The 56,002-nt window shown below is 61.5% G+C and carries 54 protein-coding genes (2 of these 54 cut by a window edge); 28 read left to right on the top strand and 26 right to left on the bottom strand.

From position 1 onward, the window contains the following. On the top strand, window positions 1–41 hold the end of the coding sequence (gene tal / locus NAT49_RS06530) for a transaldolase (protein WP_251592349.1). Its footprint begins 910 nt before the window's first position; 41 of the gene's 951 nt are visible here — the last part of the coding sequence; its start codon lies off the left edge, out of view; the stop codon is at window positions 39–41. A gap of 69 nt (window positions 42–110) precedes the next feature. Here tal and NAT49_RS06525 read toward each other — a convergent pair whose 3' ends face one another. Continuing rightward, window positions 111–587, bottom strand: coding sequence for a Dps family protein (locus tag NAT49_RS06525; protein WP_251592347.1), 477 nt, complete (start codon window positions 585–587; stop codon window positions 111–113). Window positions 588–651: 64 nt separating this feature from the next. Beyond that, entirely contained in the window at window positions 652–1,809 is a 1,158-nt protein-coding gene (locus NAT49_RS06520) for a glycerate kinase (protein ID WP_251592345.1), read from the bottom strand. Between the two features lie 114 nt (window positions 1,810–1,923). Between NAT49_RS06520 and NAT49_RS06515 the strand changes: the two genes are divergently transcribed. Beyond that, window positions 1,924–2,472: a hypothetical protein gene (locus NAT49_RS06515; protein ID WP_251592343.1), complete on the top strand. Its 549-nt coding sequence runs from the start codon at window positions 1,924–1,926 to the stop codon at window positions 2,470–2,472. After that, window positions 2,469–2,852 (top strand): hypothetical protein, encoded by a 384-nt coding sequence (locus NAT49_RS06510; protein WP_251592341.1) that lies wholly within the window; start codon window positions 2,469–2,471, stop codon window positions 2,850–2,852. The genes NAT49_RS06515 and NAT49_RS06510 overlap by 4 nt, the downstream gene beginning before the upstream one ends. On the opposite strand, the gene NAT49_RS06505 is transcribed toward NAT49_RS06510, so the two are convergent. Then, complete coding sequence (locus tag NAT49_RS06505) at window positions 2,830–3,252, bottom strand: HIT family protein (protein ID WP_251592339.1); 423 nt, start codon at window positions 3,250–3,252, stop codon at window positions 2,830–2,832. The genes NAT49_RS06510 and NAT49_RS06505 overlap by 23 nt on opposite strands. Window positions 3,253–3,354: 102 nt before the next feature. Between NAT49_RS06505 and NAT49_RS06500 the strand changes: the two genes are divergently transcribed. The 3 genes from NAT49_RS06500 (at window position 3,355) to NAT49_RS06490 (ending at window position 6,749) form a co-directional block, all read left to right on the top strand. Next, on the top strand, window positions 3,355–3,486 hold the full coding sequence (locus NAT49_RS06500) for an entericidin A/B family lipoprotein (RefSeq protein WP_374708776.1): 132 nt from the start codon (window positions 3,355–3,357) through the stop codon (window positions 3,484–3,486). 290 nt (window positions 3,487–3,776) lie between these two features. Next, on the top strand, window positions 3,777–6,035 hold the full coding sequence (locus NAT49_RS06495) for a TonB-dependent siderophore receptor (RefSeq protein WP_251592338.1): 2,259 nt from the start codon (window positions 3,777–3,779) through the stop codon (window positions 6,033–6,035). A gap of 111 nt (window positions 6,036–6,146) precedes the next feature. Further along, a complete protein-coding gene (locus NAT49_RS06490; protein ID WP_251592336.1) occupies window positions 6,147–6,749 on the top strand; it encodes a YqaA family protein in 603 nt (200 codons plus the stop codon). A gap of 39 nt (window positions 6,750–6,788) precedes the next feature. Here the strand turns inward: NAT49_RS06490 and NAT49_RS06485 are convergent, their stop codons facing one another. The 6 genes from NAT49_RS06485 to NAT49_RS06465 are packed head-to-tail and all read right to left on the bottom strand — an operon-like array spanning window position 6,789 to window position 12,289. Continuing rightward, on the bottom strand, window positions 6,789–7,583 hold the full coding sequence (locus NAT49_RS06485; RefSeq protein WP_251592334.1) for a 2,3-dihydro-2,3-dihydroxybenzoate dehydrogenase: 795 nt from the start codon (window positions 7,581–7,583) through the stop codon (window positions 6,789–6,791). Beyond that, window positions 7,580–8,434 carry a siderophore-interacting protein gene (locus NAT49_RS06480; RefSeq protein WP_251592331.1) on the bottom strand — a complete coding sequence of 285 codons (855 nt, stop codon included), beginning with the start codon at window positions 8,432–8,434 and terminating at the stop codon, window positions 7,580–7,582. Before NAT49_RS06480 ends, NAT49_RS06485 begins: the two co-directional genes overlap by 4 nt. 18 nt (window positions 8,435–8,452) lie before the next feature. After that, window positions 8,453–8,677 (bottom strand): phosphopantetheine-binding protein, encoded by a 225-nt coding sequence (locus tag NAT49_RS15000; RefSeq protein WP_285836054.1) that lies wholly within the window; start codon window positions 8,675–8,677, stop codon window positions 8,453–8,455. Then, a complete protein-coding gene (locus NAT49_RS06475; protein ID WP_285836053.1) occupies window positions 8,674–9,336 on the bottom strand; it encodes an isochorismatase family protein in 663 nt (220 codons plus the stop codon). Before NAT49_RS06475 ends, NAT49_RS15000 begins: the two co-directional genes overlap by 4 nt. A 41-nt stretch (window positions 9,337–9,377) precedes the next feature. Next, the gene (locus NAT49_RS06470; protein ID WP_251592329.1) at window positions 9,378–11,054 is read right to left on the bottom strand and encodes a (2,3-dihydroxybenzoyl)adenylate synthase; all 1,677 of its coding nucleotides are present in this window, start codon (window positions 11,052–11,054) and stop codon (window positions 9,378–9,380) included. Continuing rightward, window positions 11,051–12,289, bottom strand: a complete 1,239-nt coding sequence (locus NAT49_RS06465) for an isochorismate synthase (RefSeq protein ID WP_251592327.1) — start codon at window positions 12,287–12,289, stop codon at window positions 11,051–11,053. Before NAT49_RS06465 ends, NAT49_RS06470 begins: the two co-directional genes overlap by 4 nt. A gap of 269 nt (window positions 12,290–12,558) precedes the next feature. Between NAT49_RS06465 and NAT49_RS06460 the strand changes: the two genes are divergently transcribed. The 6 genes from NAT49_RS06460 to NAT49_RS06435 all read left to right on the top strand — a co-directional run bounded on the left by NAT49_RS06460 (window position 12,559) and on the right by NAT49_RS06435 (window position 19,462). Further along, window positions 12,559–13,224 carry an HAD family hydrolase gene (locus NAT49_RS06460; protein WP_251592325.1) on the top strand — a complete coding sequence of 222 codons (666 nt, stop codon included), beginning with the start codon at window positions 12,559–12,561 and terminating at the stop codon, window positions 13,222–13,224. Between the two features lie 2 nt (window positions 13,225–13,226). Then, on the top strand, window positions 13,227–14,084 hold the full coding sequence (locus NAT49_RS06455; protein WP_251592323.1) for a LysR family transcriptional regulator: 858 nt from the start codon (window positions 13,227–13,229) through the stop codon (window positions 14,082–14,084). Window positions 14,085–14,264: 180 nt separating this feature from the next. Further along, window positions 14,265–15,023, top strand: a complete 759-nt coding sequence (locus tag NAT49_RS06450) for a formate dehydrogenase accessory sulfurtransferase FdhD (RefSeq protein ID WP_251592321.1) — start codon at window positions 14,265–14,267, stop codon at window positions 15,021–15,023. A 45-nt stretch (window positions 15,024–15,068) separates the two neighbouring features. Continuing rightward, on the top strand, window positions 15,069–17,351 hold the full coding sequence (locus NAT49_RS06445; RefSeq protein ID WP_251592319.1) for an FdhF/YdeP family oxidoreductase: 2,283 nt from the start codon (window positions 15,069–15,071) through the stop codon (window positions 17,349–17,351). Next, window positions 17,351–17,626 carry a hypothetical protein gene (locus tag NAT49_RS06440; RefSeq protein WP_251592310.1) on the top strand — a complete coding sequence of 92 codons (276 nt, stop codon included), beginning with the start codon at window positions 17,351–17,353 and terminating at the stop codon, window positions 17,624–17,626. Before NAT49_RS06445 ends, NAT49_RS06440 begins: the two co-directional genes overlap by 1 nt. A gap of 180 nt (window positions 17,627–17,806) precedes the next feature. After that, window positions 17,807–19,462, top strand: a complete 1,656-nt coding sequence (locus NAT49_RS06435) for an amidase (protein WP_251592308.1) — start codon at window positions 17,807–17,809, stop codon at window positions 19,460–19,462. On the opposite strand, the gene NAT49_RS06430 is transcribed toward NAT49_RS06435, so the two are convergent. After that, complete coding sequence (locus NAT49_RS06430; RefSeq protein WP_251592306.1) at window positions 19,449–20,345, bottom strand: LysR family transcriptional regulator; 897 nt, start codon at window positions 20,343–20,345, stop codon at window positions 19,449–19,451. The two genes, NAT49_RS06435 and NAT49_RS06430, sit on opposite strands and share 14 nt — an antisense overlap. A 192-nt stretch (window positions 20,346–20,537) precedes the next feature. Between NAT49_RS06430 and trpB the strand changes: the two genes are divergently transcribed. From trpB to NAT49_RS06415, 3 genes are read left to right on the top strand one after another with little or no spacing between them, the layout of a single operon-like run. Further along, window positions 20,538–21,740 (top strand): tryptophan synthase subunit beta, encoded by a 1,203-nt coding sequence (gene trpB / locus NAT49_RS06425; protein ID WP_251592305.1) that lies wholly within the window; start codon window positions 20,538–20,540, stop codon window positions 21,738–21,740. A gap of 11 nt (window positions 21,741–21,751) precedes the next feature. Then, complete coding sequence (gene trpA / locus NAT49_RS06420; RefSeq protein WP_251592303.1) at window positions 21,752–22,600, top strand: tryptophan synthase subunit alpha; 849 nt, start codon at window positions 21,752–21,754, stop codon at window positions 22,598–22,600. A 36-nt stretch (window positions 22,601–22,636) separates the two neighbouring features. Further along, a complete protein-coding gene (locus tag NAT49_RS06415; protein ID WP_251592294.1) occupies window positions 22,637–23,014 on the top strand; it encodes an I78 family peptidase inhibitor in 378 nt (125 codons plus the stop codon). A 112-nt stretch (window positions 23,015–23,126) separates the two neighbouring features. On the opposite strand, the gene NAT49_RS06410 is transcribed toward NAT49_RS06415, so the two are convergent. Further along, the gene (locus NAT49_RS06410; protein WP_251592291.1) at window positions 23,127–24,221 is read right to left on the bottom strand and encodes a ribonucleotide-diphosphate reductase subunit beta; all 1,095 of its coding nucleotides are present in this window, start codon (window positions 24,219–24,221) and stop codon (window positions 23,127–23,129) included. 84 nt (window positions 24,222–24,305) lie between these two features. Next, window positions 24,306–27,188 (bottom strand): ribonucleoside-diphosphate reductase subunit alpha, encoded by a 2,883-nt coding sequence (locus NAT49_RS06405; protein ID WP_251592289.1) that lies wholly within the window; start codon window positions 27,186–27,188, stop codon window positions 24,306–24,308. Between the two features lie 583 nt (window positions 27,189–27,771). Between NAT49_RS06405 and NAT49_RS06400 the strand changes: the two genes are divergently transcribed. Both NAT49_RS06400 and NAT49_RS06395 read left to right on the top strand, forming a co-directional pair. Beyond that, window positions 27,772–28,482, top strand: coding sequence for a winged helix-turn-helix domain-containing protein (locus NAT49_RS06400; RefSeq protein WP_251592288.1), 711 nt, complete (start codon window positions 27,772–27,774; stop codon window positions 28,480–28,482). Between the two features lie 3 nt (window positions 28,483–28,485). Then, window positions 28,486–30,132 carry an ATP-binding protein gene (locus tag NAT49_RS06395; protein ID WP_251592278.1) on the top strand — a complete coding sequence of 549 codons (1,647 nt, stop codon included), beginning with the start codon at window positions 28,486–28,488 and terminating at the stop codon, window positions 30,130–30,132. Here the strand turns inward: NAT49_RS06395 and NAT49_RS06390 are convergent. Together NAT49_RS06390 and NAT49_RS06385 are read right to left on the bottom strand one after the other, a co-directional pair. Continuing rightward, entirely contained in the window at window positions 30,129–31,046 is a 918-nt protein-coding gene (locus NAT49_RS06390) for a LysR family transcriptional regulator (protein WP_251593539.1), read from the bottom strand. The genes NAT49_RS06395 and NAT49_RS06390 overlap by 4 nt on opposite strands. 70 nt (window positions 31,047–31,116) lie before the next feature. Further along, window positions 31,117–32,151 (bottom strand): metal-dependent hydrolase, encoded by a 1,035-nt coding sequence (locus NAT49_RS06385; RefSeq protein WP_251592276.1) that lies wholly within the window; start codon window positions 32,149–32,151, stop codon window positions 31,117–31,119. Between the two features lie 97 nt (window positions 32,152–32,248). Between NAT49_RS06385 and NAT49_RS06380 the strand changes: the two genes are divergently transcribed. Beyond that, window positions 32,249–32,941 carry a uracil-DNA glycosylase family protein gene (locus NAT49_RS06380; RefSeq protein ID WP_251592273.1) on the top strand — a complete coding sequence of 231 codons (693 nt, stop codon included), beginning with the start codon at window positions 32,249–32,251 and terminating at the stop codon, window positions 32,939–32,941. A 99-nt stretch (window positions 32,942–33,040) separates the two neighbouring features. Here NAT49_RS06380 and NAT49_RS06375 read toward each other — a convergent pair whose 3' ends face one another. Continuing rightward, window positions 33,041–35,266 (bottom strand): TonB-dependent siderophore receptor, encoded by a 2,226-nt coding sequence (locus tag NAT49_RS06375; RefSeq protein WP_251592271.1) that lies wholly within the window; start codon window positions 35,264–35,266, stop codon window positions 33,041–33,043. A gap of 146 nt (window positions 35,267–35,412) precedes the next feature. Next, complete coding sequence (locus NAT49_RS06370; protein ID WP_251592269.1) at window positions 35,413–35,820, bottom strand: DoxX family protein; 408 nt, start codon at window positions 35,818–35,820, stop codon at window positions 35,413–35,415. A gap of 116 nt (window positions 35,821–35,936) precedes the next feature. Between NAT49_RS06370 and gloA the strand changes: the two genes are divergently transcribed. Then, a complete protein-coding gene (gene gloA / locus NAT49_RS06365; RefSeq protein WP_251592267.1) occupies window positions 35,937–36,380 on the top strand; it encodes a lactoylglutathione lyase in 444 nt (147 codons plus the stop codon). Between the two features lie 237 nt (window positions 36,381–36,617). Then, window positions 36,618–37,730: a GGDEF domain-containing protein gene (locus NAT49_RS06360; RefSeq protein ID WP_251592265.1), complete on the top strand. Its 1,113-nt coding sequence runs from the start codon at window positions 36,618–36,620 to the stop codon at window positions 37,728–37,730. Between the two features lie 20 nt (window positions 37,731–37,750). Here the strand turns inward: NAT49_RS06360 and NAT49_RS06355 are convergent, their stop codons facing one another. The 7 genes from NAT49_RS06355 to NAT49_RS06325 form a co-directional block, all read right to left on the bottom strand. Next, window positions 37,751–38,452 carry a phosphatase PAP2 family protein gene (locus NAT49_RS06355; RefSeq protein ID WP_251592263.1) on the bottom strand — a complete coding sequence of 234 codons (702 nt, stop codon included), beginning with the start codon at window positions 38,450–38,452 and terminating at the stop codon, window positions 37,751–37,753. Continuing rightward, on the bottom strand, window positions 38,449–39,162 hold the full coding sequence (locus NAT49_RS06350) for a phosphatase PAP2 family protein (RefSeq protein ID WP_251592254.1): 714 nt from the start codon (window positions 39,160–39,162) through the stop codon (window positions 38,449–38,451). Before NAT49_RS06350 ends, NAT49_RS06355 begins: the two co-directional genes overlap by 4 nt. Before the next feature lie 184 nt (window positions 39,163–39,346). Next, on the bottom strand, window positions 39,347–42,184 hold the full coding sequence (locus NAT49_RS06345; RefSeq protein ID WP_251592246.1) for a valine--tRNA ligase: 2,838 nt from the start codon (window positions 42,182–42,184) through the stop codon (window positions 39,347–39,349). A gap of 128 nt (window positions 42,185–42,312) precedes the next feature. Next, the gene (locus tag NAT49_RS06340; RefSeq protein ID WP_251592237.1) at window positions 42,313–42,744 is read right to left on the bottom strand and encodes a DNA polymerase III subunit chi; all 432 of its coding nucleotides are present in this window, start codon (window positions 42,742–42,744) and stop codon (window positions 42,313–42,315) included. 7 nt (window positions 42,745–42,751) lie between these two features. Continuing rightward, window positions 42,752–43,498, bottom strand: coding sequence for a glucose 1-dehydrogenase (locus tag NAT49_RS06335; RefSeq protein ID WP_251592234.1), 747 nt, complete (start codon window positions 43,496–43,498; stop codon window positions 42,752–42,754). Window positions 43,499–43,515: 17 nt separating this feature from the next. Next, on the bottom strand, window positions 43,516–44,634 hold the full coding sequence (locus NAT49_RS06330; protein WP_251592232.1) for a branched-chain amino acid aminotransferase: 1,119 nt from the start codon (window positions 44,632–44,634) through the stop codon (window positions 43,516–43,518). A gap of 106 nt (window positions 44,635–44,740) precedes the next feature. Then, the gene (locus NAT49_RS06325; RefSeq protein WP_251592230.1) at window positions 44,741–46,243 is read right to left on the bottom strand and encodes a leucyl aminopeptidase; all 1,503 of its coding nucleotides are present in this window, start codon (window positions 46,241–46,243) and stop codon (window positions 44,741–44,743) included. A 194-nt stretch (window positions 46,244–46,437) separates the two neighbouring features. Here NAT49_RS06325 and lptF point away from each other — a divergent pair, with 194 nt between their 5' ends. From lptF to bfr, 6 genes are all read left to right on the top strand, one after another. Beyond that, window positions 46,438–47,520: an LPS export ABC transporter permease LptF gene (gene lptF, locus NAT49_RS06320; RefSeq protein WP_251592228.1), complete on the top strand. Its 1,083-nt coding sequence runs from the start codon at window positions 46,438–46,440 to the stop codon at window positions 47,518–47,520. Next, complete coding sequence (gene lptG / locus NAT49_RS06315) at window positions 47,513–48,574, top strand: LPS export ABC transporter permease LptG (protein WP_251592226.1); 1,062 nt, start codon at window positions 47,513–47,515, stop codon at window positions 48,572–48,574. The genes lptF and lptG overlap by 8 nt, the downstream gene beginning before the upstream one ends. A gap of 201 nt (window positions 48,575–48,775) precedes the next feature. After that, entirely contained in the window at window positions 48,776–50,296 is a 1,521-nt protein-coding gene (gene exaC, locus NAT49_RS06310) for an acetaldehyde dehydrogenase ExaC (protein WP_251592224.1), read from the top strand. Window positions 50,297–50,438: 142 nt separating this feature from the next. Further along, window positions 50,439–51,464, top strand: a complete 1,026-nt coding sequence (gene adhP / locus NAT49_RS06305) for an alcohol dehydrogenase AdhP (protein ID WP_285836071.1) — start codon at window positions 50,439–50,441, stop codon at window positions 51,462–51,464. Between the two features lie 175 nt (window positions 51,465–51,639). After that, complete coding sequence (locus NAT49_RS06300) at window positions 51,640–51,840, top strand: (2Fe-2S)-binding protein (protein WP_251592222.1); 201 nt, start codon at window positions 51,640–51,642, stop codon at window positions 51,838–51,840. A 177-nt stretch (window positions 51,841–52,017) separates the two neighbouring features. Further along, the gene (gene bfr, locus NAT49_RS06295) at window positions 52,018–52,515 is read left to right on the top strand and encodes a bacterioferritin (RefSeq protein ID WP_251592215.1); all 498 of its coding nucleotides are present in this window, start codon (window positions 52,018–52,020) and stop codon (window positions 52,513–52,515) included. Between the two features lie 86 nt (window positions 52,516–52,601). On the opposite strand, the gene NAT49_RS06290 is transcribed toward bfr, so the two are convergent. The 3 genes from NAT49_RS06290 to NAT49_RS06280 are packed head-to-tail and all read right to left on the bottom strand — an operon-like array spanning window position 52,602 to window position 54,420. Further along, window positions 52,602–52,835 carry a DUF1653 domain-containing protein gene (locus tag NAT49_RS06290; RefSeq protein ID WP_251592213.1) on the bottom strand — a complete coding sequence of 78 codons (234 nt, stop codon included), beginning with the start codon at window positions 52,833–52,835 and terminating at the stop codon, window positions 52,602–52,604. Then, window positions 52,832–53,635, bottom strand: coding sequence for a tRNA cyclic N6-threonylcarbamoyladenosine(37) synthase TcdA (gene tcdA / locus NAT49_RS06285; RefSeq protein ID WP_251592211.1), 804 nt, complete (start codon window positions 53,633–53,635; stop codon window positions 52,832–52,834). The genes NAT49_RS06290 and tcdA overlap by 4 nt, the downstream gene beginning before the upstream one ends. Before the next feature lie 35 nt (window positions 53,636–53,670). Continuing rightward, complete coding sequence (locus NAT49_RS06280; RefSeq protein WP_251592209.1) at window positions 53,671–54,420, bottom strand: pseudouridine synthase; 750 nt, start codon at window positions 54,418–54,420, stop codon at window positions 53,671–53,673. A gap of 219 nt (window positions 54,421–54,639) precedes the next feature. Between NAT49_RS06280 and NAT49_RS06275 the strand changes: the two genes are divergently transcribed. Beyond that, window positions 54,640–55,362, top strand: coding sequence for a Sir2 family NAD-dependent protein deacetylase (locus NAT49_RS06275; RefSeq protein WP_251592204.1), 723 nt, complete (start codon window positions 54,640–54,642; stop codon window positions 55,360–55,362). A gap of 46 nt (window positions 55,363–55,408) precedes the next feature. Next, on the top strand, window positions 55,409–56,002 hold the 5' portion of the coding sequence (locus NAT49_RS06270) for a bile acid:sodium symporter family protein (RefSeq protein WP_251592202.1). Its footprint extends 354 nt past the window's final position; the window shows 594 of its 948 coding nt (coding positions 1–594); its start codon is at window positions 55,409–55,411; its stop codon lies beyond the right edge, outside the window.

The following is a 56,002-nucleotide window of genomic DNA, read 5'->3' as shown; positions in this document are numbered from 1 at the left end:
ATCAGGACACACTCGAGCAGCGCATCGCCGAAATGCTGTAAGGCCTTTGCCTTTGACACAAAAAACCCCGCGAATGCGGGGTTTTTTAGATCCAGTGAATGCTGGCCGGCTCACTTGCCGAGATAGGCCGACAGCATCCACACCGTCTTTTCCTGCTCGCGGATGTAGTCGCTCACCTGAGAGGCGGTGCCTTCGTCATCGGCGTCATTGGCCGCGCTCAGAACGCTTCGCTGTATCTCAAGCAGCGTGGAAAAGCCGCTCACCATTGTCTTCACACACGCATCGCCGTCGCTGACGTCGACCACTTCCTTGACGGTGCTGACCTTGGCGTAATCGCTGTAGGCATGCAGTGGCGTGTGACCAAGCGTCAAAATGCGCTCGGCAATCTCGTCGACCTTGGTAAGAAGGTCGGTGTAGATCACCTCGAACTGGTTGTGCAGCTCGAAAAACTGGGGGCCTTTTACGTTCCAGTGGCAGCCGCGCGCGTTCATGTAAAACATCTGATAGTTCGCCAGAAGCTCATTGAGCTTTTCGGCCAGCTGATTGGCGTTCGATGACTGTAAACCGATGGCGTTGGTGGACGTCATTGACCTCTCCTTGAGCGTTGAACACGTCTTACCTAGGCAAATGTGGTTGCCCGCTCTCGACATTTCAATCCTCGGTCGAGGATTCCGTGCCGCCAATGCCTGCGCGCCACAGCCGAAACACGGCTTCCGAGCGGTCGGCGAGCAGTTCACCGCAGCGCTCGAGCGCCTCCTCGAGCGTCATCGGACGGTCGGCGAGTGCAAACGCTGCGGTTACGCCTTCCTCGAGTGCGGACTCCCAGCCGGCGTCGAGGCAGCCGGCCAGTACGATCGTTGGAACCTGGTTCACTGCGGCACGCCGAGCGATACCGATCGGCGTCTTGCCGGCAAGACTTTGGCCGTCAAGGCGGCCCTCGCCGGTAATCACGAGCTCGGCGGTACTGAGCGCCTGATCGAATTTGACGTGCTTCATCACCAGGTCGATGCCGGGCGCAAGTTCTGCGTCAAAAAAGGAAAGCGCGGCAAAGCCCATGCCGCCGGCCGCTCCCGCCCCCTCGTGGGTTTGAGCGTCGGTGCCGGTGTGCTCGGCCACAACGCGGGCAAAGATGGCAAGCGCCTCATCGAGCTCGGCAATGTCTGCCTCATCGGCGCCTTTCTGCGGGCCAAACACGGCGCTTGCGCCACGTGGCCCGCACAGGGGGTTGGTCACATCCACGGCGGCTTCGAAGTGCACGCCGGCAAGACGGGAATCAAGACCCTGTGCATCAATGCGTGCAAGGTTTCTGAGCGCTGCACCGCCGGGTGGCAGTAGGTCACCGCGCTCATCGAGAAACGCCATGCCGAGTGCGTGCATCATGCCGCTGCCGGCGTCGTTGGTGGCGCTGCCGCCAAGCGTCAGCACGATGTGCTCTGCGCCGGCATCGAGTGCCTCAAGGATGAGCAGGCCAACACCTTCTGTAGTGGTGTGGCGCACATTGCGTTCTTCGCGCTTGAGGTGTTGAAGGCCGGCCGCTTCGGCCAGCTCGATGAACGCGGTCCGGGTGGCTGCGTCCCAGCCCCAGTCGGCGTCGATGGGGCGCCTCAAGGCATCGACCACGTGAGCCCGTCTTCGGGTCATGCCGGTTGCCTCGATCACGGCGTCGAGCGTGCCTTCGCCGCCATCGCCCATCGGACAGATCAGCACCTCGCAGTCGGGGTCGGCCCGTCGGATACCCTCGGCCATGGCGTTGGCTGCCGCTCTGGCGCCGAGGGCGTCCTTGAAACTGTCCGGTGCCAATATAATCATGACGCGCCTCTCCTTGAGTGTTGGCCTTTCCCACCTTTTAACTACCTTAGCACCGTGCGACCGGCTGACCAGCGACGTACACTGAGAACTCCACGCCTTGTCAGGAGAGTGCACATGAATGGTCGAATCCGCGGCATGATCGCTGGGGTCGGGGCCGCGCTTTTAAGTGGCTGTGCGCTTCAGGGCACTGACCCGCTTGCCAGTGGCCCTGCGCCGGAGCCCCAGGCGGGGTGCCGGCTGGCGCTCGAGCGCGCGGCCACCAACGTTGACTGGATGCGCGCAGCGTCAGAGGCGCTCAAGGCCCAGCACTATCACATTTCCGACAGTGACGCGGAACTTGGCGTGCTCAATGCCCGCCGGGTTCGATCATTGCCAGGGCTTGGGGCGACCGAACTCGTCTCCGGGCTCGATGGCTTTCCGGGCATGTACCACGCCGAGGGCCGACTCAGCGATCCGTGGCAGGTGTTTCGCGGTGATCCGCGGCGCATCGACCGGGTGACGCTCTTCAACGATGGCGGCGAGCTGCGGCTCACCCGGGGCACGACCGTGATGTCGGATCGAAATTTCCCGATCGACGCGCGCCCCACGGCGCAAAGCGGGTTCTGTGTCGCGTTATTGGATGCCGTTGCCAATCGGCTTGATTTCAAGGAGGGCGCGCGATGAACGTACGCTCATGGCCGTTTTGTGCGCTGTTGCTTTTATTGATGACCGGGTGTGCAGGCGTATCGTCCACGCCGCCAGCGCCGGTGGTTGTCGCCACCACTGCGTCGCCGCTTCAGACGCAAACGGCGTTGACCGGGGTGCTGGTCGAGCGCGGCTTTACCATCGATCATGCCGATCATGATCTATGCACCCTGAGTGCGCATTTTGCCGCGCGGCCGCCGTTTCATGTCGAGGGTGAGTGCCGGCCAGGGGCGCCCGGCACTCGACTTGAGCTTCGTGCACGCCGTGGTACGACCTGGCTTGCCGGTACGCGGCTAACGGGCCTGGTCGAGGCACTTGCTCAGAAACTCCCCGGGGCTAGGGCAGTAACAGCACCTTGAGCTCTTCCATGCGCCCGGCAAGCACCTCGGTCGTCATGGGTTCGGCCGGGGAGTGGCCCCATACGGGCCCTGGCCAGGCGGGGTCCTGCTTGAAGCGAAGCACCAGATGCACATGAAACTGGGGGACCAGGTTGCCCAGCGAGGCCACGTTGAGCTTATCGGCATTGAAGTGGCCCTTCAGGCATTGTCCCCATTCGGCCAGGATGCGCCAAAGGGCCTGCTGCGCGGTATCTGGAAGCTCGAAAAGTTCCACACATTCCGGATATTCCGGGATGAAGACCAGCCAGCAATAGCGCGTATCGTCGAACAATCGAACCTGACAGGACACGCGCTCGCTGAGCGCAAGCGTTGTCAGGTGATGAGTGTCGGCCCGAAGGCGTTCATCCAGCGTGAAGGTCATGTGTGACGCACCCCGGTTTTGAAGTAGGCGGTAAAGTGTGACAAAGCTGCTACGCTTTGAAATGCATGGACGCCATTCAATCAGAACGATACGGAGTACACCATGAAGAAACCGTTTTTGATGCTAGCAAGTGCCTTGATGGCCATGAGTATTCTGGCAGGGTGCAACACAATGCACGGTGCAGGACAGGACGTTGAGGAGGGTGGCGAAGCCATCCAGAACGCCGCCGACTAAGCCGCGTACATCGACGAAAAAGCCGCCGGGCTCCGCTCGGCGGCTTTTTTTATGTCTGTCGAAAGGTCACTCTGACGTCGCAGGAGCGGCCGGACAATTTTTTTTCGCGTTCGTTTCATATTTACGCTTGATAATGTTTATCATTCTTTTTATTTTGGCCCGACAACGATCACGCCGGACCTGACTCGGTGCGTTGACATCATATTCGCTGTTAGCTCGAAGCACACAATAAACCGTCTCGCCTTCGCCAGGGGGCCCGAGTCGGATCAGGGATTCAATCAGGATTACGCATGAACTCAACTTCTTCTCAGCGCTTCTCACGCACGCCGCTGGCGATTGCTGTCGGTCTGGCCGTGTCTGCGACCTCGTTCGCCGTCTATGCGGCTCCGGTCACCACGACGACCACATCAACAACGGCCACGGCCACAAGCGGCGATCGTGAAGACACCATCACGGTGCAGGGCAACCGGCTCTACGACATGGTGTCCACCGAACAAAACGGCGGCTACAGCGCGGATGCAGCCACGGTCGGTACCAAGACACCGGCCGCACTGCGCGATATTCCGCAGTCGGTGAGCGTGGTAACGCGCGAGGCGATGGATGATCAGAACTTCGACTCCCTCGATGGGCTTGCCAAGCGCACGCCGGGCATGCGCGTGCTCTCCAACGACGAAGGGCGCTCCTCGATCTATGCCCGCGGCTATGAGTACGACGAGTACAACATCGACGGTCTGCCGGCGCCGATGGCGAGCATCAACGGGACGGTGCCGAACCTGTCCGCGTTCGACCGGGTCGAGATCATGCGTGGCCCCTCGGGTCTTTTTAACAGCACAAGCGAGATGGGCGGCATCGTCAATCTGGTCAGAAAGCGCGGCACCGATACCTTTCAGGGCCACGTGACCGGCCGCTATGGCAGCTGGGACCAGCACTATGAAGAGGTCGATCTGTCCGGCCCGATCGACCAGGCCGGCCGTGTGCGCGGCCGCATGGTGGTCAGCAACACCGGCTCCGACGGCTTCGTTGACGAAAACGACAACAAGCGCCAGACGTTCTATGGGGCGCTTGATATCGACCTTGATGAGGCCACCACCCTGGGTCTTGCGTTCCTGCGTCAGCACAAGGACATGACGGTTCACAATGGTCTGCCGGTAAACCGGGATGGCAGCCTCGGTGATTACACCCGCTCCACCTTTTTCGGTGCCGACTGGAACAACTTCGAGATGCAGAGCAATGACTACATTGCCGAGCTGACGCACCGGTTTGACAACGGCGGCTACGGCCGCATCGCTGGGCGCTTCTCCACGCGAAATGCAGGCTACAACTACGCCTTTGGCGCGGGCGGGCCTGCCGCTGGCATCGATGAAAACGGCAACAGCCCCATGATGGGGCTTGGCGGCGACGTCGATCAGGAGTCAACCTCACTTGATGCGAGCTACAGCCAGCCGTTCGAAACCTTCGGCAACGTCAGTGAGTTCGTGGTCGGGACCGACTACAAGCGCTACGAAACCGAGACCGAGCAGGGGCGCTATTCCGTACTGCCCGATGGCAACGGGGGTTACTATACAAGCCTCAACGTGGGCAACGTCGATTCCGGCAGCATTGCCTACGTCGATGTGCTCGACGCGGCGCGGGCAGGCCAGCCTCGAACCAGCAACTACACCGACCAGCGCACGACGCTTGAAGAGTACGGCCTGTACTCCAAGCTGACCTTCCGCCCGTTCGAGCCTCTGGCATTGATCGCCGGCGGCCGGGTCAGTGCCTATGACGTGCGCGCGACCGACCGCGCCGGCGGCACTGTGGACAGCCGCTCCGACGACAGCAAGTTCACGCCCTACGCAGGGCTTGTCTTCGACGTCGACAGTCACCACTCGCTCTACGCCAGCTACTCGGAAGTCTTCAATCCGCAGACCAGCAACAATCAGCAGGGGCAGTTGCTCAAGCCGCGCGAAGGGACGCAGTACGAGGTCGGGGCCAAGGGCAGCTACTTCGACGGCGACCTGAACGCGCGCGTCAGTGCCTTCCGCATGTACGACGAAAACCGTGCGGCCACGCCGGCCAACGGAGACTCCGGGTATTCCGTGGCCGCCGGCAAAATCCGCGTACAGGGGGCCGAGTTCGAGGTCACCGGCTCACCGCTGCCCAACTGGGACATCATCGCCGGCTACACCTACATGGATACCGAGGTGCAGGAAGCGTCATCCACACGTGACGACGGTATTTTCCTGCTGATGCCGAAGAACATCGCCAATGTCTGGACGCAGTACGGCTTTGACGGTGGCGCCCTCGATGGCTTCCACATTGGCGCTGGCATCACGGCGCTGAGCGACTTCAACTCGACCTCGACGGCCAATACGCCAGCGGTCGAGGCACCGGGGTACGTCGTGGTCGATGCCATGGTCGGCTACGACTTCTCGCAGAACCTGAAGGGGCAGCTCAACTTCAACAACATTCTCGACAAGAAATACTACGAGCGTGTGGGCGGTCTTAATGCGTTCAACATGTACGGCGCGCCGTCGAACGTGATGGCCTCGCTTCGCTACGATTTCTGATCGAGCGTAGGCCTCGAGCCGGGCCGGCGCTTGTCTGGCTCTGGGCCCCGTGGTATCACGACAACCCCGATGCGTTCGCATCGGGGTTTTTTCATTGAAAGGAGTACGGCCTTGGCGTCGTCTCGGATTTATGCGTTGTTTCAGCGTCTTCAGGCCGCGTCACAAGCGAGGTGGGCCAATGCCGTGCTGTTTCTGGCGGCGCTGTGCGAAATTTTGATTCTGCCCCTGCCGATCGACGCACTTTTGGTGCCGTGGATGCTTGCCAACCCGCGCCGCGGCATGTGGCTTGCAACGATTGCGCTTGCGGGAAATCTGCTGGCGGCGCTGATCGGCTACGGGGTGGGGGCGCTCGCGATGGAGAGCATCGGGCATTCGCTTCTGAGCTGGACCGGCACGCTCGATCATTTCGAGGCCTTCGTTGCTACCATGCAGGCCCACGGCTTCTGGGCCATCGTCATGGTGGCGTTCACGCCGGTGCCGTTTCAGGTCGCGCTTCTAGGGGCTGGCGCGGCTCAGTACCCGCTGGCGCTGTTTCTACTGGCCTGCGCGCTGGGGCGAGGCGCGCGGTTCTACGGGCTGGCGCTTCTAGTGCGTGTGGGCGGTGAGCCGGCGCTCACTGCCGCGCGCCGGCACGGCCGGGCGGCGATGGGCCTCGGGGCGCTTGCCTGTCTAGTGGTGGGTGGCGTCTATCTGTTTGGGCGGGTGCATTCGTGATCGCCCGCCGATTGCGGGCGATCACGGGGCGATCAGTCGCTAGATCTGCCCGAGGGTCGCGCCGCCATCGAGACGCAGGTCATGCAGGGTGATGTGGCGCGCGCTGTCTGAGAGCAGATAAAGGATGCCCTCGCAGATGTCATCCGGGGCAGCAATGCGCTTGAGTGGAATGCCGGCCTTGTAGGTCTCGAGCGAGCCCTCGAGAGTGGTGTCGCGGTCGGCCGGCGACTGCCACATGCCATGCAGCATCTCCGTGTCGGTGGAGCCCGGTGAGACCACATTGCAGCGAATGCCGTACTCGGCAAGTTCCAGGCCCAGACAGCGCGTCATCTGCGTGGCTGCCGCTTTCGAGGCGCAGTACGCGCCCATCGACATTCGAGGTGTGGACGCCGCGTTGGAGCTGACTACCACCACCGAGCCTTCCCGGCGCGTCATCATGCGCTTGCCTACCGCGCGGGTTAGATAGAACACCCCGTCGGTATTGACGCGAAACGCGTTCTGCCACTGGGCGTCGCTCAATTCGAGCAGGCGTCCCATCTGAAGCGTACCGGCGACACAGGCCAGATGGTCGATCCGGCCGTGATGGGTCTCGGCGGCCGCGACCGCGTGTTCGACCGCCGCCGGGTCGCTGACATCGACGCCATGAACGCTCAGGCGATCCCCCGCATTGAGGGTGCCGGCCGCCAGAGCCAGCGCCTTGGCATCAATATCGAGCGCAGCCACATGCGCCCCCGCATGCAGCAGACGCTCCATCAGGGTTCGGCCGATGCCCTGGGCGGCGCCGCTGACGAGGACGACACGCCCGCTGAACTGTTGATCGAAAGCCTGGGTCATTCGTTTTCATCCATGATGCGATGGCGCTCCTGGTGGTAGCGCTCCTCGCTGAATTGATCCTTCCAGTACGGCACAGCGTAGAAGCGCCCCTTGGGCAGGGCGAGTGTGTTTCGAAAATGATCACGCAGGGCGAGGACGGCGCTGTTCTCGCCGCCGGCCCAGCCAAAGACCACAGCGTTTTCGTCAAACGACAGGGCGCGGGCGGCCTCGATCAGGCGCATCGACTCGCAAGCCGCCTGGGCGCCACGGTAGAGCCAGTGGATTTTAAGGCCGGGCGGATGCTCGAAGTCGATGTGATCACGCTCATCGATCGCCTCGATCAACACATGACCCGAAGCGTTACCTGGCAGCGCTTCACACAGCGCGATCATCGCGGGCAGGGCCGAGAGGTCGCCTGCCAGCAGGTAGTGATCGGCCGGCTTTAAAAGCGGCAGTGGGCCGCCGGGGCCGGAAATGCCAATGAGATCGCCCTGGGTGGCCCGGGCGGCCCAGCGCGACGCCGGGCCGTTATCGCCGTGCAGCACGAAATCGATGGCAAGCTCACCGCGCTCGGTGTCCATCTGTCGCACTGAATAGGTGCGGGTGATCGGCCGTTCCTCGGGCTCGGGCCAGATCGGGCCGTCGGCGGTCAGTTCCGGCAGACTGGGCGTGCTCTGGTGATCGCGGGGCAGAAAGACCTTCAAGTGGCCGCCCGGAGCGTTGTCGGGAAAGCCTGCCAGCGCCTCGCCCCCTAAAAAGATGCGCACCATGTGCTCGGAGAGCGGCTCGGTCCGCGTGACTTCCAGAAGCCGCGGTGGGCGCTTTTTCCGAGTGGGCGCCGGCGCCGCGGCGATGTGAGTTGACGTGGTCATGGCGGTCCTGCGTAGTTGTTAGGTGTTGTCGAGCAAGGCAACCCAATCATCGAGGGTCGGGTTTTCGGCCAGGTCCATGAAGGACACGCTGTAGCCATGACGACTCAAGCGCTCGGCAAGCGTCATCATGCGCATGGAATCAAGCCCCATGAACAACAGGTTGTCGCTGGGGGCGAGCGTTGAGACGTCGTGTTCGATCAAGGGGTCGAGCTCGGCCTTGAGCATTGAAAGCGTATCGGTCATGCCTCGGTCTCGCTGGTGGCGTGATGGGTCAGTGCGTTGGTAATGGTCGCGCGAGTCTGGGTCACGCCACAGCGCTTGGCAACGTAGCTTGTGGCCATCAGGTGCTCCTCGAGGGAGAAGTCCGCCAGGGCGTCGAGCACGAAAAACGGCTGGACGTCCTGCATGAAGGCCTCCAGCGCCGAGGCCAGGCAGCCGATGTGGGCGTAGACGCCGGTCACGATCAGTTGATCTCGGCCCTGCTCACGCATCATGTCGCGAAGCGGTGAGCGCTGAAAGGCGCTGTAGCGCCACTTGGTCAGCACCGTGTCCTTCGCACTCGGCGCGAGTCTATCGACGACGGGTGCCTGTTCGGGCGCAGCGGGCAGACCCGGGCCCCAGAAGTCGTTGAGCAGGGCGCGGTCGCCGTCCGGTTGATCGGTCGGCTGCGCGGTGTAGACCACCGGGATGCCGGCACGGTCGGCGATGGCGCGAAGGGCGGCGATGTTCTCGATCAGCGCCGGAATCGGGGCCTGACTGCGATCAAACTTGTTGAGAAAGTACTCCTGCATGTCGTGAATCAGAAGTACCGCCCGGTCTGGTTCGACCTGCCAGTCGACCCGGTTGTCGGGCTGGTCGGCCGCACTCGGCATGGGGTAGCTTGCAATTGCGGGGATGGTCATCGAAACACTCCTTGAGCATGTGGGTCGAATAAAGCGAGGGCTCAGGCCGAGAAATAGGTGTCCTTGAGGGCCTGGCGGAGCGCCTTCTTGCTGATCTTGCCCACCCCTGTGTGGGGGAAGGCGTCAATCGTGCGAACCTGATCCGGCAGTTTGAACGTGGCCAGGCCCCTTGTTTTCAGGAAGTCGACCAGCGTCGGCGTGTCGGGGGCAGTGGCGCCTTTCCTTGGAATCACGAAGGCGCAGGGGCGCTCACCGAGAAAGTCGTCCGGCATCGCCACCACCGCGGTATCGAAGACGTCCGGGTGGGCGAGGATCAGGTTTTCCACCTCTTCCGGCGAAATCTTCTCGCCGCCGCGGTTGATCTGATCCTTTTCGCGTCCGCCGACGATCAGATAGCCCGCCGGGGTCTGGGCGACCACATCGCCGGTGCAGTAGAAGCCATCCTCGGTAAAGCTCTTGGCGTTGACGTCCGGATTATCGAAATACCCGCGAATGGTATAGGGCCCGCGGGTTTGAAGATTGCCGGGGGTGCCCGGGGCGACCGGCTGACCGTGGTCATCGACGATGCGCACTTCATCAAGCGCCGAGATCGGTCGGCCCTGGGTGTAGAGGATCACGTCCTCGTCATCGTCGAGGCGGGTGTAGTTCACCAGGCCCTCGGCCATGCCAAATACCTGCTGAAGCGTGCAGCCAAGTATCGGACCGACCCGCTTGGCCGCTTCCGAGTTCATCTTCGAGCCGCCGACCTGAAGCACGCTCAATGAGGATAGATCGCGCTGGGTGTGCGGGGCGGCGTCGAGCCACAGCATCGCAAGCGGTGGCACCAGCGCCGTGTGGGTCACGCCTTCGCGCTCGATCAGCTCGAAACAGGTGGTCGGTGAGGGCTCGGGGGCCATCACCATGCAGCCGCCGGCGGCGATCACGCCGAGAAAGCCCGGTGAACTCATGGGGAAGTTGTGCGCCCCCGGCAGGGCGACCAGATAGGTGGTGCGTTCATCGAAGCCGCACGGTGCCAGGCTTCCGATCACGCTATAGAGGTAATCCTGATGGCGTCTCGGGATGAGCTTGGAAAGCCCGGTGGTGCCGCCGGAGAGCTGGAAAAACGCCAGATCGTCGGCGCCCACGACCGGCCAGTCCTCGATCAGCGGCGCGTCGCACGAAAGCGACTCGAGCGCGTTGAACTCCTCGGGCGCCCCGTCGATGTAGACCTGCTCGAGCGCCGGGCAGGCGGCCTTGACCTCGCGGGCAAGGGTTCTGAAGTCAAAGCGCGGCTGGCCGCTGACGCGGTCGGCCATGGTGATCAGCGCGCGGGCGTTTGATGCCGTGCAGAAGTGAGTGATTTCCTTGGCGCGGTGCGCCGGCAGTGCGAACACCGGCAAGAGGCCGAGCCGGAAAAGCGCGAACGTCGTGACGACGAACGAGGCCCGGTTGCCAAGCTGCACCACCACGCGGTCACCCTTTTTGAGCCCGCTTCGTTGAAGGCCTGCGCACAGGCGATCGACTCGGGCGTCGAGGGCGCGGTAGCTCAGCCGTGTCTCACCTTCGATCAGAGCCGGGTCGGCGGCGAAGCGCTCGGCCTGCGTTTTTAAAAGCGCGCCGAAGGTCTGATCACTCCAGAGGCCCTGATCGCGGTAGTGCTGCTTGAACGCCTCGGGGTAGTCCGGTGATTTGGCGCGAATGTCGTCCAGGTCGGCGGCGGTGTAGTCGTTGGTGCTCATAATGTATTCAGTGCGTCCAGTCCCATGGCGTTGAGCATGGTTTTCAGTTTCGTGCCGGTTTCGACCAGCTCCTTTTGTGGGTCCGAGCCCGGAACGAGCCCGGCGCCGGCGTACAGACGAACGTGGGTGTCGTGGACATCGGCGCAGCGAATCGCCACCGACCACTCGCCATTGCCTTCGCTGTCGCACCAGCCGACGGCGCCGGCGAAATAACCGCGCTTGAACGGTTCGATGTCATGAATCGCCTGGTAGGCCGCCTGGCGTGCATGCCCGCACACCGCCGGGGTGGGGTGCATGGCGGCCGCCAGCTCAAGCGAGGTGGTGTCGGGGTCCTTGAGCTCGCCGACGATGGTGGTCGACAGATGCCACAGGGTGTCTGTGCCGATCACCGAGGGGCCGTCCGGGATGTCGAGATGGGCGCAGTAGGGCGAAAGGCCGTCGATGACGGCGTCGATCACCAGCGCGTGTTCGCGACGGTCCTTGTCGGAGGCGGCCAGCTCACTTGCCCGGCGTTGATCTTCGCTCTCGTCCGAATGACGCGGGATCGAGCCGGCCAGCGGGTTGACGATGACCTGATTGCCCTCGCGGCGGACCAGAAGCTCCGGGCTTGCGCCGATGAAGGCATGGGCCGGGGCGCTGTCGGGCTGCTCGGGGGTCATTGGCAGTGAGAAGCTGTAGCCGCGCGGGTTAATGGCGATCAATCGTTTGATGAGCGGCTTGAGATCGACGCTTTGGTCGGTGTTCATCTCAAGCGTTCGGGCCAGCACGATCTTTTCGACCCGGCCCTGCCGCATGGCTTCCAGCGCCTGTTCGACGCCGTCGCGATAGCCCTGAGGGCGCGGGAATAGCGCGTGCTCGGTCGGCGTTACGCGCACTGGCGTGCGGCTCAGGTCATGGCGTGCTTCAAGACTCAGCGCCGATGTTTCGAACCAGTGCTTCGGAACGTAAAGGTGCGCAGGTTGGGTCGTGTCGAAGGGCAGGGCGCCGACCACTACCGGGTTGGTCTGGCCCTCGCGCCGCGCGCGGCTGAACAGGGCGCTGACCTGCTCGTCGAGGGTCTCGGGCGTTGCCGGCCGGTTGCTGTGGGCGTTGAACAGGCAGCCTTTGGCGAGCAGCGTTCGATGCGGTGAGCTGAACAGGAAATCGTTGAGTTGAAACGATTCGATCAGATCCATGGGGGTGTCTTGCACGGCCGTGTGTCCCCCGGACTCACCGTCGAACATGATGGAACTCATAGGAAGGCAGCCTCCTGCAGTGACCCGATGAAATGGTGTAACGACTATCCTATTTCAAATGAGAAGAGTTATCAAAATCATTTGCCTTGCTTTTTGGTAGTGCCTTTCATTGCCGCCCGGATGTCGAGCCTTCCGCGTGAGGGCGATGGCCGGGTGAGGGCGATGGCCGGGTGACGGCAGTAGCCGGGTGAGGCGCGGCGTCGCTGTCCCGTGGGCGCCATGCTACTGTTGGGCTTTCCGATGTGATCTCTGACTTTAAGGACCCTCAAATGACGCTCAAGGCCATCCTGTTCGACTGCGACGGCACCCTGGTCGATTCCGAAAGCGCGCACCGGGCGGTGTGGAACGATGTGCTTGCCCCGTACGAGGTTCACATCGACGAGGACGAGTACAAGGCGCATTACTCCGGCAACCCCGTGACCACCAGTGTCGAGCGTCTGAAACAGCTGCATCCGGCGCTGGATGTGGCTGACGAGGTGCTCATCAATGAAAAGACCGCGCGCACCGCCGAATGCTTCCGGCGCTCCCCCTTGGCCATGCTCGAAGGCGTCGAGGCAACCCTTGCGCGCTGTGAGGCGCTTGGGCTTCGGCGCGCGCTGGTGACCGGCAGCGGCCATGAGGAAGTCGATGCGATTCTTGAAAACCTGGGGCATGGGCAGGCGTTTGAGGTGCGAGTCGCGCGCCAGGATGTGGCGCGCAGTAAACCCGACCCGGAAAGCTATACCCGCGCGCTTGACGTGATGGGACTGGCGCCCCACGAGGCGATCGCGCTTGAGGACACCTCGCACGGGGTCACGTCGGCCGTGCGCGCCGGCGTCGAGGTGATCGCCATTCCAAACGCGTATTCGGCCGCGCATGACTTCAGCGGGGCGGTGTTCGTTGCACATGACATGACCGCCGCGCTTGGCTGGATCGAAGCGCACCGGCTCGCCTGAGCATGGATCATCGCCAGCTCCGCTTTCTGGTTGCACTCGCGCGCGAGCGCCACTTCGGGCGGGCGGCCGAGCGCGTCAACGTCACCCAGCCGACGCTCTCTGCCCGGCTCAAGCAGCTCGAACAGGAACTGGGCACGCCGCTCATTCGCCGTGGGCGCCGCTTTGAAGGGTTTACCCAGGAAGGTCAGCGAGTGCTGGCGCACGCCCGCCGCATCCTGTCGGAATTCGACGAGCTTTACGCCGAGCTGGACCCGACCCAGGGCCCAAGCGGTTGGTTGACCATCGGCATCGTGCCCTCGGCGCTCGGTGAGGTCGCCTCGCGCCTGGCTGGGCTTCGCACCGCGTTCCCGTCGCTTCGACTCCGCGTTCGCGAGTACACCGCGCTTGCGTTGATGCAGGCGCTTGCCGACGAGGAGGTCGATCTCGCGATCAGCTATCTGGATTTGCCGGCGGCGGAGCCTTTTGTGGCGCGGCCGCTGTTCGAGGAGCAGTACAGCGTGCTGGCCTCGCCCTCGGTTGAACTTTCCGAGCCGGTGGACTGGGCCTCACTTGCCGGACAGCCGCTTTACATGCTGACCTCCGACATGCAGCAGCACCAGTTGATCCGTGCGCGCCTCGAGCGCGAGGGTGCCAATACCGAGGCGGTGGTCGAGGTCGACTCCATGGCGATGCTGATCGTGCTCTTGAAGCAGGACCGCGCCGTGACCGTGGTGCCCGAGCGTCTGGCGGCCACGCTGACCGACGAACCCTTGACGTGCCATGCGCTGCCATCGCTGCCTGCGCCATCGCGGCTGGGGCTTTTATGGAAGCGGCGCGACTACCAGCTTGCCCGCCTCAGTGCGGTGCTTGGTGTCTTTTGAGCGCCGGCCCGTGCGGGCGTTCGCGTTCTATCCTCAAACACGCCAGCGCGGGCCTGGCGCCACTTTTGATAGATACGCTCTATGTCGATATCGGCGCTGTTGATTAGCCTGCTTGTTGTTATCGCCGTAAACTTTAGTGGTACACGGCGGCTCGAACCGACCCCAACGTGAGTCCCTGTTATGTCTTCTAAAACGCCAAACGTCTACGAATGGGCCGTTGATTTGCGGCCAGAGAGCCTGAATGGCCCGGAGGAGCAGGCGGTAACGCTTGCCCTGAACGAGATGGCCTTTGCCTCCGTTCTGGCCTCGCCCGAAGACCTCGAGGCCTGGGCCACCGGATTCGCGTTCAGCGAAGGCTTGATTCGACACGTCAGTCAGATAGAGGCCATCGATCAACGACCGCTGCGACACGGCCATCTGGTGCGACTTACCGTGCCTGAGCATCTGGAGGCGCAGGCCCGAGAGCGTCGGCGGGTTGGTGCCTCTACCAGCAGCTGCGGGCGCTGTGGCACGGCCGAGGAAGGGCTGATGTTCGAAGGGCTGCGCCAGCTTCCGCCGGCAGGGTTGCCCGCCCCCGAGCAGTGGCAGACCCTGCTTGAGGCGCTGAATGCGCGCAGTCAGGCCGGCTATCACGTGGCGCTTGGGGTCGATGATCAGGCGCGTCTCACATCAGGTCGCGACATCGGGCGCCATAACGCGCTGGATAAGCTGCTTGGCAAGGGGCTTTTGGGCACGATGCCGCAGACGGTTCTGATTTCGAGCCGATGCAGCCTCGAGCTGATTCAAAAGAGCGTGCGTGCAGGCGTGACCTCGCTTGGCACACTGTCGCTGCCTTCGACGCTCGCCGTGGAAACCGCCCGTCTGTGCGGACTCAACCTCATCTGTTGCCATCGCGGGCACAGGCTTCAGTTGCTGAGTCGCGGCCGGGACCCCGATTGATGTTTGAACGGTGATGCGCCGCCCTGGCGGCGCGCAAGGCTTATCATGAGTAAAGAACGCATCCACGAGTACCACCACCCGGCCGCTGGCTGGGGCGCCCTCAAGTCCGTTGGCAAGTTCATCGCCGAAAGCCGCGCACCGCTTTCAAACGTTCGGGCGCTTTTGAAACTCAATCAGCCCGATGGCTTCGATTGCCCCGGCTGCGCCTGGGGCGACCCCGAACACGGCTCGTCGTTCGAATTCTGCGAAAACGGCGTCAAGGCCGTTACCTGGGAAACCACCGCCAAACGCGTGACGCCCCGTTTTTTCAAGCGCCACAGTGTCAGCGAGATGATGGGGTGGGATGATTTTCGTCTCGAGGATCAGGGCCGGTTGACCGCGCCAATGCGCTATAACGCCGCCACCGACCATTACGAGCCCATCGAGTGGCACGAGGCGTTCGACCTGATCGCCGACCACATGAAGGCACTTGAGGGTCCGAACGAGGCGGTGTTCTACACCTCCGGCAAGGCCTGCAACGAATCGGCCTACGTGTTCCAGCTCCTGGCCCGGCTTTTTGGCACCAATAATCTGCCGGACTGCTCCAACATGTGCCATGAGGCCAGCGGTGCGGCGCTCGAGGCCTCGCTCGGTGTGGGCAAGGGCAGCGTATTGCTCGAGGATTTCGAAGAGGCCGAGGCGATTTTTACCTTCGGTCAGAACCCCGGCACCAACCATCCGCGCATGCTTGGCACGCTCAGGGAGGCCGCCGACCGCGGCTGTGAGATCGTTGCCTTCAATACGCTGAAGGAGCGCGGCCTGGAGCGGTTCGCCGACCCGCAGCGAAAGCTCGAAATGGCCACCAACGGCAGCGGCCGGGTCAGTACGTTCTACTATTGCCCGAAACTCGGCGGCGACATGGCCGCCGTGCGCGGCATGGCGAAAGTGCTGTTCGAGCGCGATGACGTCACGGGTGAGGCGCTCGATCACGCCTTTATCGCCCGCCACACCGACGGGCTTGCAGCGTATCGCGCCGAGGTGGCGGCGACGCCCTGGGCGGCGATCGAGGATCAGTCAGGGCTTGCGCGCTCGGAGATCATCGAGGCCGCCGAGGTCTACATGCGCTCCAACGCCACCATCATCTGCTGGGCGATGGGGCTGACCCAGCACGAGCACTCGGTGGCAACGATTCGAGAAGTGGTCAATCTGTTGCTGCTCAAGGGCAACATCGGCAAGCCCGGCGCCGGCACCTGCCCGGTGCGGGGGCATTCCAACGTGCAGGGCGATCGCACCATGGGCATTTATGAGAAGCCGGCGCCCGAGTTTCTCGATGCGCTGGAGGCGGCCTACCACACGCCGATGCCGCGAGCGCACGGGGTGGATACCGTCAACGCCGTGCGGGCAATGGATGAGGGGCGCGCCAAGCTTTTTATTGGCCTTGCCGGCAATTTCGCCCGCGCCACGTCCGACAGCGCGGTCTGCGAGCGGGCACTTAAACAATGCAATCTGACCGTGCACATCTCGACCAAGCTCAACCGCAGCCACCTGGTGACTGGCCAGGACGCGTTGATTTTGCCCTGCCTCGGGCGGGTCGAGGTCGATCGCAAGGCCGATGGCACGCCGCAATTGATCACGGTCGAGGACTCGATGAGCATGGTCCACGGCTCGGCGGGCATCCATAAGCCGGCCGCCAGCACGCTTGTCAGTGAAGTCGAGATTCTCACGCAGGTCGCCGAGCGGGTGCTCGGGAATGATGTGGTCGACTGGGCCGCGCTTCGCGCCGACTACGACGTCATCCGCGAGCACATCGCTCGGGTGATCCCGGGCTTTGACGGCTTCAACGAGCGCGTTCGCGCCCCGCGCGGTTTCTGGCTCGATAACCCCAACGTCTCGCGCACCTTTCCGACCGAGACCGGACAGGCCCGGTTCAGTGCAGCGGCGCTGCCGGCCGAGGTGCTTCATCAGAAACTCAGGGCGCGCTCGAACTGGCTCACGCTTCAGACCCTTCGAAGCCACGATCAGTACAACACCACCGTGTATGGCTACAACGACCGCTACCGCGGCGTGGAAGGTCAGCGTCAGGTCATTTTCGTGAATTCGGAGGACATGGCCCGCCTCGGGCTCGAAGCCGGCGAGTTCGTGGATCTGATCGGCGATGAATCGGATGGTCAAACTCGGCGTGCGGCCGCGTTCAAGGTCGTGCGCTACGATACGCCGGCGGGCTGCGCCGCGGCCTATTACCCCGAAACCAATCCGCTGATTCCGCTGGACAGCGTTGGCATCGAAAGCAACACGCCCAACTCCAAATCGGTGGCGGTTCGGCTGGTGAAAAGCCAGCGGCTGGCCTGATGAACGACACCGTCAACAAGGCGCATGCGCTGCTTGAGCATCGAAGCGATCTTGCACCGCTCGAGGCGTTGATCGTTACCGCGCTTGATGACGGCGTCGGGCGCGATACCGGCCGGCTTGCCCGGGCCTTTGAGCTCGAGCACGCGCTGGTGTACCGCAGTGCACTCGAGCTTGAGCGCAAGGCATGGGTCGTGAGTACGGCGCGGTCAGGGCGCAGCCCGGGACTTGCCCTTGCGCTGACTGACGTTGCACGCACCTCGATGGGCTCTTTCTAGGCGTTGACGCCTCTCACGGCGGCCGCCATTTCCCAGGCGGCGGCCCGGATACATTTTTAAACAGCGCTTGGCCCCCAGCGCCCTGCGGCCGCCAGGGCGGTTAGACGTTCGTCGATGTGGTCATTTTTTCACCGTTCCGGTTAAGTCTCGCTCCAAACGCTTTACGAGTTCGGAGACGACATGGCGCTCCCGCGCAGTGTTTACCCACGCGGCATTCATCGCTCAATCCTTGGCCTGATCATCGCCCTGGTTATGCTTTTGACGTCGATGGTCTCGGCAAGCGACAGCCGCGCCGATGGGTTTTCACCGTTTCAGAAAACGGTTCCGGAGTTGGTGGCGGCCTTGAACGATGGCCGTATCAGCTCGACCGAGCTGGTGCAGTGGTATCTGCGTCGAATTCGGGCCTTTGATGATACCGGCCCCGGCGTCAATGCCATCCTGCGCGTCAACCCGCGGGCACTCGATCAGGCTCGCGCCATTGATCGCGCCCGGGCGCGAGGCGACGAGGTCGGGCCGCTTGCCGGGGTGCCGTTTCTGGTCAAGGACAACATCAACGTTCAGGGGCTTCCCACCACCGGAGGCTCGGTGGCGCTTCGAAACGCGATGCCGCGAGACGACGCCTTTTTGATCAAGCGGTTGCGGCGGGCCGGGGCGATTGTGCTGGCCAAGGCCAACATGACCGAGTTCGCGGCGTCGTTCGGCCAGCCCGGGTACAGCTCTCTCGGCGGCACCACGCGAAACCCCTATAACCCGGACCGTTACGCCTCAGGCTCCAGCAGCGGCCCGGCGGCGGGCGTTGCGGCCAATCTGGCCGCGTTCGCGGTAGGTACCGACACCGAAGGCTCGGTACGGGGGCCTGCAAGTGTGACTGGCCTGGTCGGGCTCAGGCCGACCTATGGCCTGATTAGCCGAAGCGGGATTCTGCCTCTGTCACCGACCTTCGATACCCCGGGCCCGTTGACTCGAAGCGTTTCCGGGAGCGCGCTGATTACACGCGTGATGGCGGGCACCGACTCGGACGATGACGCGACCGAGCGGCTCACGGCCTCGATGCTCAAGACGCTTGGCAAGGTCGGCCCGGCGACGCTTGAAGGGCTCAAGGTCGGCCGGGTGACCGGCCTTGACGGAGGCAATGCCCAGATCGATGACGCCATGACGCCGCTTGTGGCCTCGCTTGAACAGGGCGGGGCGGTGGTGTCGCCGGTGCAGCTTCCCAGGGCGTTCGACCGGCTGTGGTCCCGGGTGATCGCGCCGGTTCAAAACGCCGAGTTCCGGCCTGCGATGGAGCGCTTTCTGGGCAACAGCGTCACGGGCGCGCCACCGAACATGAACGACATCATCGCGCGCTGCGAGGAAAACAATCGCCACAACCCGCATCAGCAGGTCAATCCCGAGCGGATCGAGGGCATGGAGCACACCCTCGGGCGCCGCGATACCGTATCCCCCGATTACCTGGATACGCTCTCCTATACGTTGCCCAAGCTCCGAGAGCGGCTGGTTGCGCTGATGGACGAGCAGCATCTGGACGTGTTGATCTTTCCGACCCGGGAGTGCCCGGCCCACCCGCGCACGCCGTCTGGCAAGGCGGGCTTTACGTGCACCAGGGTCGATCACGACCCGATCGGGTATCTGGCGACCGTGACCGGCGCCCCGGAGCTGACGCTGCCGCTTGGCATGACCGAGGCGGGCATGCCGTTCGGCGTATCGCTTTTGGCCCGGCCGTTCGAGGAGAACACGCTGTTCGCGCTCGGTCAGGCGCTTTTCAAGCAGTCGCCTGCGCCGCGCTATACGCCAGAGCTCGCTCCAGGCTGGTATCAGCGACTCAGCCTTCCCTAGCGAGTGCGCCTTCTGTGGCGAGCGTTGTATGAAACCACTCGGCCAGTGCGCGGTGTCGGCGCTCGGACACCGCGCCGCCCGAGCATAGAAAAAGATGCCCGCCGGTGGCCTCGAACCCCCAGGGAGCAACCAGCCGCCCCGCATCAATATCGGCCTTGACCAGAAGCTCCGGGGCGATGGCGACACCGATGCCCGACACCGCCGCTTCGAGCAGGTAGAAAAGGTGCTCGAACCCTTGGCCCAGGGTCAATGTGGTGGCATCGAGGCCACGCGCGGTCGCCCAGTGCGTCCAGGCGGCGGCGCGTGAGGTGGTGTGAAGGAGTGGCGTCCCAACAAGTGCGGAGGGCGGCGCACCCTGCCAGCGTTTGGCAAGGGCCGGGCTTACGACCGGGCCGATGCGCTCCTCGAGCAGCCGCTCGACCAGCGCCCCCGACGGCGTATGATCCAGAAACACGACCGCCGACTCTCGCTCGCCGCGCTGGGGCAGGGCGCTGTCGCTGGCGGCAACCTGGACATCGATGCCGGGGACGGCCTGCTTGAGATGTGCCCAGTGCGGAATCAGCCAGCGGGCGAGAAAACTGCCCGGGCAGCGCAGGACGATCGGTGCGTCGCGCTGTCGGTCAAGCAGTGCCTGACACCCAAGCCTCAGCCGATCGATGCCCTCGTGCACGTCGCCGTAGAGTTGACGGCCATCGGCGGTCAACGCCAGATGACGACCGGCGCGCTCGAACAGGGCGCACTCGAAATACCCATCCAGGGTCTTCAAGTGCCGGCTGACGGCGCCATGGGTCACGTTCAGTTCGCGCGCGGCCTGGACGACACTTCCAAGGCGGGCGGTGGCTTCGAACGCGCGCAGCGCGTTCAGTGGGGGCAGCTTCGACATGCGGCGTCCTTGCGTTCGATCTGATCGGTTACCTTTTTTGATGTTGTCCCGAGTATATATCCCATTATTCTGAGTGAATACCTTGAAAACGTGTGAGTAAAAGTCACGCTAAAGGGATAAATTGTCGCTTTCTAAGTGGGGCGTTTCTTGCCATGCTTTGGACATCGAACGACCAATGACGAGGGCTCGTTAATGACCGCACTATCCGCTTTACCCGACCCGCAGGGCTTTTTCGGCGATTTCGGTGGCCAGTTCGTGGCCGAAACGCTGATGCCGCTTATTCTCGAACTCCAAGGCTGCTATGAGGCGGCCAAGGATGATCCGGCCTTTCGGGAAGAGCTTGCCTATTTTCAGCGCGATTACGTCGGCCGCCCGAGCCCGCTGTATTTCGCCGAACGCCTGACCGAGCATTTCGGCGGCGCCAAGATCTACTTCAAGCGCGAAGAGCTCAATCACACCGGCGCGCACAAGATCAACAACTGCATTGGTCAGATCCTTCTGGCCAAGCGCATGGGCAAGAACCGCATCATCGCTGAAACCGGCGCCGGCATGCACGGCGTGGCGACCGCAACCGTTGCGGCGCGCTTTGGCATGAAATGCGTGGTCTACATGGGCGCGACCGACATCGACCGCCAGCAGGCCAACGTGTTCCGGATGCGCCTGCTCGGGGCGGAAGTCATCCCGGTCGAGTCCGGCATGGGCACGCTCAAGGACGCGATGAACGAGGCGCTCAGAGACTGGGTCACCAACGTCGATGACACGTTCTACATCATTGGCACCGTGGCCGGGCCGCACCCGTATCCGGCGATGGTACGAGACTTTCAGGCCGTGATCGGTCATGAAACCCGTGATCAGATGCTCGAGAAGGAACAGCGTCTGCCGGATTCGCTGGTGGCTTGCATCGGCGGTGGATCAAACGCCATGGGGCTGTTTCATCCGTTTTTGAAGGATGAGAGCGTTCACATGATCGGCGTCGAGGCCGGCGGCCATGGGATTTCGACCGGCGAGCACGCGGCGAGCCTCAATGGCGGCGAACCCGGCGTACTGCACGGCAACCGGACCTATCTGCTTCAAAACGTCGACGGCCAGATTCAGGACGCGCACTCGATTTCGGCCGGGCTCGACTATCCGGGCATCGGGCCGGAGCACGCCTATCTTCACAGCACCAAGCGGGTCGAGTACGTCTCGATCACCGACCAGGAAGCGATCGATGCGTTCCAGCTGTGCTGCCGCAAGGAAGGCATCATCCCGGCGCTTGAAACCGCGCACGCCCTTGCCGAGATTGCCAAGCGCGCGCCGGAACTGCCAAAGGATCACCTGATGGTTGTGAACCTCAGCGGCCGCGGTGACAAGGACATGACAAGCGTTGCCGAGTATCTGGGCGATTCGTTTTAAAGGAGAGGACAATGACAGCACAGGCAAACGCAACCGACGTGTCGATCTCGCGCATCACACAGCGCTTTGAAGACCTGAAGGCCGAAGGCCGCTCGGCGCTGGTGACCTTCGTGACCGCCGGCGACCCGGACCCGGAAACCTCCCAGGCCATTCTTGATGGCCTGCCGGCCGCCGGCGCCGACATCATCGAGCTCGGCATGCCGTTTACCGACCCGATGGCCGATGGCCCGGCCATTCAGAAAGGCGCCCAGCGCGCGCTCAAGGCCGGCCAGAATCAGCGCAAGACGCTTGAGATGGTGCGTCGCTTCCGCGCGCACGATCAGGACACGCCGATTGTCCTGATGGGCTACTACAACCCGATCTATCGCTACGGGGTCGAGGCGTTTTTAAACGATGCGGCCGAGGCCGGCATCGATGGACTGATCGTGGTCGACCTGCCGCCTGAGCACGACGGCGAGCTGTGCCTGCCGGCTGCGGAAAAGGGGCTCAACTTCATTCGTCTGGCCACGCCAACGACGGATGACGCGCGCCTGCCCAAGGTGCTCGAAAATACGTCCGGATTCTTGTACTACGTCTCGGTTGCCGGCGTGACCGGCGCGGGGTCGGCGTCAAGTGAGGCGGTCGAAAAGGCGGTCGAGCGGCTCAAGCTGCACTCAACGCTGCCGGTTGCGGTCGGGTTTGGCATCAAGACGCCCGAGCACGCGGCGATGGTTGCCCGCTCTGCGGATGCAGTGGTGGTGGGGTCTGCGCTGGTCAACACCATCGAGCAGGCCGAATCGCCCCAGGCGGCCATCGAGGGCGTGCATTCACTGACCCATGCGCTGGCCCAGGGGGTGCGCACCGCCCGGCAAGCCGGGTAAGCTGTCGGCTTTATGCGTTTATCAAAGGAGAGCGGTATGAAGGCTCGGATCACATTCGGTTCACTGGCAGTGGCGCTGATGGCCCTTGGCGGCTGCGCATCACAGGGCGGCTCCAGTGAGGCGCCCAGCGAGGCTGCCGCCTCCAACGGCGCACAGCCTGCGCAGACGACGTCTACAGAGGCGCAGACGCAAGGCGCGTCGATGGCGACAGGCCAGTGCACCACTGACGGCTTGAAGCCGCTGATCGGTCAGCCACTTGATCAGAAAAACCGTCAGATCATCGTCGATGAGAGTGGGGCGACGTCGTATCGAATGCTGCGCCCGGATACCCCGATGGGCGAGGGCAGCGACCCGTCTCGGCTCAATATCACACTCGATGACGAGGCGGTGATCAGCGCGTTTTCCTGCGGCTGAACCCGAGGCTCTTGATGCCAGACGCAGGCGCCATGACACAGGCGCCATAAAAAAAAGCCCCGCATTAGCGGGGCTTTTTCGTTGCCTGGGGGCAATTTTGTTGCCGGTGACATCAGTCCCAGGTCAGGGCGCCACCGGTCTGGTATTCGGTCACGCGGGTTTCGAAGAAGTTTTTCTCCTTCGGAAGATCGATGATTTCCGACATCCACGGGAAGGGGTTGTCCACTTCCTCAAACAGCGGCGTAAGCCCGATCTGCTCGGCGCGGCGGTTGGTGATGAAGTGCATGTACTGCTCGCACAGATCGGCGTTCAGACCGAGAATGCCGCGGGGCATGGTTTCGCGGCCGTAGGCCACTTCCAGCTCGCAGGCGTTCTTGAGCATGCCGCGCACTTCTTCCTGGAACTCTTCGGTCCACAGGTGCGGGTTTTCGATCTTGATCTGGTTGATGCAGTCGATGCCGAAGTTCATGTGGATCGACTCGTCACGCAGGATGTACTGGTACTGCTCGGCGATGCCGACCATCTTGTTGCGACGGCCCAGGGCCAGAATCTGGGCGAAGCCAGTGTAGAACCACATGCCTTCGAAAATGACGTAGAAGGCGATCAGATCGCGCAGAAACGCCTGGTCACGTTCCGGAGTGCCGGTCTGGAATTCGTTGTTTTCCAGGTTCTGGGTGTACTGAAGCGCCCAGGCATCCTTTTCGGTGATCGAGGGCACTTCGCGGTACATGTTGAACAGCTCGCCTTCATCAAGGCCGAGCGAGGTGCAGATGTACTGGAACGTGTGCGTGTGAATCGCTTCCTCGAACGCCTGGCGCAGCAGGTACTGGCGGCATTCGGGGTTGGTGATGTTGCGATAGATCGCAAGCACGATGTTGTTGGCGACCAGCGACTCGGCGGTGGCGAAGAAGCCCAGGTTGCGCTTGAGCATGCGAACTTCGTCTTCGGTCAGGCCCTGGGGGCTGTTGACCGGCGCGCGCCAGGTGGCGATGTCGCCCTGCATCGAGACTTCGGTGGGCATCCAATGGTTGTTGCAGCCATTGAGGTATTTTTCCCACGCCCAGGTGTACTTCAGCGGCAGCAGCTGGTTCACGTCGCTGCGGCCGTTGATCATGCTTTTTTCGCTGGCGTCGATACGCCCGGCGCCGGCCTGGATTTCACCGAGACCGGACGTGTCGATTTGATCGTCCACTGTGGTTGCTTGCATCGTTCTCATCCTTTCAGTACCGCCGCGTACGCGACGGCGTATTCTCGGGAAACCCGGCAGGAAGCCCTGCCGGGGCGTCGGCCGTTATTGGCAGGCTTCGCAGTCCGGATCGTCGATCGAGCACGCCTGGGGCGGTGCCGAGCCAAGCGGTGCCTGAACGTCCGGTTCGGGCGTCGGGGCCGGGGCGTTTTGCTGCGCCTCCGGTACCTTGACGCCGGTCAGCTTGCCGTCGGTGCCCTTGAGCGTCGATTTTTCGACCCGCGAGCTTGCCTGGGCGCGAAGGTAGTAGGTGGTCTTGAGGCCAAGCGCCCACGCCATCTTGTAGGTGGTATCGAGTTTCTTGCCCGACACGCCCGAGATGTAGAGGTTCAGCGACTGGGCCTGATCGATCCACTTCTGACGGCGTGCGGCGGCCTCGACGATCCAGCGGGTTTCCACCTCGAACGCGGTGGCGTAGCGCGCCTTGAGCTCGTCCGGTACGCGGTCGATGAGCTGAACGCTGCCGTCGTAGTATTTGAGGTCATTGATCATCACCTCATCCCAAAGCCCGGCCTCTTTGAGGTCATTGACCATGTGCTGGTTGATGACCGTGAACTCGCCTGAGAGGTTCGATTTGACGTAGAGGTTCTGATACGTCGGCTCGATCGACTGCGAGACGCCACAGATGTTGGAAATGGTCGCGGTCGGGGCGATTGCCATGACGTTGGAGTTACGCATGCCCTGCGCCTTGACCGTCTCGCGGAGACTGTTCCAGTCAAGCGTCTGCTCGCGGTTGACCTGGATGTACTGCTCGCCACGCTCCTGCACCAGCATCTCAAGCGAGTCGATCGGGAGCACGCCCTGGCTCCAGAGCGAGCCTTCGTAGCTTTCATAGCGTCCGCGTTCGGCCGCCAGTGCGCTTGAGGCCTGGATCGCGTGGAAGCTGATCTCTTCCATGGAGCGGTCGGCGAAGGTCACGGCGCCGTCACTTGCGTAGGCGATACCCTGCTTGTAGAGCGCGTCCTGGAAGCCCATCAGGCCAAGACCGACCGGGCGATGACGGAAGTTGGAGCGCTTGGCCTGCGGGACGGCGTAGTAGTTGATGTCGATCACGTTATCGAGCATGCGAACCGCGGTCTTGACGGTGCGGCTGAGCTTCTCGGAATCGAACTTGCCGTCAACGACGTGCGCCGCCAGGTTGATCGAGCCCAGGTTACAGACCGCGATTTCGTCCGCGGACGTATTGAGCGTGATCTCGGTACACAGGTTGGAGGAGTGCACCACACCTGCGTGACGCTGCGGGCTTCGAACGTTGCACGGGTCCTTGAAGGTGATCCACGGGTGGCCGGTTTCAAACAGCATCGAGAGCATCTTGCGCCACAGGTCGCGGGCATTGACGCGCTTGAAGAGCTTGAGCTGACCGGTGCGGGTCATCTCTTCGTATTCGCTGTAGCGCTTTTCGAACGCCGCGCCGTACAGGTCATGAAGGTCCGGCACGTCAGAAGGCGAGAACAGCGTCCATTCCTGCTCATCGACCACGCGCTTCATGAACAGATCCGGAATCCAGTTCGAGGTGTTCATGTCGTGGGTACGACGACGGTCATCACCGGTGTTCTTGCGAAGCTCGAGGAACTCTTCCAGATCCAGGTGCCAGCTTTCCAGGTAGGAGCACACCGCGCCCTTGCGCTTGCCACCCTGGTTGACCGCGACCGCGGTGTCGTTGACGACCTTCAAAAACGGCACAACGCCCTGAGACTTGCCGTTGGTGCCCTTGATGTAGGAGCCCAGTGCACGCACCGGTGTCCAGTCGTTACCAAGCCCGCCGGCCCACTTGGACAGCATGGCGTTGTCGCGGATCGCGCCGTAGATGCCATCGAGTGCGTCCGGCACTGTGGTCAGGTAGCAGGAGGAAAGCTGGCTGCGCACGGTACCCGCGTTGAACAGCGTCGGGGTCGAGGCCATGTAGTCAAAGCTCGAGAGCAGCTCGTAGAACTCGATCGCACGGGCGTTCTTGTCTTCCTCGTTCAGCGAAAGACCCATGGCGACGCGCATGAACATGACCTGGGGCAGTTCGTAGCGAACGCCGTCCCGGTGCAGAAAGTAGCGGTCATAGAGCGTCTGAAGGCCCAGGTAGGTGAACTGACTGTCGCGCTCGTGGTTGAGCGCCGCACCCAGACGGTCGAGATCGAAGTCGTTGAGAGCCGGGTCGAGCTGATCGAACGAGATGCCGCGCTCGATGTAGGCCTTGAAGGCCGGCGCGTAGAGCTCGGCCATGTCGCCGTAGGTGGCCTCATCGGCAACCTCGAGAAACGAGAGCGCTTCGCGGCGCAGGTTATCCTGAAGCAGACGAGCGGTCACGAAGGTGTAGTTCGGTTCGCGCTCGACCATCATCCGCGCGGTCATCATCAGTGCCGTGGCGACGCCGTCGGAGGTGACACCGTCATAGAGGTTCTTGAGCGACTCATCGACCACGCGCTTGACGTCGACGTTTTCAAGGTCCGTGCAGGCCTCGGTCACCAGCACTTCAATACGGCCCAGATCCAGCGGCTGTTTGCTGCCGTCGGGCTGAGTCACGTTGATGGTGGGGTGGGGCTTCTCGATGCCCTGAGTGCGTGCGGCGCGGGCACGGGCGTGCTCTTCACGGTACAGCACGTAGGCACGCGCGACCTTGTGCGCCTCGGAGCGCATCAGTGCGAGTTCGACCTGATCCTGGATATCTTCGATGTGCAGCGTGCCGCCATCGGGCATGCGACGCTGAAAGGCGTTGACCACCTGTTCGCTCAGTTCGCGCACCTGGTTGCGAAGGCGCGAGGACGTCGCGGCGTTGTCGCCTTCCACGGCCAGAAAGGCCTTGGTCAGGGCCACCGAAATCTTGCTGGCATCGAACTCGGCGACATCACCACCGCGCTTGATGACGCGAAAGTGCTTGGGCGTTGGAACGTCGTCGATGCCGATATCACTGATCTGATCAGATAGTGTCGAACTCATGCTGGGCTCACCCCTTGAACGTTATGCGAGCGATAGAAGTCATCAAGGCCGTGCCGAAGTGCTGTGGGAATTGCGACGTGATGTCGCCGTTTTTTCTAGCGAAACGGGGCTTGACGAAAAACGCGAAAGCTGCTCCAAAATCTATATGTAGGGATCTTGGATCAAAGTGAGCACAAGATAGTGTTGTTTTGGCCTTCAGGCAATACATCGCTTGGGGTGAAGCTGTGGGTAAGATGTGGGCAATTGACGTGTTGATGCGGCCGGAGCCGGGTGTGATGCCGGGCGGCGGCTTTTTATTGATTTTGCGATTGCTTGAAATGAATTTTGATAGCAACAAGCTATTTTCGAACTAAATAAAACGCGCGTTTGACCGAAGCAATCAAGACGCGAATGCAACTCAATGGTTTATTGATCGGGTATTTGATAACGTGTGCCTGACGTTAGGGGACGGTAATCAGATACGATGACCGGCAACATAATGACCATGGGGTAAACTCAGTACACATGTACTGACCATATGAGCATGACCCTTACGGTCGGTTATCGGTTTTTTCATTTTGCTAACCATTGGACGGACTGCGCCTTGGATACCACCAACACCGCCCAGGATCACATTCTGATCATTGAGGATGACGAACGTCTGGCTCAGCTGACTTGCGAATACCTTGAAGGCAATGGCTTCAAAGTAAGCGTCGAGCATGATGGGGCGAACGGCGTCGAGCGGATTCTCGCCCTGCGTCCCGATCTGGTCATTCTGGATTTGATGCTGCCCAACGAAGATGGCCTGTCGATCTGTCGCCGAGTGCGCGATCAGTACGCAGGGCCGATCCTCATGCTGACGGCTCGTACCGACGACATGGACCAGGTGCTTGGCCTGGAAATGGGCGCCGATGACTATGTGCCAAAGCCTGTACCGCCGCGCGTACTGCTTGCCCGTATGCGTGCACTGCTGCGCCGTTCCGATGCGCCGGAGCCGAGCTCGTCCGATGCCCGCATCGAATTCCGGGATCTGGTGATCGATTCCGGTACTCGAGAGGCGTGGCTCGATAACGAGCGCATTGACCTTACCAGCGCCGAATTCGATCTGTTGTGGCTGTTGGCGTCAAACGCCGGCCGGGTACTGACGCGTGAAGAAATCTTCTCGGCGCTTCGCGGTATCAAGTACGATGGGCAGGATCGCTCGATCGACGTGCGCGTATCGCGGATTCGACCCAAGATTGGTGATGACCCTCACCACCCGCAACGAATCAAGACGGTGCGCAGCAAAGGCTATCTTTTCGTCAAGGACTTCTAACGTATGAGGCAGTCCTCTCGGGGCGGCGTTTTCCTGCATGTGTATCTTGCGATCTTCGCAGCCCTGCTGATCATTTTCGTGCTCGGGTTGATCGGGGTGTCGCTGGTCAATGACATGCGGGCCCAGAACTACCGGGAGGATCTGGCGAGTGCGCCCATGTCCCTTTTAGGGTTCATGGTGCAAAATCAGCCCGATGACGCGCGCGACCAGTGGCTTCGTGATCACGAACAGACGCTTGGCATTGGGCTTGCGCTGTCGGATTCCGAAACCCTGATGCTCGATTACTGGGACAGGCGCCGGCTCGAAAAGCAGCATGTGTTGGCGGCTCGCGTCGAGGGGGAGTCCGGCTGGCGGCTGTATCGCTCGCTCAAGGACACCGATCAGGTACTGGTGGCGCATTTCAATGGCCTGAGCGAACAGCAGCCCCAGCGACTGATGTCGCTTTTGCGCAGCTGGCTCGAGTCGGTGCCGGTCGACCAGCGTGAGGCCCGTTTCAAGCGGCTTCGCGATGCAAGCGCCTTGCCCATGGGCATGGGCAGCGGAACGCCGGTCGGGCTCAACGACGCGCAAAGCGAGCAGCTCAACGCCGGTAACGTCGTTATAAGCATCGCCCCCGAGCGCCCCTTCATCAGCTTCTACGCCCAGCTTTCCGACGGCCGGTGGATCACCGCCGGGCCGCTGCATCCGTTCGAACCCATTCCCACCACCACGATCGCGATCCTGATGATCACGATGCTGCTGGTGCTGGCCGGGGCGCTGTATTTGATCGTCGGGCGGGTCGAGTCGAGAGTGAAGCGGCTTGAGAAAGCCGCCTCGCGTCTGGCTGCCGGGCACCTTGATACGCGGGTCAACGTCAACACCAACGACTACCTCGGCCAGCTTGGTCATGCGTTCAACGCCATGGCCTCTCAGGTGCAGGTGGTACTTTCGGCTCAGCAGGATTTGATGCGGGCGGTGTCGCACGAGTTTCGAACGCCGGTGGCGCGGATTCGCTTCGCGATCCAGATGGTCGATGACATGAGCGAGTCGCCCTCGATCAAGCGGCAGATTGCCGAGATCGATGCCGACATCGAGGCGCTGGATAATCTGATCGATGAGATTCTGACTTATGCTCGCCTCGACAGCGCCGGCGATGGCCGCGTGCCGTTGACCATCACCGAGGTCGACAGTGAAATGGTGGTGGCGAATGTCATCGAAACCCTGCGCCCGCTCCATCCCGAGCTCGAGCTGATCAACAACTGCAAGGAGGCGCCGCTGGTTGCCGCCGATGAGCGCTACCTTCAGCGCGCGGTGCAGAACCTGGTTGGCAATGCCTGCGCCCATGCCCGCGGCCGGGTGGAAGTCAGTATCGAGCAGCAAAACGACAAGGTTGCCTTCCACATCGACGACGACGGCCCGGGCGTACCCGAGCGCGATCGCAAGCGCATCTTCAAGCCGTTTGCACGCCTTGATGACAGTCGTGCGCGGCGCTCCGGCGGCTATGGGCTGGGGCTTGCGATCGTTTCCAAGATCGTGTTCTGGCACCAGGGCGATGTGACCGTCAGTGACGCACCCAGCATGAGTGGGGCGCGTTTCACCATCGAGATTCCGTGCTATTCGGAGACGGAGTCGAACTACCTGCGCCTCACGCGCTCGAACGGCGAGCGTTAGGCCGGGCGAATCCCGGAAAGCACCGAAAACGAGGTGTCCCGTGCGGTGCACAGAAAATCGTGCATCCACGGGTGTTCCATCAGCTCCCCCCGCACCGCCGCATAGAGCGTGCTCCAGAGACCGGTTTCTCCAAGCGGCCGGGCACGAATGTAATCCCGTTCCAGATACTCCGTCAGCGCCCAGTTCGGCAGCGCACAGACGCCTCGTTCACTCGCAACCAGCTGCATCATCATGATGGTGAGCTCCGCAGTGCGAATTTCCCTTGGCTGTACTTCGGCCGGCACCAGAAACTTGGTGAAGACGTCGAGGCGGGCGTGTTCGACCGGGTAGATGATCAGGGTCTGATCGCTCAAGTCGGCTGGCACGATGTGCGAGCGCCGGGCCAGCGGGTGCTGCTTGGCCACGGCAAGCTGGCCTTCGTAGCGAAAGAGTGGTTCGTAGTGCACATCGGGCAGGGGTTGGGGGTCGGCCGTGATCACAAGATCGAGCTCGCCCTTGGCAAGCGCTGGCAGAGGGTCGAAGACATTTCCGCTCGGGATATCGACTTCGATGTCCGGCCAGTGGTCTCGAAACTGATCGATGGTGGGCATCAACCACTGAAAGCAGCTGTGACACTCGATGGCCATGTGCAGGCGACCGCGCTCTTCACCGCCTGCCATCTTGGCGATGTCGCGCTCGGCCATGCGCACCTGGGGCATGACCTGATCGGCCAGCGTCAACAGCCGCTGGCCGGCCGGGGTGAACTTGACCGGCTTGGTTTTTCGAAGAAAGAGCGGACTTCCCAGACGGTCTTCCAGATCCTTGATCTGGTGGGACAGCGCTGACTGGGTCAAATGAACGCGCTCGGCGGCCTCGACCAGAGAGCCTGCGTTTCGAAGCGCGACGAGGGTGCGCAGATGGCGAAGCTCCAGCATAAACATGAGCCTGTTTCATGGTTTAAAGTATTGATTATGATTGTCACTCATTAGTGCGCGTCTGTCGCCCTCAAGGGCGGCAGTGTCGAGCGCGTACGGTCTCTTCGGGGGCATCGTCTGCCGGACATAGTGCGCTCGGGTCGGTAATGCGGCGCAGCACGCGAGCAATGAAGGCCCCGTTGTAACTGGCGCTGTCGAGCGTATAGGAGGGGATCGGTGTCACGCCGTCCTCTGTTTGCCTCGCTACCCCGAACCGGAAGGGGTGATGCCCCGGCACGCCCATGCGGTCATCGGTGGCGACGAGTGTGTTGTCCATGCGGGTATTGAACGAGAGCTGGCCGCCGGTGAACCAGGCAAGCCGTTCGAGTTCGGGCCACATGGGCTCGGGCCAGGTTCCAGTGTCGAAGGTATCAAAGCGGGGCGGCTGAGCATCGAGCAGGCTGACATAGGCCTCTCGACGGGTATCCCCATCGCGGACAACCACGCGCCACAGCAGCGAGGTGAGCGGCATGGGCTGGATCGACTGCGCGTCATCCTGCCAATGGTGTTCGACCATGATCGGGCTAATCCGGGCCGCGACGATCTGCTTGGCAACGATCGTCCACCCCAGATACGCGCTCGAGAGGATCAGGCCGGTCGCGATTGCCCGCCGAGCGGGGGGGCGCCAGAGTCCGATGATCACCGCGACCAGCAGAGGCAGGGTGTAGAGCGGGTCGATAATGAAAATGGTATTCCAGGCGACCGGCGGCGATTGCAGCGGCCAGAGTAGCTGCGTGCCGTAGGTGGTAAAGGCGTCAAGCATCGGGTGGGTCAGCAGGGGCAGCGCGCAGAACCACCACCAGCGGGAGAACGTGATGCTTTCGGGTCCGAGCCGACGCAGAAGCCAGGCCAGGCTTGTTGCAAGAATGGCCAATACGAACAGCGAGTGGCTGAAGCCCCGGTGGTAGGTGAAATCGGCAATGGCGCTGCCGTGGTCGATCAGAACGTCCAGGTCCGGAAGCGTTCCAAGAACCGCGCCACCGATAATGGCCTTTCTGCCCAGTGGCCGACTGAGTACGGCGCCTCCAAGGGTGGCGCCAAGCGCCGCTTGCGTCATCGAATCCATGCTGTGGCCTTCATGATCAAATCGGTAATGGTGACAGCCTAGCAGGCTCGTGTTGGGCTAGACTCATTATTTTCAACGACTTGATGGCCTGTGACTCATGACGCTTTCAAAAGAATTGATCCGCCGCTTCCGCCAGGCGGCGGCCGAGACCGACGGCATCGATGAGGCGGTCTATGACCGCTACGACAAGGACCCGCTGACGCCGATCATTGGGCTTGGGCAGCAGAACCTGCGTGTCGGCGTCTTCGGGCGTGACCCCGGGCGTGATGAGGTCAAATACGGCGAGCCGTTTATCGGTGCCGGCGGGCAGCTGGTGCGTCGCGCGCTGTATGAGCACCTCCATCAAGCGGCCATGCCGGATTTCGAGGCCTCTAAATCCGTGGGCGAGCATGTGTTCTGGGCCAATACGGTGCCGTACAAGCCCGTTGGCAACAAGGCGTGGTCGATGGCGGTCAAGCGCCGGTTTCATCCGCTGGTGCGCACGCTTCTGATCGACCATTGGGACGGCAGCGCCCTAATTACCCTGGGGCGAGAGGCGTTTTTCTGGTTCGGCATCGATCAATCAAAGGAGGTACGCGCAAAGCTTGAGGCGTTCTGGCGCCAGGACGACCGTTTCGAGCGCCAGTGCGAGATCACCCTGAGCAACGAGGAAGGGGCCTCGCGAACCCTCACGCTTTACCCGCTGCCGCATCCATCGCCTCTCAACCAGACCTGGTATAAACGCTTTCCCGGGCTTTTGAAGCAGCGCCTCGAGCAGGTCGGACTGACCCTGGACAGCGTAACGCTCTAGACGTCCAGCGTTCTCCAGCCACGCCCCCTTTCTCCAGCCACGCACCCCACGTCGCTGCGCGGCGTATCGTGACACCGCCGCGCAGCGACAGGGCTAGAACTAGAACTGGTAGCTGACGGTCGCGGTGATGCTTCGTTCCTGGCCGTAGTAGCAGTTGCGAAGGCTGGTGCAGGACGACACGTAGGTCTCATCGAGCAGGTTGGTTGCATTGACGCGTGCGTTGAGTCCAGAAAGCTCGGGCGAGAGTTTGCCAAGGTCATAGGCAAGCATGGCGTCGATCAGCGTGTGGGCGCCCACGCGAGTGGTGTTGTCGCTGTCCGCCCAGCTGCTGCCGATGTAACGCGCTCCGGCCCCAATACTGACGCCGTTCAACAGGCCGTCATCCAGGTCATACCGCCCCCAGAGCGAGGCCATGTGCCGCGGCACTTCATAGGGCGTATTGCCTTCGGTGTCGTCGTTGGTCTTGACGTATTCCATGTCGGTGTAGGTGTAGGCCGCCAGGAGTGAGAACTGCTCGGTAAGCCGGGTGGTGGCCGAAAGCTCCACGCCGTGAGTGCGGACCTTGCCGACCGCCTCGTAGTAAGTGGGGGTGCCGGCGGGCACGTCGGCGGCTTCCGCGACGTTGGTCTGGGTCAGGCGATAGAGCGAGGCGGTGTAGTGGTCCTTTGTGCCCGGGGGTTGGTACTTGATGCCGGCTTCGTACTGTTGACCTTCGGTGGGCCCCAGCACCTCGCCACTGGCGTCTGCGCGGGTATTGGGGTTGAAGGATTCCGAATAGCTCAGGTAGGGCGAGAGGCCGTTTTCGAAGGCGTAGAGAAGCCCCGCGCGGCCGCTGAACTGGCTCTGATTGTCGCGTGAGCTGGAGCCTGTGTCTCGCGCATCGTTGGTGGCCCGAGCCCAGTCCTGACGCCCGCCGAGGCTTAGGCGCCACCCGCCAAGCGCCAGTTGATCCTGCAGATAGATGCCGGTCTGCTCGACCTTGTGGCGCCACCGGGTCGGCGCACCGTACTCGATGTCGGGGGTGCCGTAGCGGGGGGCGAAGGCATCGAGCGCGCTGGCGGTGCCGAACTGCCAGGTGCCGGTGTTCTGGCGGTGCTGATAATCGAGTCCGGCCAGCAGGGTGTGCTTGACCGGGCCGGTATCGACGTCGAGCTGCAACTGATTGTCGAGGGCGTAGGCGCTCAAGGATTCGTTGGAACGCGCCGCGCCGCGCTGGAGCCGGTCGCTCTGGCCTTCAAAGGTGCGGGCATAGACCTGGTCGTAGTCGATGTCCATCGAGAGATAGCGAACGTTCTGGCGCGCGGTGAGGGCGTCGTTGATGCGGTGCTCGAGGTGATAGCCCACCATGCGCTGATAGCGGTCGAACCGGTTGGTGCCCGGCTCGCCATCGAAGAAGTGGCGGCTGATGGTCTGGCCGTTGCGCGCGTGAAGGGTGCCTTCAGCCGGCACGAAGCCGTAGAACCCGCTCTCGGGGTCATGTTGCAGGTAGGCCATGAGCGTCAGCGTGGTGTCCTCGCTCGGGGCAAGGGTCACCGAGGGCGCGAGCGTATAGCGCTCCTGCGCGCTGTGGTGGTACATGGTGTCTGAGGTGTCTGCCTGACCGACCAGCCGGAAGGCAAGGGTTTGCGCGTCATCAAGCGGGCCACTGACATCAAGCCGGGCCGCGCGTTGGCCGTTGGTTCCGACGGTGGCCTGCAGCTCGCGGTAGGGCGTGAAGCGCGGGCGCTTGCTGGTCAGGGCCACCAATCCGCCGGGCTGGTTCTGACCGTAGAGCACGGAGCTCGGCCCCTTGAAGACATCGACCCGCTCAAGGAAATACGGGTCGATCTGCGGCGTGTTGTAGGCGCCTGCATCGCCCAGAAGCTTCAAGCCATCGAGATAGGTCGTATCAAGAGTGCTCGTGCCGCCGAACCCGCGCAGGGTAATGAAATCATATCGGCTTGCGCCAGCGCCACGGCCGCCTGCAAAGACGCCCGGCGTGTAACGTAGCGCCTGTTGCACCGAGGCGGCGCCCTGATCCTCGATCTGCTGGCGGGTAACCACCGAGACCGAGTGCGGCGTCTCGTTCAATGCGGTATCGGTCTTGGTCGCACCGAGGCTGGTGGTGACACTGTAGCCCTCGGTCGGGCCGAGGGCGTCGTACAGCCGCTCCGAGCTTACGGTCAGCGTCTTTGCATCGGTTGATGCTGTGCTGGAGGTTCTGGAGGGTGAAGGGTCTGGTGGCGAGACGCCCTCTGCCAGCGCCGGTGATGAAAGGGTGCCGAGCAGAGCGGTCAGCAATAGGGGGTGTCGGGTCGATGCCTGCGCATAGAGTGATAATGACATGGGGGTGGTGTTCCTTGTCCCGTCTGGGCAGATGGCTTCTTGCCAATGCGAATCTTATTGATATTCACTATTATTTGAGGCCTTATCTTACACAGAAACACGTGCGCTTGCACTTAAGGGGTGCCTTGATACAGCGCGTTTTGACCTTAATCCGGACGCAGGCCGTACCGCCCGCCGCCGAGGCAGACCAGCGCCAGGGCACCGAAAAGCCACATCGCTTCTCGCTCGAGGCGCCAACCACCGCCTGAACCGAGTTCGAACACATGGCTTAACTGAAAAAGGGCGATCGCCGCGACAAGATCGATGGCAATAAGGAGCGCGGCCATTCGAACGTAGGCGCCCAGTAGAATCAGAACCGGCGCCACAAGTTCACCGATGAACACGGCGTAGCAGAGCCAGTCCGGCAGGTGCCAAAGTGTTAGCCGGTCACCGATATGGGCAAGGGTTGCTTCATCGCCTACCTTGGCCACGCCGTGAAGCAGAACCGTAAAGCCAAGCGCGGTGCGCAAGAGCAGTTTCCCGAGAGCGTCGTTCTTGAAATTCAGCACCTTCATGACGATAGTCTTACTCCATTGAACGTGGCGGCTTAGCGTCATTTAAGATGCCAGTTCGCTGCTGGCCTAGCCAGTGGCGGTTTGTATGACCCGACGATAATCAGGAAGAGACTGTCATGAAATACCTGCATACGATGGTTCGCATCACCGACATCGATGAATCGCTCAAGTTCTATTGCACACTGCTGGGCATGAAGGAAGTGCGCCGCAAGGAAAGCGAAAAGGGGCGGTTTACCCTGATTTTTCTGGCCGCCGATGAAGACGAGGCGCGCTCCAACGCCGAAACTGCGCCCGAACTTGAACTGACCTACAACTGGGACCCGGAAACGTTGACCGAGGGCGCACGCAACTTCGGGCATCTGGCGTTTCGGGTCGAGGACATCTACCAGACCTGTCAGACGCTGATGGATAACGGCGTCACGATCAATCGTCCGCCGCGCGATGGCCACATGGCATTCGTCAAATCCCCGGATGGCATTTCCATCGAGCTGCTTCAGAAGGGCGATGCGCTGTCACAGAGCGCGCCCTGGGATACGATGGAAAACACCGGCTCCTGGTAATACTCGCTTCTGTGGCGCGCTCCAGGCGGGCGCGCCGCTTCCTGCCCGACCTCTTCTCCAGGCGCCCAACTGGGCAGCGTATTCAGAATGCGTTAATCTGTTTTATCTAATTAAAATTTGTTTCAACAAGGCGCGTGCTCGATGTCCTGCACTTATCGCACTTGTTGGTCGATAACGACCATTGGCTTTTCAATTCAAGCGTCATGGCGCATGCCATGATCGGATCAGGTCGATCTCATGAACGATTCAAGCGCCGCTGGTGGGTTCAAACAGTGGCTGATGCGCGCGCCCGGTACGTTGAGCGCCCGAGAAAACAGAAGTTACGAAGTCTTCGTATGGCTTCATCTGATTCTGATTGTCGACCACCTCGTGTTTTTCCTTCCCGTGTATACCTGGCTGGGGCAGCCGGTGGTGGCGGCCAGCGGCGGCGCAAGCCTGCTGGTTAGCGTACTGTCGTTTCTGAGTCTTCGGCGTGGTCACGTCGATGTGGCGTGTCTGATGCTGCCTGCTGCGCTTTTAGGTCATGTGACCGCTGCCACGCTCCATTTCGGGCTCGAAAGTGGCTTCATGGTGGCGGTGCTGCTCTCGATTCTGTTGCTGTTCATGAGCGAGTTCCCGCTCTTTATCAAAAGCGTGTGCTCATGTGGGTTTTTGATGGTTGTGGTCGGGACGTTCATCATGCTGACGCACTGGTTACCCATCGCACCGCTTGGCTTCGATCAGCGTCAATTCCTGTGGCTTTTGAATCTTTTGAACAGTGGTGTCGTAGTGGCGGCCATGCTCTACAGGTTGAGTGCGGTCACGCTTCGATTCGAGCGAATGTATCAGCGCAGTGCCAACCGGGATTCACTGACCAACGTACTCAACCGCCGTGGCGTCATGGCCGAAGGGGAGCGGTGTCAGCGCTCGGGCCTGCCCTATGCGGTGCTCCTGGTCGATGTGGATCATTTCAAGTCGATCAACGACACCTACGGCCATGCCTGTGGGGACGATGTACTGCGTCACCTGGCGCGGCTAATGACCCAAAGCGTTCGTGAAGGCGATGCGATTGGCCGGGTCGGTGGGGAGGAGTTTCTGGTGCTTTTGCAGGACCTCGACGGGCATGGGGCCGATTTCATTGCCGAGCGGCTTCGACAACGCCTTGAGAAGACGCCGTGTCGCATCAAGCCGGGAGTCAGCGTCCAGGTCACGGCAAGCATCGGCACGGCGTGTTCGCGTCAGGTTACGGCGGGGCTGGGCGCCATTATCGAACAGGCCGACGCCCGTCTTTACGAAGCCAAGCGGCGTGGGCGCAATCGAGTCGTCGGCGCCGAGAGCGAAAGCGACATCATGGCACTCGATGCCGAATGAGCCGCGGGCTGCTTTAGCGTCTAGCCGTAGGGCCGAAACCGGGCGAGCAGGCGGCTGATGCGCTCGATCAGTCGAGAGGCCAGCGGCGTGCCGAGCCACCAGGGCAGGGCGATCAGGGCGATCGACAGCGAGCCCATATAGACGTCACTGAACCAGTGCGCGCCGACCATGATGCGTGGGGCGCTCAACACCACCACCAGTGCAGCACTCAAGGCCCCGATCCGGGGCGTTGCGAACTTCAGCATGAACGCAGCGAAAACCATCAGCATCAGACCGTGGTCGCCCGGGAAGCTGTTGTGTGCGCTGTCCTTGGTCGGAATCGACACCACATCGGTCAGAAGGCGTGCCTGCTCGAAAAAGAGCGTCGGGCTTGCGTGCTTGTAGCTGATGCCATCGTTGGTGAAAAGTGCCAATACCCCGCCGGTCAACAGCATCACCACCCCGATACTTGCCCACTTCACCAGGCGGTTGGGCGCTGTGTCGTGTCGCAGCGCCAAAACGAACAAAAGCCCCATGATGCCAAGTGCCACCATGTCAAAGGCGCGAGCGTTGAGGATGGCCAGCACCGTGGTCCAATCGTTGTGCTCAGGCGTGATGAACTGGTTGAAGAACCAGAAGACGCTGTCGTCGAGCCACGGCCAGAGGGTCAGATGCGGCGCCCACCAGCTGAGAAACAGGGCCGCACCGATCAGATTGAGCAATAGAATGTGCATCGGTTTCATGAGGGATCTCCCTTGGTGGACGTGGGAAACAGTCGGCCCAGTCGTCGGCTGATCCAGGTGGTTAGCGCCCGTGCCACGGGTGTACACAGCACCCAGGGCAGCAGCAACAGCGCCAGTGACAGCGAGCCGACCATGATGTCGCTGACCCAATGCGCCCCGACCATGACCCTGGGGGCAATGGCAATCGCGACCAGCAGGATGCTTGCCCCGCGCGTGAGGCGGTCGCCGAAGGTCAGCATGAAGCCTGCAAAGATCATGGCCATCACGCCGTGATCGCCCGGGAAGCTGTTGCCGGCGCTGTCCTTGGTGGTGAAGTGCACGAAGTTCGACACCAGGCTTGCGTCATCGAAAAATCGCGTAGGGCTTGGGTGATGAAAGGGCAGATGGCGAACGACTTCGTTCATGAGCCCGGCCGTGATCACCATGGTTAGACCGATCCCGAGCCAGCGCCGCCAGCCGCCCCTGGTATCTCGTACACACGCCCAGCTCATGATCGTCAGCATGCCTGCAATGACAAACAGGTCGAACTTGCGGTTGTTGAGCGCGGCAAGCGTTGCGTTCCAATGCGGGTTATCCATCGTGATGAACTGATTGAAAAACCAGAACACGCTGTCATCGACGGTTGACCAGAAGGTGAACTGTGGAATCCACCAGGTCGAGATGAGCAATACCCCCAGGGCATTGAGGCAGAGAATGCGGGTCAGGTTCATGAGCGCAGCCGGGCTTAAAAATGGTTAGCGCGCTATTGTAGAGTAACGGCGTGAAACAGAACAGCGTTTCTTAATTATTTATTAAGATTAATAGTGTCGTTTTTATTGAAGTAGTGCATATGGCGCGCATAAAAAACGGCTGCCTGATGAAGCAGCCGCTTGAAGGGATACGCTAACGAGTTGATTACAGCGCTGAAATCTTGTCGCGCTGGGCCTCAAGGGCCGCAAGGGTGTCCTTGAACTCCGAAAGCTTGGCCTGTTCCTTTTCGACCACGGATGCGGGCGCCTTGGCCAGGAAACCCTCGTTGCCGAGCTTTTTCTCGGTGCCGGTAATAAGGCCCTGTTGCTTCTGGATGTCCTTATCGAGGCGGGCAAGTTCCTTTTCCTTGTCGATCAGATCGGCCATCGGCACCAGCACTTCCATCTGCCCGACCAACTGCGTTGCCGACAGCGGTGCGTCTTCGGGGGTATCGAGCCACTGGGCCGAATTCAGCTTGGCAAGCTTGGTCAAAAACCGCCGATTGGCCTCGAGCTGCGCCTGATCCGAGGCGGTGCCCTTGGTCAGCAGCACGTCCAGTGCCTTGCCCGGTGCGATGTTCTTCTCGGCGCGAATATTACGCACCGCGATGATCACGCCCTTGAGCCACTCGATGCTTTGCGTCGCCTCGGCGTCGAGGCGATTGTCATCGGCCTCGGGCCACGGCTGAACCATGATCGAGTCGCCTTCGGCGCCGGCAAGCGGTGCGATTCGCTGCCAGATTTCCTCGGTGATGAACGGCATCATCGGGTGGGCAAGGCGCAGTACGGTTTCAAGCACCCGTACAAGTGTTCTGCGCGTGCCGCGCTTGGCAGAAAGTGAAGCGTCCTCGTCCCAAAGTACCGGTTTGGAAAGCTCCAGATACCAGTCGCAGTACTCGTTCCAGATGAAGTCGTAAAGCGCCTGAGAGGCGTGGTCGAAGCGATACTCGTCCAGGGCCTTGGTGACCTGGGTCTCGACCTGCTGAAGCCGTGAGATGATCCAGCGGTCGGCCAGTGACAGCACGACCTCGCCGCCTTTGAGGCCGGTATCCTCGCCTTCGGTGTTCATCAGCACGTAGCGCGCGGCGTTCCACAGCTTGTTGCAGAAGTTGCGGTAGCCATCGAGCCGGCCCATGTCGAACTTGATGTCGCGTCCGGTGGAGGCCAGTGACAGGAAGGTATAGCGAAGCGCGTCGGTGCCGTGGGGCTCGATGCCGTCGGGAAACTCGGCCTTGGTCGCCTTGGCGATGGCCTTGGCCTTTTGCGGCTGCATCATGTTGCCGGTGCGCTTGTCGAGCAGGGTGTCGAGCTCAATGCCATCGATCAGGTCGATCGGGTCGAGGACGTTGCCCTTGGACTTCGACATCTTCTGGCCTTGGCTGTCGCGTACGAGGCCATGGACGTAGACGGTCTTGAAGGGCACCTGATCGGTGAATTTAAGCGTCATCATGATCATCCGGGCAACCCAGAAAAAGATGATGTCAAAGCCGGTGACCAGCGTGCTGGTGGGGTGGAACGTCTCGAGCTCCGGTGTTTTCTCAGGCCAGCCAAGGGTGCCGAAGGTCCAGAGCCCGGAGCTGAACCAGGTGTCGAGGACGTCGTCGTCCTGAGTGAGGGTGACGTCATCGCCAAGCCCGTGCTGCTCACGAACGTCGGCCTCACTTCGGCCCACATAGATGGCGCCGGCCTCGTCGTACCAGGCCGGAATGCGGTGGCCCCACCAGAGCTGACGCGAGATGCACCAGTCCTGCAGGTCCCGCATCCAGGCGAAATACATGTTCTCGTAGCTTTTCGGCACGAACTGGATATCGCCGTTCTCGACCGCCGCGATGGCGGGCTTGGCGAGTTCCTCGACGGCCACGAACCATTGGTCGGTCAGAAGCGGCTCGATGACATCGCGCGAGCGGTCGCCGTAGGGCAGGGTATTGGTAATGGTCTCGACCTTGACCAGAAGACCCTGGGCGTCCATGTCCGCGACCAGCTTTTCACGAGCGTCGAACCGGCCAAGACCCTGGTAGGCCTTTGGCAGCGTGGTGTCGATGTCGGTGCGGGGCGCACCGCTCATCGAAAAGACCTCGGCCTGCGAAAGGATGGCGGCGTCCTTGCTGAACACGTTGATCAGCGGCATGTCATGACGCTTGCCGACGGCGTAGTCGTTGAAGTCATGAGCGGGCGTGATCTTGACACAGCCCGAGCCCTTGTCCATTTCGGCGTGCTCATCGGCGACCACCGGAATGCGGCGGCCAACCAGCGGCAGCTCAATGAATGCACCCACAAGCGATGCGTAGCGCTCATCGGCGGGGTTGACCGCCACACAGGTATCCCCCAGCAGGGTTTCCGGGCGCGTGGTGGCCACCACCAGGTGGTCGGCGCCGTCTGCAGTGGTCACGCCGTCGGCGAGCGGGTAGCGGAAGTGCCAGAACTGGCCCTGCTGCTCCTTGTTCTCGACTTCCAGGTCGGAAATCGCGGTATGAAGGGTGGGGTCCCAGTTGACCAGGCGTTTGCCACGGTAGATCAGGTCGTCGTTGTAAAGCCGGATGAAGACTTCCTGCACTGCCTTGTAGAAGCCATCGTCCATGGTGAAGCGTTCGCGGGTCCAGTCGACGCTTGCGCCCATGCGGCGAAGCTGGCGCGTGATGTGGCCACCGGATTCCTGCTTCCACTCCCAGATCTTGTCAGTGAACGCCTCGCGGCCCAGATCGTGTCGGCTCTGACCGGTTTCGTGTTGAAGCTTGCGCTCCACCAGCATCTGGGTGGCGATGCCAGCGTGGTCGGTGCCTACCTGCCACAGGGTGTTGTTGCCCTGCATCCGCTTGAATCGAATCAGGGTGTCCATCAGGGTGTCCTGAAACGCATGACCCATGTGGAGGCTGCCGGTCACGTTGGGCGGCGGAATCATGATGGAGTACGGCGCACCGTGGCCGGCGGGAGAGAATCGCTGATCCGCTTCCCAGCGGTCGTACCAGCGGCGTTCGATCGATTCGGGTTGGTAGGTCTTGTCCATGTACTGACTCGGTAAACTGTATGGGTCGTGGGCGTGCCGCGAGGCGTGGGGCCTGAAACGAGGCGAGAGTATAGCGCTTGAAGGGGGCAGGCGTCATGAGCCTGCCCACGCGGGGCCTGGCTTTTGATCTAGCCCTTGAGCTGATGGGCCTTGACCGGGTAGCCCCGCTCCTTGTAGGTCGACCAGCACGCGCGCTTGGCCACCAGCACCTCCTGGTGCTGGTTGATGATCTCGGCCACGCGCTCGAGGTGGGAAAACCAGCTCGGGATCTCCGGGTGCAGGTTCAAAAGCGCCTCGACCCCGGGTTCCGGCTCGTGGTCCCAGCCGATGGTGACCGGCGTCTTGGGCGTAAGCGGCTCGGTCACCAGCGTGTGAGGGATGTAGCTTTCTGGCTTGAAGGTCCAGAGCCGTTCGTCCATCTGCCGCGCCATGGCTTCATCTTCACAATGCACGTGCAGCCGATACCCCTTCGAGAAGATGGTTTCGGCAAGACGACAGGCGAAGTCGAAGCGCGCCTCGAGAGTGGTCTGCGGCAGAATGTAGAAGTCGATCTGGGTCATGGGTGCCTCAGACGCCGCCGTCGATGTCGAGCTTCGCACCGGTGGTGAATGAGGCGCCCTCGCTTGCAAGCCATAAAATGCCGCTGGCGATTTCACGCGCGTTGCCGGCGCGCCCGAGCGGGATGTTGGCCGAGGATGTTTCCGGCTTGTCCGGGTTGCCGCCGCTTGCGTGGATCTCGGTGTCGATCACGCCGGGGCGAACCGCGTTGACCCGGATGCCATCGCCGGCAAGCTCCTTGGCAAGCCCTTCGGTGAAGGTGTCGATGGCGCCCTTGGACGCGGCGTAATCGACGTACTCACCGCTGCCCCCTCGATGCGCGGCTGCCGAGGACACATTGATGATCGAGCCGCCGTTTCCGCCGTGTCGGGTCGACATGCGTTTGATCGCCTCGCGGGCACAGAGAAACGGCCCGGTCACGTTGATGCGCATCATTCGCTCGATGCGCTCGGCGCTCATGGCCTCGACGCGTGATACCTGATCGACAATGCCTGCGTTGTTGACCAGCACGTCCAGCCGCCCGAAGCGCTCATCGACCGCCTCGAACAGCCGTACGATGTTGGCTTCCGAGGCCATATCGGCCTGCACGGCGATGGCCTCGCCGCCCTTGGCTTCGATGGCCTCGACCACCGCGGAAGCGGCGTCGCGGTCGCTTCGGTAACTCAGCGCGACGGCGTAGCCGGCCTCAAAGGCAAGCTGTGCGGTGGCCGCACCGATGCCGCGACTGCCCCCGGTGATCAACATGACGTTATTCATGATGCCCTCGTCTTTATTCAGGCCAGCTTGACCAGCCAGCCGTGAGTGTCTTCGGCCCGGCCATATTGAATGTCGAGCAGTTTCTTGCGAAGGGTCGAGGCGATGCGTGTCTCTTCACCGCCCTTGATGCGCTCTTCCGGCGTGACCAGCTCTGCAATCGGGGTAATGACGGCGGCGGTGCCGCAGGCAAAAACTTCAGCGATCTCACCGCTTTTAACGCCGTCGCGCCACTCATCGATGCTGATGCGGCGCTCTTCAGGTGTTAGACCTTCGTCTTTTGCAAGCTGAAGAATGCTGTCGCGGGTCACGCCTTCCAAAATGGTGCCGGTCAGCTCGGGGGTGACGATGCGGCCATCCTTGTAAACAAAGAACAGGTTCATGCCGCCGAGTTCTTCGATCCACTTGTGCTCGACCGCGTCCAGAAACGCGACCTGGGCGCAGCCGTTGGCTTCGGCTTCCTGCTGGGCAACCAGCGAGGAAGCGTAGTTGCCGCCGCACTTGGCCGCGCCGGTGCCGCCTGGCCCGGCCCGGTTGTAGTGCTGGGACAGCCAGATGGAGACGGCCTTGAGGTCGCCCTTGAAATACGACCCGGCCGGCGAGGCGATGACGTAGTAGTCCACCAGCTTGGCCGGTTTGACGCCAAGAAACTTCTCGCTTGCGATCATGAACGGGCGAATGTAGAGGCTGCACTCCTCGGAGTCGTCCTTGGGCGTGGGGACCCAGGCCTTGTCCTGTCCGACCAGGGCTTTTACCGAGCCAAGGAAGGTTTCGTCATCGAGCTCGGGCAGTGCAAGACGGCGCGCGGAGCGACGAAAGCGCTCGGCGTTCTTTTCAGGACGGAAGCTCCAGACGCTGCCGTCGGCGTGGCGGTAGGCCTTGATGCCTTCAAAGATTTCCTGGGCGTAATGAAGCACGGACGCCGCCGGGTCAAGCGACAGCGGCCCGTAGGGAGTGACTTCGCCGCGCTCCCAGCCGGTGGCCTTGGTCCAGCGGACATGTGCCATGTGATCGGTAAAGTACGTGCCAAAACCGGGGTTGGCCAGAATGCCGTCACGAAGAGAGTCGGCGGTTGGGGTCGTGGTCGGGCGAACGTAAAAGCCGTCGGTGCTCACTGGGCATTCTCCATCTAGACGCATCGCGATAAACGTAAGGGTAAGGCCAGCCGTGAGGCTGTGCCGTTAAGCATGACATAAGCGCGCCACGCCCGGAAAGGGCGGGCGCACGGGGCCGGTCGGGCCTGGATCAATCGTTGCTGATCTGGACGATTTCGTCGGCGCGGTTGAACAGGTACTGGCTCAAAAGGCCAACAGGCCGGCCGGTGGCGCCTTTCTTGCCATCCCAGGCGACGCCTGCAATGTCCAGGTGTGCCCACGGGTAGTTCTCTGCAAACCGGGACAGGTAGCACGCCGCGGTAATGGTGCCGGCCTTCTTGCCGCCGATGTTGGCAAGGTCTGCGTAGTTGGAATCGAGCTGGCTCTGGTACTCGTCCCACAGCGGCAGATGCCAGGCGCGGTCCCAGGCCTGTTCGCCGGCGTCGAGCAGATCGAGCGCGACGTCGTCGTCGTTGGACAAAAGCCCGGCGGCGTGGTCGCCAAGCGCCACGATGCAGGCGCCGGTAAGCGTTGCGATGTCGATGACGGTTGCCGGGTTGTAGCGCTCGGCGTAGGCCAGGGCGTCACACATGACCAGACGGCCTTCGGCGTCGGTGTTGAGAATTTCGACGGTCAGGCCCTTCAGGGTCTTGATGATGTCGCCGGGCTTGAGCGCACGGCCATCGGGCATGTTCTCGGCGGCTGCAACGATGGCAACGACGTTGATGGCCGGTCGGGTTTCAAGCAGCGTCTTCATGGTACCGAACACGCTCGCCGCGCCGCCCATGTCGAATTTCATCTCGTCCATGTCGGCGCCAGGCTTGATCGAGATACCGCCGGAATCGAAGGTGATGCCCTTGCCCACAAGGACGTAGGGCGCTTCGTTGTCGGCCGCGCCCTTGTATTCCATTACGATCATGCGCGGCGGCTCGGCGCTGCCCTTGCCAACGGCGAGAAGCGCGCCGGCACCGAGTTCCTCGAGCTGATGCTCATCGAAGATGGTGACCTCGAGCGCCGAGTCGCGGCCAAGCGCTTCGGCCTGTTCGGCCAGGTAGCGCGGCGTGCAGACGTTGGCCGGCAGGTTGGCAAGCTGGCGGGTCAGATTGATGCCGCTGCCCACGGCCTGACCTCGGGCAACGCCTGCTTCGGCGTCGCTCTTGGCGTTGGTGTCGCTGAGTAGAATATTGAGCGTTTCAAGCGTATACGCGGTCTTCTTGGTGGTCTTGTAGTCGTCGAAGTGATAAAGGGCACGGATGCCGGCCTCGGCGATCATGCGGGCCTTCCAGGCGGTATCCACGTCCGGCACGTCGATGTCGGTAAACGCGATGGCGGCGTTGTCGACCTTGAGCGTGAGCAGGTGCGTAAGTGCGGCGTCGAGTGCCTTGCGATAGTTCCCCTGGTTCATCTTGTCCGGTGCGCCGCATCCCACCAGCAGCAGACGGTCCGTGCTCAGCCCGGGCGCAAAGGGAAGCAGCTGGGTCTTGCCAAGGCTTGGCTCGAAATCGCCGCGCTCGATCAACTGGTTGATCAGCCGCTCGCTTGCGTCATCGAGCTTCTCGGTGGCCGTCAGGAGTGGCGCGTCCGCCAGCACCGGAACGACGATGCAATCCGTTTCCGTTTTGGCGGGGTTGATGGTGAGAACGGGAAATTCCATGGGGTCTCCACAAGACAAGGGTAAGGTGATTCGCGATAATGCAGGCCCATGATGCGTCTGAATGTGATCGCATGGCGCCAGACAGTGTCCATGTCAGTGTACGCAAAGGCCATCGCTATTGCATGGGCACAAATGCACCGAGCTGACCTGACTCATCGTCAAGGGTCATGCCCTGAAGGCTAGGGAGTCAACGTTTGATCGTTTTCCGATATTTGATCCGGCAGATCCTGGTGACCATGTCTGCCGTGGCGGGTGTGCTGCTTCTGGTCATCATGGGCAGCCGGTTCATCCGCTATTTTACCGATGCGGCCAATGGGGATATCCCGGCACGGCTTCTGGGCTCGCTGATGCTCTTTCACATGCCGAGCTTTCTGGAGTTGGTGCTGCCGTTGGCGCTGTTTCTCGGGGTGCTCCTGGCCTATGGGCAGCTTTACCTCAACAGTGAAATGACCGTGCTGACCGCCTGTGGCGTCAGTCGCAAGCGCCTTTTGAGAGTCACGCTCTGGCCTGGCGCACTGGTTGCGATGATGGTGGCGGCGTGCTCACTGTGGCTGACGCCGATGGGCCTTGCCCAGAACGAGCGTCTGATCACCGCCCAACAGCAGCAGGCCGATTTCAGCGCCCTGACGCCGGGGCGGTTCCAGGAAATCGGGGATCGCACCATCTATACCGAGCGCGTCACTCGCAACAGCTCAAGGCTCGAGCACGTGTTCGTTGCTGAAACCCAGCAGCGCGATGGACAGGCGCCGGAGCAGATCGTCACCCGCGCCGACAGCGGCTACCAGACCAACGACCCCGATACCGGCAGCCGCTTTCTGGTGCTCTCAAACGGTGAGCGCTACGTCGTGACGCCTGGGCAGGCGGTCGGCGACCGGCTTCAGTTCGATACCTACGCCGTGCGCCAGGAGCGTACGTCCGTTACCGGCGACATCGATGACGAGGAAATGCTGTCGACGCTTGCGCTCTGGCGCGATGGCTCGGACAAGGCAATATCGGCGCTTCAGTGGCGCGTCAGTCTGGTGGTGATGGTGCCGATCCTGATTCTGATGGCCCTGCCGCTGTCCCGGGTCAACCCCCGCAGCGGGCGCTTTGCCAAGCTGGTTCCGGCGATCATCCTGCACATGAGCTATCTGAGTCTGTTGCTCGCGGCCCAGAACGCGCTGGCCAAGGGGCAACTGCCAGCCTGGATCGGCATGTGGCCGATCCACGCGCTGTATCTTGTCATCGGAATTTTCCTGTTCACGCGCGGCCGGCCGAGGAGACGTCGTCATGTTTGATCGTCTGGATCGCTATATTGCCCGGAATGTCCTGAGCGCCATGTTGGTCGTTCAGCTACTGATTCTCGGGCTCGATTTCATCATCACCTACATCAATGACCTGGGCGACGTTCGAGGCGATTACGGCGCGTTTGAGGTGCTGTTGTATCTGTTGATTCGTCTGCCGTACCGGTTTTACGAGTACGCCCCGGTGGGCGTGCTGCTCGGGGCACTTCTGGGGCTTGGCACGATGGCCTCGAGCAACGAGTTGACCATCATGCGCTCGGCCGGGCGCTCGCTGGTGCGCATCATCTGGGGGGTGATGAAGCCGCTTGGGCTGGTGATTCTGATCACCATGGCGATGGGCGAGCTGGTGGCGCCCCAGACCGAGCAGTTCGCCTCGAGCTGGCGTGACCAGCTCAGGCAGGGCTCGGGCCACGTGGTCAGTGAGGACGGTGGCTGGCAGCGTGAAGGCGACAGTTTCTACAATTTCGGCTCGATCCGAGGGGACAACACCCTGATCAACGTCAACCGCTACCAGTTCGATGGCGATCAGCTGGTGCTGGCCTCACACGCCGACCGCGCCGTCTACGACGGCGACGCCTGGCGGCTTGAGAACCTGCGCGTGACGCACTTCACGGATAACCGCACTGAAGTCAGTACCGAGGCAAGCGCTGAATGGGACACCGATCTTCGGCCCGAGCTCTTGAGGCTGATCATCAATGACAAGGAAAGCCAGTCGATCGCGGATCTGTGGCGCTATGGGCGCTACCTGAACGACCAAGGGCTCAACGCGACCACAAGCTGGCTCTATTTCTGGCAAAAAGTGCTGCAGCCCGTGGTGCTGGCAGGGCTTGTGCTGGTGGCGGCGTCATTCGTGTTTGGACCGCTTCGAACGGTGGCGGCGGGCACACGGGTGTTTTACGGCATCATCACGGGGCTGGTGTTCAAGTACATGCAGGATCTACTGGCACCGGCCTCGACGCTCTTTGGGTTCTCGCCGATCTGGGCGGTGCTTCTACCTTCGCTTTTATGTTTTGCCATCGGGTTTTTGATGCTTCGGCGAACAGGCTGATCAGGTACGGCCCCATCGTCACGTGCCATATGGGCACGCAACAAGGGCATGCAACAAGAGCACGGCGCAGGAAACGCGCCGTGCTCTTTTTTTATCCGCCGGTCCATTCGGCCAAGGTGGAGTGGCAAAGCGCGGGATTCTTCCTAAGGTGAATTCTGGAGGCGGTGTGACTGCCGGAAACGTTTGCCAAGGAGTTCCCTCATGAAGTATGCCCATCCCGGAAGCCCTGATGCGCTGGTGACCTTCAAGTCCCGTTATGACAATTTCATTGGCGGACAATGGGTTGCGCCCTCGTCCGGTGAGTACCTGGACAATGTCACCCCCGTCACCGGCAAGGTGTTCTGTGAGGTGCCGCGCTCAAACGCCGATGACATCGAAAAGGCCGTACAGGCGGCGAAAAAGGCCTTTCCCGGTTGGAGCAAGACCGCACCGGCCGAACGGTCCAACGTTCTGCTGCGCATCGCCGACCGGCTCGAGCAGAACCTGGAGCTGCTTGCCGTGGCGGAGACCTGGGACAACGGCAAATCGATTCGTGAGTGTCTGGCCGCCGACATCCCGCTGATGATCGACCACTACCGCTATTTCGCGGGCTGCATTCGCGCGCAGGAAGGCAGCATTAGTGAGATCGATGAGTATACCGTTGCGTATCACTTCCATGAGCCCTACGGCGTGGTCGGCCAGATCATTCCGTGGAATTTCCCGCTTCTGATGGCCGCCTGGAAAATCGCGCCGGCGCTGGCGGCGGGCAATACCGTTGTTTTGAAGCCGGCCGAACAGACACCGGCCTCGATCTGCGTGATGCTCGAATTGATCGAGGACCTGCTGCCGGAAGGCGTGCTCAACGTGGTGCACGGCCTTGGGGAAGAGGCGGGCGACGCGCTGTCGTCCAGTGAGGGCATCTCAAAACTTGCATTTACCGGCTCGACCCCGGTTGGCAGCATGATCATGGGCAAGGCGGCCGAGCGCATCATTCCGGTAACCCTCGAGCTTGGCGGTAAATCGCCTAACGTCTACTTCTCCGATGTGATGGATCATGGCGAAGACTTCATCAACAAGTGCGTTGAAGGCTTGATGATGACGTTTTTGAACCAGGGCGAGGTCTGCACCTGCCCATCGCGCGCGCTGATCCAGGAAGACATCTATGACGACCTGATGAATCGCGCGATCGAGCGTGCCAAGACCCTGAAGCAGGGCGACCCGCTCGATACCGAGACCGAGATGGGCGCGCAGGTGTCCAGGGAGCAGTTCGAGCGGATTCTGTCCTACATGAAGATCGGCCGGGAAGAGCAGGCCGAGTTCATCGTTGGCGGCGACAAGTCAACGCTCGAGGGCGATCTTGCCGGTGGCTTCTACGTCCAGCCGACCATGCTCAAGGGCAACAACAGCATGCGGGTATTCCAGGAGGAGATCTTCGGGCCGGTGCTGTCGATCACTACGTTCAAGGACGAAGCCGAGGCGCTCGAGATTGCCAACGACACCGAGTTCGGCCTCGGGGCGGGGGTCTGGACCACCGACATCAACCGGGCCTATCGCATGGGGCGTGCGATTCAGGCCGGGCGCGTGTGGACCAACTGCTACCACCAATACCCCGCGCACGCGGCCTTCGGTGGCTACAAGAAATCGGGCATTGGCCGCGAGACCCACAAGCAGATGCTCGATCATTACCAGCAGATCAAATGTCAGCTCATTTCCTATGACCGCAACCCGGCTGGGCTTTACTGATAGAGCGTTTTATCGCGAATGGAAAATCGATTTATCGCAGATAGGGCGCTTTGCCACATCGTTTAAGTATCAGCCAAGTCGTATAAAAGAGGGGCACTTCGGTGCCCTTTTTCAATGACGCGAGAGGTGGATCATGGCGACCATGAAGGCAGCTGTCGTAACCGAGTTCAATAAACCACTGGAGATTCGCGAAGTATCGGTGCCCGAGGTCGGCCCCGGGCAGGTACGAATGAAGGTCGAAGCCTCAGGTGTGTGTCATACCGACCTGCACGCTGCCCAGGGCGACTGGCCGGTCAAGCCCAACCCTCCCTTCATTCCGGGGCACGAGGGCGTCGGGTTCGTCGAAGCCGTAGGCGCCGGCGTCACGCATCTGAAAGAGGGCGACCGCATCGGGGTGCCCTGGCTGTATTCGGCCTGTGGCCACTGTGAGCACTGCCTGGGCGGCTGGGAAACACTGTGTGAAGCGCAGGACAATACCGGCTACAGCGTCGATGGAGGCTACGCCGATTTTGTGCTGGCCGACGCCAACTACGTCGGGCATCTGCCCAGGGGCAGTGATTTCGTCGAGATTGCGCCGATTCTCTGCGCCGGCGTCACCGTCTACAAGGGCCTCAAGGTGAGCGAGGTCAAACCGGGGCAGTGGGTGGCGATTTCAGGCATCGGTGGGCTTGGTCACGTGGCGGTGCAGTATGCGCGCGCCATGGGCATGCATGTGGCGGCCATCGATGTCGCCGATGACAAGCTCGCGCTTGCGAAACGACTGGGCGCCGCGCTCACCATCAACGCCCGCAATGAAGACCCCGGTACGGTACTCAAGCGGGAGATCGGCGGTGCCCATGGGGCGCTGGTGACGGCCGTGTCCGAGACCGCGTTCACGCAAGCCATGGCCATGGTTCGCCGCGGCGGCACCATCGCGCTCAACGGCTTGCCGCCGGGCGAGTTCTCGCTGTCGATCTTTGACATGGTGCTCAACGGCATCACGGTGCGCGGCTCGATTGTCGGTACACGCCTCGATCTTCAGGAGTCGCTCGATCTGGCGGGCGAGGGGTTGGTCAAGGCAACGGTCACCACCGACCGGCTCGAGAACATCAATGAGGTGTTCGATCGAATGAAGCAAGGGCACATTGAGGGCCGAGTTGTACTGGATATGCAGGGGCTGGATATCTAGAGGGTAACAGGGAGCTTCGGCGTCGGGCCGCGGGCGTCGCTTGCGGTTCGCGTCTTAATGTCAGACATAATTGATAGGCATTCTCAACTGAAGCGGGAGTGAAGCGAGCATAGAATCTATTTGCACGTGTCTATGCGAATTATTTACATTTGGCTTTCCACTTGGGAGGAAAGCCATGTTTGTATGTTTGTGCAAGGGCGTGAGCGACCGTCAACTTAAGCAGGCGGTAACCGACGGTGCCAATAGCTGGCGCGAAGTTCGCATCGAAACCGAGTGCGCCACCCAATGTGGAAAATGCGCCTGCATGGCCAAGGCGATCGTTGACGATGCGCTCGCTCAGAAGTTCGAAGACTTCGATCTGGCCTACGCGGTGTAAGCTGTTTTCAGCCTCACTACCCACTACGAATTGTTCGTATTTTCAGTTTTAAACCGAGGTTAAAAAAGTTTAAAAAAGTCTCGAAATTTCGGATTGGATCACTATACTGGCTGCATCGAACATCACAGGCCGCGTTCAAAGCGGTTTATGAACAATAACCAGTATGAGGAGAAGTCCATGAAGAGTGATCCCAAGGTCATCGAGCACCTGAACATCATCCTCGGCAACGAACTCGTCGCCATCAATCAGTACTTCCTGCACGCACGTATGTACCGCAACTGGGGCCTTCACGGTCTTGCCAAGTGGGAATACGAAGAGTCCATCGAAGAAATGAAGCACGCCGATCTCCTGATCGAGCGTATTCTGTTCCTGGACGGCGTTCCGAACCTGCAGGACCTTGGCAAGCTGGGCATCGGTGAAGACACCGAAGAAATGCTCAAGAGCGACCTGGCCGCCGAGTACAAGGGTCACAAGGACCTACTTGAAGCGATCAAGTACTGCACCTCGGTCGAAGACTGGGTCAGCCATGATCTGCTCAAGCAAATTCTTGCCGAGGAAGAAGAGCACATCGACATCATCGAAACCGAGCTTGAGCTGATCAAGAAAGTCGGTCTCGAGAACTACCACGCCAAGCAGATGAATGCTGCCAACGAGCGTGAAGAAGGCGGCGAGTAACTGGATCGCCTTCTGTAGAAAAAGCCGCCTTCGGGCGGCTTTTTTTATGCCAGGTGGTTTTTAGCCGAAGGTTTTCAGGGTCGGGCTTAACCGTCTGAAAACGCGCGTGTTTGCTGAAAGCGCGGCACCGGCTCGCCCTGTACGTCCACGGTCTCGATGAACATGGTCAGTGGGCGCACGAACAGGGCGTAGTCACCGTACAGGGCGCGATAAACCACCAGCTCTTCCTCGGTTTCGCTGTGTCGGGCGATGCCAAGCACTTCGTAGAGGGCGCCCTTGTAATGCTGATAGATGCCGGGAGCGGGTCGTTTGGCACTCATGAGTCGGTCTCCTGGGTGGGTGCGTTGCGGTCGAGCAGTTCAAGCGCCAGTGCGGCGGCGGCAAAGCCAAAGCTTCCGGTCACGAAGGTAGCGGCGCCGAAGCCGGCCGCGCAGTCAAGCCGGGTACTGTCACCAAGCCCTGATTTGCTGGCACATATTTCGCCCTGGCCGTCCGGGTAGCGGCGCTGCTCGTCGGAGTAGACGCAGCGCACACCGAAGCTTCGCTTGGGGTTACGGGTGAAGCCGTAGCTGCGGCGCAGTTGATAGCGCACCTTGGCCAGAAGCGGGTCATGTTCTGTGCGTGAAAGATCCGTGCGCTGCACTCGGGTGGGGTCGATCAACCCACCGGCGCCGCCGGTCACGACCAGTGGCCGCTTGCGTCGTTTGCAGTAATTGATCAGCGCACTCTTGGCCTCGACGTTGTCGATGGCGTCGATAATGACGTCGGCGTCGTCTGGCAGGCGCTTGTCAAGGTTGTCGGCGGTGATGAAGCCGTGGCAGCAGGTCACCTCGATGCCGGGATGAATAAGGCGAGCCCGTTCGGCCATGACCTCGATCTTGGGTTGGCCCACAGTGCCATCGAGGGCGTGAATCTGACGATTGATGTTTGAGGTGCAGACGTCGTCAAGGTCGATCAGGGTCAGCCGGCCAACGCCTGAGCGGGACAGCGCCTCGACGCTCCAACTGCCGACCCCGCCGATGCCGATCACCACGATGTGCCCCTGTTTGAACCGGGCGGTGGTGGTCTGGCCGTAAAGGCGTCTCACGCCGCCGAAGCGAAAGTCGTAATCCGTATCCATAGTTGCCTGAAAAAAGTGAATCGAGCCGAGTCCTGTCAGTGACGGGCGTATTGTTGCACATTGACGGCGCCAATGTGTTCCGCCCAGCCAAAGCGGGTCATCAGCCGGGCCATGTCGTCGGCAACCGGGCAGTCGATGGTGATGCGCCGGCCATCAAACGGATGGTCAAACGCCAGATGCGTGGCTGCGAGTAGAAGCCGTTGACAGCCAAGATGCTCGGCGACGTAGCGGTTGTAGATGCCCTTGCCGTGCTTGGCATCGCCGATGATGGGGTGTCCCGCGTGGCTGAGATGCCGTCGGATCTGGTGGCGTCGGCCGGTTACAGGCCGGGCTTCCATCAGGCTGAAGCGGCTGGTGTCGAAACGGTCGATCCGTGCAGGCCATTCGACACAGGCTCGGCGACGAATAAGCGTGCGGGCCGGCATGGCAGGGCATTCCTTTTTGGGGCGATGGCCGTCTTCTTCACGAAGCGCCCGGTCGATCATGGTCTCATCAGGGCCGAAGCCTCGCACGATGGCCAGATAGCGTTTTTCGACAGTGTGTGCCTCGAACTGCCTGGTAAGCGTTCGGGCGTGGTCGCTTGAGAGCGCAAACAGCATGAGCCCCGAGGTGGGTCGATCCAGTCGGTGAACGGGATAGACCCACTGACCGAGCTGGTCTCGAAGCTCCTGCAGCATAATGTCGGTCACGTGTGGATCAAGCGCGCTTCTGTGCACGAAATGGCCGGAAGGCTTATGCGTGACGACAAGTGTATCGTCGCGATAGAGCAGAGGGTGTAATTGCATCGAACGGGCAGGGTCGTGAGTGGGGTAGAGAGGCGATTTTGCCACAATTAATTAATCCAGGTTAACAAAACGGGCGAACTCCGGGGAAATGGGGTGCTCCGTCACAGGCTCATTTGCTCTGATCCCGCGCACGTTTTACTCTAGGCGCCTATTAGAGAGGCTAATGCGCTAGGGTCTCGGTAACTGTCGATTAGAAACGTTTCATGAAGTGAGCATGTCATGCCCCATGTGGTTGTTCTTACCGGTGCAGGGATCAGTGCCGAAAGCGGCATAAGTACGTTCAGAGACAGTCAGGGCCTCTGGGCGGATCACCGCATCGAAGACGTCGCGACCCCGGAAGGCTGGGAGCGTGACCCCGAGCGCGTGCTGGCTTTCTACAACGCTCGTCGCGATGAGATCAGAGCCGCCGAGCCGAACGCCGCTCATCACGCACTGGCGCGGCTTGAGGAGAGCGGAGTGCGTGTCAGCATCATCACCCAGAACATCGATAACTTTCACGAACGGGCCGGTTCCCGGGACGTGTTGCATCTGCACGGTGATATCTTCAAGGCCCGTTCCTCGGTCGACAGCAAGATGCTTTATCGTCTACGTGGCGATGAGGGCATTGAGCTTGGCGATCAGTGCGACAAGGGCTACCAGTTAAGGCCGCATGTTGTCTGGTTTGGCGAGCCGGTTCTGCTTTATGATACCGCCTGCCATATCATGGCTGATGCTGATTGGGTGCTGGTGGTTGGTACGTCGCTCAAGGTCATGCCGGCTGCGGCATTGATCGATGAAGCTTCGGACATTACCTCGAAAGTGGTGATCGACCCGAACGCCGATGCGCTCGTGAAAGGCACCGGGGCGACGCCGATCGTCGGGCCTGCTGCTACTCATGTGCCCGAGCTGGTCGATCACTGGATCGACAGCAAGAGGCTGAGTCTGCCTTCTCGGTATCAGTGACCGTCAGGTGCCCTGCGCCTGCCATTTTCGGTTCTGGACACAGATCATGTTCACACGCTTCAACCGCCTTTTTCCGGTGTGGGCCATCGGCATCGCCGTCATTGCCGCATTTGCACCCAACGTGTTTGCCGAGGGCAAGCCCGCCATTCAGCCGCTTCTGGCACTGATCATGTTCGTGATGGGCCTGACGCTTTCGAAAGCCGATTTCGTACGGGTCTTCAAGGCGCCCTGGCCGATCGCGATCGGTATCGTGCTGCAATATACGCTCATGCCGCTGGCGGCCTTTCTCATTTCAACGCTTCTCGGGCTTTCTCCGATGCTGACGATCGGGATGGTGCTGGTGGGGGCGACTTCAGGCGGCACCGCCTCGAACGTGATGACCTGGCTTGCCGGCGGCAACGTGGCGCTGTCGGTCAGCATGACGATGGTTTCGACGCTGTTGTCGATCGTGATGACGCCGCTTCTGGTATGGGCGTACATGGGCGAGAGCATTGCGGTCCCGGTCTCGGGCATGCTGTGGTCGATCGGAAAGCTCGTCGTCGTGCCGATCATTGCCGGGGTGGTGATGCATCATGTGCTGGCCCGTCACATTCAGCGCATAGAGCCGATGCTTGCAAGCATTGCAATGCTAGCCATCGTT

This window comes from Larsenimonas suaedae, from assembly GCF_023712105.1.
GTDB lineage: Bacteria > Pseudomonadota > Gammaproteobacteria > Pseudomonadales > Halomonadaceae > Larsenimonas > Larsenimonas suaedae.
This window is presented reverse-complemented; position numbering and strand designations above follow the sequence as displayed.

Bases quoted from the DNA above. Each gene is read 5' to 3' on its own strand.
- NAT49_RS06525 (WP_251592347.1), bottom strand. From the start codon at position 587: ATGACGTCCACCAACGCCATCGGTTTACAGTCATCGAACGCCAATCAG.
- NAT49_RS06520 (WP_251592345.1), bottom strand. From the start codon at position 1,809: ATGATTATATTGGCACCGGACAGTTTCAAGGACGCCCTCGGCGCCAGA.
- NAT49_RS06515 (WP_251592343.1), top strand. From the start codon at position 1,924: ATGAATGGTCGAATCCGCGGCATGATCGCTGGGGTCGGGGCCGCGCTT.
- NAT49_RS06510 (WP_251592341.1), top strand. From the start codon at position 2,469: ATGAACGTACGCTCATGGCCGTTTTGTGCGCTGTTGCTTTTATTGATG.
- NAT49_RS06505 (WP_251592339.1), bottom strand. From the start codon at position 3,252: ATGACCTTCACGCTGGATGAACGCCTTCGGGCCGACACTCATCACCTG.
- NAT49_RS06500 (WP_374708776.1), top strand. From the start codon at position 3,355: ATGAAGAAACCGTTTTTGATGCTAGCAAGTGCCTTGATGGCCATGAGT.
- NAT49_RS06495 (WP_251592338.1), top strand. From the start codon at position 3,777: ATGAACTCAACTTCTTCTCAGCGCTTCTCACGCACGCCGCTGGCGATT.
- NAT49_RS06485 (WP_251592334.1), bottom strand. From the start codon at position 7,583: ATGACCCAGGCTTTCGATCAACAGTTCAGCGGGCGTGTCGTCCTCGTC.
- NAT49_RS06480 (WP_251592331.1), bottom strand. From the start codon at position 8,434: ATGACCACGTCAACTCACATCGCCGCGGCGCCGGCGCCCACTCGGAAA.
- NAT49_RS15000 (WP_285836054.1), bottom strand. From the start codon at position 8,677: ATGACCGATACGCTTTCAATGCTCAAGGCCGAGCTCGACCCCTTGATC.
- NAT49_RS06475 (WP_285836053.1), bottom strand. From the start codon at position 9,336: ATGACCATCCCCGCAATTGCAAGCTACCCCATGCCGAGTGCGGCCGAC.
- NAT49_RS06470 (WP_251592329.1), bottom strand. From the start codon at position 11,054: ATGAGCACCAACGACTACACCGCCGCCGACCTGGACGACATTCGCGCC.
- NAT49_RS06465 (WP_251592327.1), bottom strand. From the start codon at position 12,289: ATGAGTTCCATCATGTTCGACGGTGAGTCCGGGGGACACACGGCCGTG.
- NAT49_RS06460 (WP_251592325.1), top strand. From the start codon at position 12,559: ATGACGCTCAAGGCCATCCTGTTCGACTGCGACGGCACCCTGGTCGAT.
- NAT49_RS06455 (WP_251592323.1), top strand. From the start codon at position 13,227: ATGGATCATCGCCAGCTCCGCTTTCTGGTTGCACTCGCGCGCGAGCGC.
- NAT49_RS06450 (WP_251592321.1), top strand. From the start codon at position 14,265: ATGTCTTCTAAAACGCCAAACGTCTACGAATGGGCCGTTGATTTGCGG.
- NAT49_RS06445 (WP_251592319.1), top strand. From the start codon at position 15,069: ATGAGTAAAGAACGCATCCACGAGTACCACCACCCGGCCGCTGGCTGG.
- NAT49_RS06440 (WP_251592310.1), top strand. From the start codon at position 17,351: ATGAACGACACCGTCAACAAGGCGCATGCGCTGCTTGAGCATCGAAGC.
- NAT49_RS06435 (WP_251592308.1), top strand. From the start codon at position 17,807: ATGGCGCTCCCGCGCAGTGTTTACCCACGCGGCATTCATCGCTCAATC.
- NAT49_RS06430 (WP_251592306.1), bottom strand. From the start codon at position 20,345: ATGTCGAAGCTGCCCCCACTGAACGCGCTGCGCGCGTTCGAAGCCACC.
- trpB (WP_251592305.1), top strand. From the start codon at position 20,538: ATGACCGCACTATCCGCTTTACCCGACCCGCAGGGCTTTTTCGGCGAT.
- trpA (WP_251592303.1), top strand. From the start codon at position 21,752: ATGACAGCACAGGCAAACGCAACCGACGTGTCGATCTCGCGCATCACA.
- NAT49_RS06415 (WP_251592294.1), top strand. From the start codon at position 22,637: ATGAAGGCTCGGATCACATTCGGTTCACTGGCAGTGGCGCTGATGGCC.
- NAT49_RS06410 (WP_251592291.1), bottom strand. From the start codon at position 24,221: ATGCAAGCAACCACAGTGGACGATCAAATCGACACGTCCGGTCTCGGT.
- NAT49_RS06405 (WP_251592289.1), bottom strand. From the start codon at position 27,188: ATGAGTTCGACACTATCTGATCAGATCAGTGATATCGGCATCGACGAC.
- NAT49_RS06395 (WP_251592278.1), top strand. From the start codon at position 28,486: ATGAGGCAGTCCTCTCGGGGCGGCGTTTTCCTGCATGTGTATCTTGCG.
- NAT49_RS06390 (WP_251593539.1), bottom strand. From the start codon at position 31,046: ATGCTGGAGCTTCGCCATCTGCGCACCCTCGTCGCGCTTCGAAACGCA.
- NAT49_RS06385 (WP_251592276.1), bottom strand. From the start codon at position 32,151: ATGGATTCGATGACGCAAGCGGCGCTTGGCGCCACCCTTGGAGGCGCC.
- NAT49_RS06380 (WP_251592273.1), top strand. From the start codon at position 32,249: ATGACGCTTTCAAAAGAATTGATCCGCCGCTTCCGCCAGGCGGCGGCC.
- NAT49_RS06375 (WP_251592271.1), bottom strand. From the start codon at position 35,266: ATGTCATTATCACTCTATGCGCAGGCATCGACCCGACACCCCCTATTG.
- NAT49_RS06370 (WP_251592269.1), bottom strand. From the start codon at position 35,820: ATGAAGGTGCTGAATTTCAAGAACGACGCTCTCGGGAAACTGCTCTTG.
- gloA (WP_251592267.1), top strand. From the start codon at position 35,937: ATGAAATACCTGCATACGATGGTTCGCATCACCGACATCGATGAATCG.
- NAT49_RS06360 (WP_251592265.1), top strand. From the start codon at position 36,618: ATGAACGATTCAAGCGCCGCTGGTGGGTTCAAACAGTGGCTGATGCGC.
- NAT49_RS06355 (WP_251592263.1), bottom strand. From the start codon at position 38,452: ATGAAACCGATGCACATTCTATTGCTCAATCTGATCGGTGCGGCCCTG.
- NAT49_RS06350 (WP_251592254.1), bottom strand. From the start codon at position 39,162: ATGAACCTGACCCGCATTCTCTGCCTCAATGCCCTGGGGGTATTGCTC.
- NAT49_RS06345 (WP_251592246.1), bottom strand. From the start codon at position 42,184: ATGGACAAGACCTACCAACCCGAATCGATCGAACGCCGCTGGTACGAC.
- NAT49_RS06340 (WP_251592237.1), bottom strand. From the start codon at position 42,744: ATGACCCAGATCGACTTCTACATTCTGCCGCAGACCACTCTCGAGGCG.
- NAT49_RS06335 (WP_251592234.1), bottom strand. From the start codon at position 43,498: ATGAATAACGTCATGTTGATCACCGGGGGCAGTCGCGGCATCGGTGCG.
- NAT49_RS06330 (WP_251592232.1), bottom strand. From the start codon at position 44,634: ATGCGTCTAGATGGAGAATGCCCAGTGAGCACCGACGGCTTTTACGTT.
- NAT49_RS06325 (WP_251592230.1), bottom strand. From the start codon at position 46,243: ATGGAATTTCCCGTTCTCACCATCAACCCCGCCAAAACGGAAACGGAT.
- lptG (WP_251592226.1), top strand. From the start codon at position 47,513: ATGTTTGATCGTCTGGATCGCTATATTGCCCGGAATGTCCTGAGCGCC.
- exaC (WP_251592224.1), top strand. From the start codon at position 48,776: ATGAAGTATGCCCATCCCGGAAGCCCTGATGCGCTGGTGACCTTCAAG.
- adhP (WP_285836071.1), top strand. From the start codon at position 50,439: ATGAAGGCAGCTGTCGTAACCGAGTTCAATAAACCACTGGAGATTCGC.
- NAT49_RS06300 (WP_251592222.1), top strand. From the start codon at position 51,640: ATGTTTGTATGTTTGTGCAAGGGCGTGAGCGACCGTCAACTTAAGCAG.
- bfr (WP_251592215.1), top strand. From the start codon at position 52,018: ATGAAGAGTGATCCCAAGGTCATCGAGCACCTGAACATCATCCTCGGC.
- NAT49_RS06290 (WP_251592213.1), bottom strand. From the start codon at position 52,835: ATGAGTGCCAAACGACCCGCTCCCGGCATCTATCAGCATTACAAGGGC.
- tcdA (WP_251592211.1), bottom strand. From the start codon at position 53,635: ATGGATACGGATTACGACTTTCGCTTCGGCGGCGTGAGACGCCTTTAC.
- NAT49_RS06280 (WP_251592209.1), bottom strand. From the start codon at position 54,420: ATGCAATTACACCCTCTGCTCTATCGCGACGATACACTTGTCGTCACG.
- NAT49_RS06275 (WP_251592204.1), top strand. From the start codon at position 54,640: ATGCCCCATGTGGTTGTTCTTACCGGTGCAGGGATCAGTGCCGAAAGC.